Below are 57,671 nucleotides of genomic sequence, written 5' to 3'. Positions count from 1 at the left end.
GCAGGTCAAACTTTTGAGCAATCCTGTCGAGATACGCACTACGAATGGCGCGGTTCTCGCGTAACCCCAGGTAAATGGCATCGCTTAATGTCAGATCGATACTCTCACCCGTTAGTGCGATCCGTGTTGTCCCCCCCCCTTCACCCCGCGTAGCCTGCGTGGGTTTCAATGGCATTTCAGCGCGGCTCACCGCAACCAACGATCCCGCTAAAAGCACCCCTAACAAAGTTCTATGCATCACGCAGTGCCTCTACCGGCTCCAGTCGCGAAGCTGCCATAGCCGGTGATAAACCAAAGAACAGGCCAATTGCAATGGCACTGCCCGTTCCCAGCGGCAGTGCAGCAGCGGATAAAGCAAACGTGGACCAACCAGAAAACCAGACAAAAATCCATGCAGCCGCCAGGCCCACGGCAGCACCAAGTAGTGCGCCAAACGTCGCCAATACTATGGCCTCCAGCAGAAAGAGCGCCGCAATGTCTCGCGGACGAGCCCCCAGCGCCATCCGCACACCAATTTCCCGGCGGCGCTCAGAGACATTCATCACCATCACATTCATCACCCCTACACCACCAATCAACATCGAAATCCCGCCAAGGCCAGCCAGCAGCCATGAAAACAACTGCGATTGCTGCTCAATACCTTCCAGTAACTGCTTCGGAATTTGGACATTAACCTCGAATCCAGGCGCTTTTTCTCTCAACCAGCGTTCTAATCCGGGCGTAATCGACTCCAGTGTTTCTGCTTTGTCACTGCGCGCCACGACACTGGTTATCTGCGCAAAAGCACTCACCCGCCGCATCCCGGTAATCGGCAGGAAAATGGCATCATCTACAGAGAAAGGAATAATCGGATTGGGCCCCTGAGGATGAAGAATTCCCACTATCTCGAACAGGTAGCCACCGATCTGAATGCGGTCTCCTGATTGAACCGGATGGTCACCTTGCGCCCATGCGGCAGCAACATTCGCGCCGAGAACAGCGTAAGTACTGTCACTATCGAAATCGCTGAGAAAGCGCCCCACCGCCAACTGCTGCCCCAGGACAAAGGGCAATTCAGCCCCCCCGCCAATCACGGTTACCGCCTGGGTTTGCCCTTTTAAACGCGCTTGTGTATTGCTCGGTATAATTGCTGACGCTGAAGTAATGCCTGGCAGTTGCTGATGTAAAGCCTCAATATCCAGGTTTGCAGGCGCAACCAGCGGCTTTCTTCCTGAACCTATCGGTTGCTGAATAGTCGCGACCAGAAGTTCGCTGCCCATACCGCGAAAGATACTCATCGCTTCGCGTTCGGCGTTATAACCAATATTCAGCAATGCCACCACTGCCGCACATCCCGCCGCAATCCCCACAAATGCCAGCACAGCTCGCCGCCCCAGTGACCGCAGGTTATCCAGCGACTCCCGCAACATTTGCCATAACGACATCCCGTAACAGGAAGAGGATGCAGAGTGAATGGCCGCAGAAAAGCGGTTTTCAGACACGTCGTGCCTCACTGATTTGCCCATCGGCAACCCGGATACAGCGCGACATTCGTCGGGCAATCGCGTTATCGTGGGTGACCAGCACCAGTGTCGTGCCGACAGTGCGGTTCAGGCTCAGTAACAAATCGATGATATCGTTGGCGTTCTGGCTATCAAGATTCCCGGTAGGCTCGTCGGCGAGTAACAGGGCCGGTTCGCCAACCAGTGCGCGTGCAATTGCTACGCGCTGCCGCTGGCCACCAGACAAATCGGCAGGCCGATGGTGAGCATATTCGCGTAACCCAACACGCTGAAGTTGCTTTCGCGCGGCGTCCTGTGCGTCACAACGCATCACTCCCCGGTACAACAGCGGCAAGGCAACATTCTCTACGGCACTGAGGCGGGGTAACAGATTGAAGCTCTGGAACACAAAACCAATGATACGATTGCGGGCCGTCGCGCGAGCATCAATACCGCAGCGGGACATATCTTCGCCATTAAACAAAACTCGCCCGGAGTCAGGCGTATCGAGGAGCCCTAACAAATTGAGTAATGTGCTTTTCCCTGAGCCGGAAGCACCAACGATGGCGCAGCTTTGCCCTGTCGGGATGGATAACGAAATATCGTGCAATATGGTTTGCCGGGAATGGCCAGATCCATAGGAATAGGTAACAGACTCCAGGCGAATCAAATCCAAGCCAGAGCTCGCTATTTCCGTTACTTTTTTTCCAGGGCAATAAAACTGTTCCATGTTCGCCAACAATTCATCCTGATGCAGACAGGTAAGAGGAAAACTCCATTATTAATATTAACGGTTGGGAAGCCGAAAACTTTAGGTATTCTGCGCTATTTTATACCACGCGGGTGCATTAAAACTGATACCGATCAATTATTCAGCAACAAGCTCAATTCTCCAACAAAGACCATTTACACCTACCAAAAATAGCATCTAAAGAATTGACTCCATAAGCCGATAAACTTTCGGTCTGTTGCCTGTAACATTTAAAATATTAACAATAATTAAGCCACGCTTAAATAAAACATTAAGCATTGACAAAGAAAAACATGTAATTTATTTTTTTACGGAATCGTGGCGAGTTAATCCGAATTATTGAGTTACCTTGTTTAAAATCAGGACAACTCAATAATTCCCATGATTTAAGTTAAATATCATGGATTATAGTTAGCTTACTCTTTAATGAGGCTTTAAATGAAACGGAAATCAATTCTACTGGCTTTATCTGGCTTAATGTTTATCTCTTCAAGCGCCTTCGCAACAGGTGGCGCATCCATCGGCTCCATGCTCGCCCCATCAGTTTCAGTTAAAAACCAATGGTATAATAAAGCATTCCCGGTTACCGCAGGTACGCCATCAACGGGAAAAGTGGGCATGGTTTACTATACCTGGGCTTACAGCTATTATCCGGCAGGTTTACAGGTTTATTTATGCTATAACAACGGCAATACTTGCATGGATGTCTCCAATGCACGTTCAGGAAGCGTTAACTTCTCAGCTTATAATATCGCACCAAATCAACCGATCAGTTTGTACGCCCGTGTAAATGGCACCGGAAAAATGGTGACCGCAAATGGTCAGTCAAGCCAGGCTATCGTTAACTACGAATTCTAATCATTATTTCCACACATAACGGAAATGTAATTATTATTACTATCGTAGCGTAATAATAAGAATGTGAAGAGAATTAGTTTACAGCCACAATGCCCGATAAAATCGGTCTCACCCTATCGGGCATTTCAGAAATATATATCAGTGAGCATCGTTCCCATCATCCTTATTAAAGAAATGTTCTTTTCTGACTTTCCTCCCCCAGACCAACTTGACTTAGATCACAAAAATTAAGCCACATCCTACGTCTCCCGTTGATCGCTTTTGCTAGCCTCAAGGTTCAGGCAAAGCTCAACGTGGAGGTATTCTTGCTGATTAAATTTAAGAAAGAACGTTCTCACCAGGAAGATCGGCGGCTGGCGCTGTGGCTGGCAACGTCTGCTGGGCTATTGAATGCCATTGCGCTTGGGGCATTTGGATTTTTCCCCTCACACATGACAGGTAACACGTCCCAGCTCTCCAGCGAAGTCTCCTCTACGGATCTGAAAGACATTCTTTTCTTTAGCGCGATTATTCTGGCGTTTGTCGCCGGAGCCATCACTTCTCGCCTTCTGGTGTTGTGGGGCATCGTGCATAACGTAAGGCTGGTTTTTTGCCAGATCCTGTTTGCGGAGGGGCTGCTACTGATCGGCATCTCGGTATATGAAATGTACTTTCATACCTTCAGCACCAACCGGGAAATCATTATTCTTCTTTGCGGCCTGATGGGGATTCACAATTCGACCTCCACGCAGCTTTCCGGAGGTAGAGTGCGATCCACCCACATTACCGGAACACTGACCGATGCCGGTATTTCCCTGGCATCGGTCATCGTGGCCATGCTGCGTCGCGATTATTCTAAAGATACGGCAGCACAAAAAAGTCAGTTAACAACCCATCTGACAACAATATTCTCATTCCTCGGTGGCGGTGTTGCCGGACTGGTACTGTTCAGAGCGGTGGGATTTAATGCCATGATGGCACTGGGGGCGTTGCTCATGTTGGTCGCCACGGTCTCTATTATTACCGTCAGCATTCGCGTGCGGAGGGTTCGCGTCAGCGCGTCGTAACTCACTTCCTTCACCGTACGGGTATTGTGTAGAACAGTGCCCCCTTTTTCTGGTAGCTCATCACGTTTTTTATAATATCAATTAACGCGCATACTGAGTGCTGACAGGACTTACGACCAACAGGGAGACCCATGCGTACTTTATTAGCCTTGTTAATTACGGTATCGCTTAGTGGATGCATCAGTTCCCCTCAAGGGGCGCAATATGCCGCAGAATACGCGAACCATCAGGATATTCGCTCGCAGAGCGTTTATCGGTTTAACACAAAAGCCATTAAACCCAGCGGAGAAAGCTACTGGGGCTCCAACGATTTAGCGCAGCTTTTTTACGTGTCCAGCGAGAAAGCTGCGGTGGTTAAATTACGCTTCAATTATCCGGACAAGACCGTACAAGCCACCTCGCTGGATGCACAGAACAACGTTTTGCGACAGACAACCTTTATCCTGCTTGATGAGTCTGCGGAAAAGCCCTCAGATCCCGAGGCGCTCTATTTTTACCTGACCCCAAAAGGTGAGTTATTACGCAAAACACGGAACTGTACACCGGATATGAGCGTCGGTTGCCAATGGTATAACCATCAAGTGTTTATTACACATAGCGGCAATCTTGCTACTCAGTATGAGACTGGCGCGGCGGGAATGGCATTTTTGGTTTTCCCTATGTACGGATCCCAAAAATACCTGGAAATATTCCCGAAAGCGCCTGATTGATAATCGGAACGGAGAGACAAACATTATTCCCAGCGGTTTAGCTTTGAACAAATCACGGCATCAAAACGCAAAGGAACGTCTGTCTTCAATGAAGGGCAATCATGTCAGGCCGGGCAGTCACTACACTACCCGGCCAGCTTACAACTTAGAACGTTTCCCAGTTGCTGTCACTGGCAGCAGGTGCAGCAGAGGCCATCGCTACACGTGGTGCCGCGGTGGGTTTACCGGGTTTGCTTTGCAGCAGCGTGTTATGTCCGTTGACGCGAAATACTGCAACGGCCTGACGCAGCTGCTCTGCCTGCTCTTCCAGTGCTGCGGAAGCCGCAGCGGACTCCTGCACCAGCGAGGCGTTCTGCTGGGTTACGCTGTCCATTTGCGACACGGCGAGGCTGACCTGCTCAATCCCTTTGCTCTGCTCGTCCGACGCGGAGGCGATTTCCCCCATAATGTCGGTCACGCGGGTCACGGCATTGACGATCTCCTGCATCGTGTTGCCCGCTTCTGCCACCAGCGAGGTGCCAGAATTGACGCGGTTAACCGAGTTTTCAATCAGCGTTTTGATCTCTTTGGCCGCCTGGGCGCTGCGGCTGGCAAGTGTACGCACTTCACCAGCAACCACGGCGAATCCACGCCCCTGCTCGCCCGCACGTGCAGCTTCCACGGCGGCGTTCAGTGCCAGAATGTTAGTCTGGAAGGCGATACCATCTATCACGCTGGTGATCTGCGCTATCTGTTGGGAACTACTGGAGATTTCACTCATGGTACGCACCACATCGCTCACCACCTGACCACCACGCGCAGCGGTGTCAGAGGCATTTTTCGCCAGATGTGAAGCCTGGCGGGCGTTGTCGGTGTTCTGTTTCACCGTGGCGGTCAGTTGCTCCATGCTGGCAGCGGTCTCTTCCAGCGAAGCCGCCTGCTGTTCGGTACGTGAGGAGAGATCGTTGTTGCCGGTCGAGATTTCGCTTGCACCGGTATAAATCGAATCGGAACTGTTGCGCACCGCGCCCACGGTTTTGAACCAGCGAGGATTGCATCTCGTGCAGACCGGTCGCCAGTTGGCTCATCTCGTTACGGCCTTCGGCGGAGATCGGTCTGTGTCAAATCGCCACCGGCAATGGCGCGAATGTGCCCCATTACGCTGTGCAGCGGTCTGAGCAGCAGGTGTTGCAGCCCCAGCCAGATAACCACCATCACCGCAATCACCGCCAGCAAAATCCCCCCCAGCGTCCACTGCATGCTGGTGAAGCTGCTCTGGTTCTCGCGAGCGGCAGCCTGCAGGAATGATGCCGTTCTCCGCACGCCATTTGGCATAGCTGGCGTCCATATCGTCCTGCGCCTGCTGAGCATCTAAGGTTGCCGTAGGCTTCGTAGTTGTTGGCCCGCAGGAAGGTGATGGATTGCTGGAGGACGTCGTGCATTTTAGTGATGTTCTGCGAGACTTCCTCGGCTAAAGCGGCATCCTGACCTGCCACACGCGGCGTGCTCTTGTAGTTGTTGAAGTAACCCTCTGACTTACTCAATGACTCAGAGGCGGTGGTCAGCAACTTTTCGATACTCGCCAGAGAGGCCGGATCGCGCTGATTTTTCAAAAAACGGATGGCCACGCGGGTAACAGTGACACGGGTTTTGATCAGCGTGTTAACGCTGTCACCCAGATTTTCTTGCTGTGCGCTGAGAACACCAGTGTTCTGGAAGTTTACTCTGTCGTTGTTAACCGCAGAGTAGAAAAGTCCCCCGGTGACCAGTTGAAGAAGACAAAAGACCGACAGCGCGATAATGATGCCGGTAATAACTCGTATATTTTTGAGCATAGCCATAGTCCGTGGGAGAGTAGATATTGCACGATATATTATCGACCCCGCCAAAATTAACTTTACAGTAACTTTACGATTGCACTGCGTAACACCCTGAAACAGGGTCATTTTCAGGGTGTTTTCGGCGCATTTTCAGTCCCTTGCATGTTCAGGCAGTAAATAAAATAAACCTGACGTATCATTGCTGCCTATACATATTGCTCTGACAGGGAATCGCGCCATGAACCCACGGCGGGTGTTAATTATTGAGGATGATGCAGACGCAGCGGGTGTGCTTGACGCCTACCTGCGACGGGAAAATTACGCGGTGGCCATCTCGGGAGACGGTCGTACCGGACTGGATGTCGCCCGCCAGTGGAAGCCCGATATCATTCTGCTGGATGTCATGTTGCCCTCGATGAATGGCACTGAAGTGCTGGCCGCGATACGACGTGACGGCCAGACTCCGGTGATAATGATCACCGCCATGGGCGACCTGCCCGACAAAATTGGCGCCCTGCGCTATGGCGCGGATGATTACATCGTCAAACCCTACGATCCGCGTGAAGTAGTGGCACGGGTACAGGCGGTGCTGCGGCGTTACCAGCATCAGAACGAGCCGGAAGAGATCCTGCGCTGGCAAGGGTTGGAGGTGGACACTCTTGCCCTGACGGCGGTCATGATTAACAAGGACCAGAAGCCGCTGCTGCTGGATCTGACGCCCACCGAATTCTCTCTGCTTACGCTACTGATGCGCTCACCGGTGCGAGCGCATACCCGACTTTCGTTACTCGAACAGTGCCTTCCCGACAGCGATGCGCTGGAGCGTGTCGTGGACACCCATATTTATAATCTGCGCAAGAAGCTCGAATCAGCGGGGATGACCGATGTCCTGCTGAATGTGCGTGGCGTGGGTTACAGGTTCAGACAACCATGAAAACCTCTGCCGATCAGTCTCTCTGGCGCTGGATATGCATCCGCATTTCGATTTTTTCGATCTGCTCGGTGTTTGTGTTTGTGGCCTCTATCTGGGTACGCTACGCCCTGCAGGCAGTGTGGCTAAAGCACCAAATGCCCGCCGCCGTGCGCGAAGAGTATGCGCTGATCAAAGCCCATCCCCCTGCTGACCCGACCCGTTTTCACCAGATTATTGACCAGTGGTGGGGGCTGAGTTACACCGACCCGAACATCGCTTCAGAAGACTGGTTGATCATTGGTGTACTGATCCTCATTTTGATCCCGTGCCTGGTGTTCTGGGGACTGAAGACCGTGCGCCCGCTAGCGGTACAATTCAGCCGCTTGACTGCTGCTGCCCGCGCCGTTGCCCGGGGCGATTTTACCGCCCAGGCGCAGCCACTGGATAACGCCCCGGCAGAGATGACATCGTTTGTGCGCGACTTTAACCACATGACCCAGCAACTGGCCCGTTATGATCGGGAGTTACGGGCCTCCCATGTGGCAATGGCCCACGAACTGCGCTCGCCGCTGACCGCCGCAATGGGGCGCTTACAGGGAATGATGGACGGCGTATTTACCCCGGATCAGACGCAACTGTCGATGGTCATGAAACAGCTTCAGTCCCTCAGCCAACTGGCGGACGGACTGCAATTGCTGTCGCTGGCCGACGCCGATCGTCTGGTGCTGGACTACCATCGCTTTAATCTGACGGATCTGCTCAAAGAGCGCATCGCATGGATACATGCCCGTGCCGAGCAAGCAGGTCTGATCATTACGCTGGACGCTGACAGAGACTGCTCTTTAGCGGCTGATGCCAGCAAAATCGGCCAGGTTATCACCCTGATTCTGGAAAATACGCTTTCGTACGCCAGCGAAGGCAAAAGACTGAACATCCGTGTCACGCGGCAGGCCGGAAGTGTAGAGATGCGCTTTCGCGATGCGGGGCCGGGTGTATCGGCGGATTTTCTCGTCGACATGTTTGAGCGTTTTACCCGTGCAGAGACGTCTCGCGCACGCCATTCCGGCGGTAGCGGCCTGGGGTTGTCCATCGCCAGGGCGATTTGCCAGGCGCACCACGGCGAGATAAGCGCGGTACTGCCTGCAAGTGGTGGTCTGGAGTTAACGGTGCGGTTGCCGGAGGTTGGCTAGCGCCGCCTTTCCCTCCGGCTAAAACTGTCCGTGCTCGCATTTTCCCCCGCCTTGACACACTCTTGATAAATCCTGCAAAGAATCTGGATAACCGGGCGGTGAAATAGCGTCATCACAGCCAGGACACGCCAACATGACAGACTATCTCACCTCAGGACTGCGGCATCTGCTGCACTATTTCATGCAAAAAGGTCACAAATCATGGCTGCTATTCGCCCTGATACTCGCCTTCAGCCCGCTGTTTATCGCCATTATTCTGCACAGCTGTCGCGGGCAGGAACCGGATGAGACCTCATCGCCCCGACCGGTTAAATATATGGTCGTTCCACCACCGTCGTCGCAGGATGTCCAGTTGCGCGTCGGTGAAATTCATGCCCACGATGATGTCACACTCGGGTTTCGCACCAGCGGGCGCATTATCTCCCGCACGGTGGATGTTGGTTCACAGGTACAACCCGGACAGGTGATCGCCACCCTCGAAAGTGAAACCACACAGAATCAGTTTCTGTCTGCCCGGGCCGATCTCGACAGTGCAAAAGCAGCCGAACAGGTGGCAGCCTTAAACCTGCGGCGCATGAAACAATTGATGCCCTCCGGGGCCATTTCTCTTTCAGCGCTGGACAGCGCCCAGGCCGAATGGCAGTCAGCTGCCGCCAAACGTAAAAGCGCAGAAGCAAGCCTGAAAATTGCCAATGAAAATGTCAGTTGGTCACGTCTGATTGCCCCCACCGCGGGTGTAGTCACCACCGTGAACGCCTCGGTCGGCCAGGTGGTCAGCGCCGGGGAAAGTGTGGTCACGCTGGCAGCCGGTGGCTCCCGTGATGCGGTGTTTGATGTCGCCTCGCCGGATGAGATGGCACGCGATCGCGAAAAGCCATTTACCGTGTCGCTGCTTTCAACCAGCTCCGTGAAGGCTCAGGCCATTTTCCGTGATATCAGCCCACAGGCCGATACCAAAACCCGCACATGGCGGGTTCGCCTGACCCTGGTTTCTCCCCCGTCAGAACTCGCATTAGGTGCCAGTGTGCAGGCGGCGTTTTCCCGGCATGAGCAGCCGACGATGGCCTTACCGGCCTCCGCGCTGACCCGTGCGGCGGGCAAGCCTGCGGTGTTTATTCTCGACAGCAACCGGATGCAGCTTGCGCTACAGCCAGTGACGCTGGCTGGCTTTTCCCCCAGCCATATTTTTGTTTCTGAGGGTGTGCAGCCGGGCAACAAAGTGGTGATTGCTGGGGTATCAAAGCTACGGGCCGGAGAAAAAGTCGCGCCAGGAGATGAGTTCGAATGAGTCATCGCCCTCCCCTGAAGATGAACTTTTCCTCCTGGGCTATCGCTAATCAGCAGTTAGTGGTGTTTTTTATGCTGTTGATTATGGCGATCGGCGTGAAAAGCTATGAAATGCTGTCGCGCAATGAAGACCCGAATTTCACCATTAAAACCGCCGTGGTTTCCGCGCAGTGGCCCGGTGCCAGCATCCAGGACACGCTTAACTTTGTGACCGATCCGCTGGAAAAAAAGCTCCAGGAGATCCCCTGGCTCGATTATGTGGAAAGCGAGACGCGCGGCGGCCGTACGGTGATTTTTGTCAATCTGCGCGATGACACGCCCCCTTCAAAGGTCAGCGACATCTGGTACCAGTTGCGTAAAAAAATGCAGGATATCGCCCCCTCACTGCCCTCCGGTGCGACCGGCCCGTGGGTGAATGATGAGTTCGATGACACCTTTGGCACGATCTACGCCTTCACTCGCGACGGTTTCTCTGACCGTGCGCTACGCGACCGCGTGGAGACCATCCGGCGTGACCTGATGTCGCTGCCAGATATCGGCAAGATCCAGCTACTGGGCGAACAGGAAGAACAAGTGGTTATTGCCTTCTCGCCACAAAAAATGGCCGGTCTGGGAGTGACGCTTGAGCAAATCACCGCCGCCCTGCAGGCACAAAACGCCATCGCCCCGTCAGGTACGGCCCGCACCGATAAAGAAAACATCGCGCTGCGGGTCAGCGGTGCGTTCTCCTCCGAAGAGAGTCTGAAGAGCGTTACCCTGCACGTGGACGATCGCTACATCCCCCTTACCGACATCGCCACTCTCAGCCGGGAGGACGCCGAACCGCCAACGCCACTTTTCCGCGTTAACGGGCAACCGGCTATTGGGCTGGCGGTGTCGATGGCCGCCACCGGCAACATGCTGCGCTTCGGCCAGGCGCTGAATGCGCGCATGGAGAACATCAGCAGCACCCTGCCCCATGGCATTGAAATGACCCGGGTTGCGGATCAATCACACGTTGTCGAGCACGCCGTGGACGAGTTTGTGCAGGTGCTGATCGAGGCGATTATTATCGTAATGGCGGTATCGTTTGTTTCGCTGGGCCTGCGTGCCGGGCTGGTGGTTGCTGCCGCCATTCCTCTGGTTCTGGCTCTCACGTTTACCCTGATGCTGGCAAGTGGGATTGGCCTGCAACGCATTTCCCTTGGGGCACTGATCATCGCGCTCGGTTTACTGGTGGATGATGCGATGATCACCGTGGAGGCGATGGTCGGTCGCCTTGAAGCGGGAGAGAGTAAAATCAAGGCTGCCAGCTATGCCTTTGGCACCACGGCGTTCCCGATGCTCACCGGAACGCTGGTGATGATTGCCGGGTTTATCCCCGTCGGCTTTGCTACCTCAAGTGCCGGAGAATACTGCTTCACGCTGTTTGCCGTGGTGCTGATTGCGCTGACCTGCTCCTGGGGGGTGGCAGTGGTCTTCTCGCCGCTGACCGGTGTCTGGATCCTGCCGCGTGTGCAGAAGGTACATAATCCGTCCCCGTCGCGCATCAAGCGGGGTTACACGCAGTTGCTCAATGCAGTCATGCGCCGCCGTGGGCTGACATTGACCGTTGCACTGCTGCTGTTGGCGTTATCCGGCGCGGCCACGCTCCTGTTGCAGGGCGGATTTTTCCCACCGTCCGACCGCCCGGAACTGCTGGTGAATCTGACCTTACCGGGAAACGCCTCCCAGACCGAGACCGCGTGGCAGACAGAGCGGCTGGAAAAAGCCCTCCAGGGTAACCCGAATATGGCCCGCTTTTCCTCGTACATTGGCAGCGGTGCGATCCGTTTTTATCTGCCGATGGATGTGGCGCTGGAAAACGAAAATATCGCCCAACTGGTGGTGGTGGCAAAAGACCTGCCCTCGCGCAACCGGCTGCAACAGCAGATCAACGACATCCTTTCACAGCAGTTCAGCGACATTGTCGCTCGTGTTTACCCGCTGGAGCTGGGGCCACCCGTGGGCTGGCCGGTGAAATACCGCGTCAGCGGGCCGGATTATGCAAAAGTGCAGCAGCTTGCTCAGACACTGGCAGCGCAGATTGCCCACAACCCGGACACCCGCGAAGTCAATGTCAGCGCGGGTGAACCTGAACGGGTGATCACCCTCAAGGTCAACCAGACCGCTGCGCGTGCTGCCGGTATCTCCTCGGAGAGCCTTGCGCAGGAACTCAATACGCTGTGGACCGGCACAACGGTGACCGCCATCCGCGATCGCAACCGACTGGTAGGGGTCACTCTGCGGGCCAATGATGAGGCACGCCAGGATCTACGCAGCTTCGCTTCGCTTTTTCTCACCGCCGACGATGGGCGTAAAATTCCGCTCAGCGAAATCGCCACGCCGGAATGGGGAGTCGATGACCCGCTGATCTGGCGACGTCAGCGCCTGCCTGTCATCACCGTACAGACGGATATTGCGCCAGGGCTACAGGCAGAAACTGTCTCTTCGGCGCTCAAGTCGACGGTCAATGCACTGCGGGCCAGCTTGCCGTATGGCTACCTGATTGAGGAAGGTGGCACGGTGGCGGAATCAGAAAAAGGCAACCGTTCGGTATTTAGCGTGCTGCCCTTTTCCCTGGCATTGACGCTGGTGCTGCTGATGCTGCAGTTGAAACGCTTTTCCCGCGTTTTACTGGCGCTGTTTATGGCCCCATTCTGCCTGCCCGGCATTGTATTACTGATGCTGCCTACCCGCACTCCGATGGGATTTGCGGCGATTCTGGGCATGATTGCGCTGGCCGGGATGATCGTTCGCAATGCAGTGATCCTGATTAGCGAGGTGGACAGTAACACGCGCAGCGGCCTGCCCCGCGACACCGCGATTATTACCGCCAGCCTGCACCGGGCAAGACCCATTTTGCTCACTGCCTCTGCGGCGGTACTCGGTATGCTTCCCATCGCCGGTCAGGCCTTCTGGGCTCCGATGGCCTTTGTCATTATCGGTGGATTACTGGCCGCTACGCTGGTGACATTAACCATCCTCCCCGCCTCCCTGAGTCTGGTGATGCAACTGGAAGAGAAAGCGATGGCAATCCGGTCACATTGACGGCAAAACGGCAGGTAAATGCCTGCCGTTATCCTCTTTCCTATGCCCTTGTAGATATTCACGTTATTTATTTTTCCGGGATGTCTTCAGTCTCTTGGGTGTTACCCACATGGTTATCCCCCGTTTCTGTGGATAAACCTGGTCTGGGAGGGCTTCAAGCGAAAGAGGCCCTGCCCCAGTTGCCCAATCTGTTTTCAGAAGCAGAGAACAGCACCATTTTGTTTCTACGGAAAATACAGCCGTTCAACCCAGCGCCGGGAAATGTCACTTGAACGCTGCGGAAATGCTTTTATCCGATTGCTCATTTCATTAACGTTGCTTTCTGATTGCATCTTACAAGGTATTTTGAGCCGTCTTAGGGCATAGAGCTGACTGTAGCGGGAAGCAGGAATTTTGGTTTGAGCGAGGATCGGACTTTACTACAGTCAGGCTACCTTACTTAACTTACCGACTCTCCCTTTAAGTCTGAGCGGCACGGGAAATCAGCTTTCCCGTGCAATCTGACGGCTAAAAAGCTGCTACCCGTTCAGGGCGAATTTAATTGCGCTGCGGATAGTGGCAATCTGCGCCCGGTTGCATTCGTCCGGAGACGTTGCAGGGCTATCTGGATAAACTTCGGTCGTGGTTGTAAATGGCGCGCCGGTCATTGTGGCGCAAAGATGATAGGCGCTGTTTGGACTGACCCCGCCCCGGTAGACGATCCTGCCCTAAAGTTTGAGCACAGGAGCAGCAGCTGAGTGGCATTGAGACTTTGCGTGAGTTTCATCGATAGTGTCCTGTTAAGTTCAACGGTGTTGCCAGTGTCTACTATTATGCGCAACGCGGATTTTTATACCGCTGGCGCAGGAACAACGATCGATGGGAATGGGTCAAAGCGGTGGCATGGAAGCTGGCTCCAACTATGTCATGCAGGCGCCAGACTTTCGCATTCAGCTCAATAGAGAACTAAAAGACTCTTCTGCTACGTTTTCAGGAACCGTTTTAAAACGGCGGAGCCAGCTCAATTTATGCTCTTTAACTTGTTGCAATAAAGCCAGTGCTTTACCTTCATCTTTTGTAAAATCAACTAAAAAATAAGGATTTATAACTTTTAGCCAATTCAATAAGTCAGGTTGGTCCCACCAGGCAATATCTTCCAATGATTCGATAATTTTCTCGGAGAAGCGAAAGCGAATCAACTTTGCAGGGCTCCCGGCATAAATGCCGTAGGGCTCGGATCTGAAATTGGGAGGAAGGAGCGACCTGGCACCAATAACGCACCCATTTTCGACAATTCCCCCACCCAGCATCATGACTTCATCGCCGATCCAGATATCATTTTTGATGATTAAATCGCCATACTGTGGCAGAGACGGGGCTTTCAGCGCGGGATCTATAAATGACATTATTGCCGTCGACATTGAGCGCATCTCATGTTGCCCGTTAAGTAGGCATCTGATCCGCGAGCCACCCGCAACGAATCGACCAATATCCAGGCATTGCGCGTCACTATCATACTTAGCAATGGAACCAATTCCAAAGCCCGAACATTTTCCTATCCGCATCCTGCCAGCATTAAAAGCGTCTCCCAGCCAATTTTGGAAGAAGTTTTTAGGCAACGTGCTAAATAGACCATCTTTGTAGACTAAAACATCAAAATGCTGCGACATAGGATGAGTCGGATCGAATCCCAGGCAGTCATTATCAGTATCAATATTCACAGCGAACGTCCTTATTGGATGCTTGCAGCTACTAAGTTTATTAGTACCGCGCTGGACTATTTTATCTAAATTCACACACTTTTCTTACCCCCATAAATAGTGGGTTAATTATAATATTATTGAACATATTCTAAATTTATAGTGTCTCTGACTTGTTCCCCGTTTATAGATATACAGCTTTGTTAGTAACGCCTACATCAGATGTAAGAGTAACTGCTAACTTCCGCTTTTGGCCCAAAGCGGAAGGGCCGTGGGGAGCAGCTGTGAACGAGGAGCGGGCTTTCTCCTTTGCAGCCACTCAAAAGTTGTGACTCCCATTGAGTGGCTGACGAACTTACCGCGCTTCAGCTAGTAATGCGGCCTGCACTGCAGGGCGTGCACTGATAATTTCCCTATATGTCGATAACGCCGGCCAGCGATTCAGTTCGATGGAGAAGAATTTGCACCAGCCCAGCACTGTGAAGAGGTAGGCATCGGCAACACTGAATGAGGGGCCAGTCAGATAGGTTTTTTCATTGAGAGTCAGTTGGAGGAAATCGAACTGCCGGAATAGCTTCTCGCGAAAAATCGATTTGACGTCTTCGGGCAGCGCGCGGTTGAACAACGGTGCCGAACCGGCGTGTATTTCGCTGGTGATAAAGTTAAGCCATTCCTGCAGACGCACCCGAGCCCAACTGTCCGCTCGCGGTGCCAGACCCTTCTCCGGTTTCATATCGGCAAGGTACTGCACAATGGCAGGACCTTCAGTCAGTATCTGCCCATCATCCAGTTCAAGTGCAGCCACATAACCTTTTGGGTTAATGCTCCGGAAATCGCGCCCGTCAGCGGTGAACTTGCTTCTGTTGTCTACTTTGACCAATTCAAATTCAAGCTCCAACTCGCGCAGCACGATGTGTGGTGATAACGAACAGGTATCCGGGGCGTAATAGAGTTTCATGTTTTCTCCGTTTAAATTGAAAAGTCGTCGAGCAACGTCCTTCGCGATCCTGAACACATTGTATTTTACGCGGATTACCCTGTAAAATTAATGATATAAAATTTACTATTAGCTGAGCTACTGATAATCATGATGAATCTTTTACATTGGCGATTGATGGTTGCAGTGGCGGATGCACGCAATATCTCTCGCGCCGCAGAGGAGATAGGAATGACCCAGTCTGGGGCGAGCCAGGCCATTGCCCAGTTAGAGGCCTCACTGGGATTCCCGTTATTTACGCGTGAGCGACGCTATATAGGTGTCACCGCGCTGGGTGAGGCGGTTATCGAACACGCAAGAAACATGCTGTCCCAGCTGAACGCAATCCGCATCCTGGCTGACGAGAGCCGGGGGTTAAAAAGCGGGCGCATTCGGCTTGCCAGTTTTCCATCAGTGACTTCCACATTCTTGCCCGAACTGTTGCGAGATTTTAAGCGCCTGCATCCAGGTATTGAAGTAGTCATCCTGGAAGGTACAGATGAGGAAGTAGAGGAGTGGCTGGCGGCAGACACCGTTGAACTGGGAGTAGTAATGAATCCTGTACCCGGACGTGCAGATATTATATTAGGACAGGATGCCTGGATGGCGGTAATGCACGGCAGCAATCTACAGGCTCGCCATGCAAGGACTTATGGCATCACGCTTGAAGAGCTGGCAGGTCAGCCCTTTATTTTGGCGACAGGCGGATGTGTCATTAATGGAAAAAGCCTGATGGAGAAGGCTGGCTTGCAACTCTCAGACATACGCGTGACAGTACGCGACTGGATCAGCGCCTGTAAGCTCGTCGGTGAAGGCATGGGAGTCGCCCTTGTACCTGAATCAGCTCTGCCGGAGGAACTGCGCAGCCTGTGTGTGGTGCCGGTAACACCATCCATACACCGAGAATTTGGGTTGGTGTGTTCGCCATCCGGAAACGCTTCTGTTGCGACACAGTCACTACTTAAAGGACTACGTAAAGGTATATGAGTTGTTTCTTGGGTTTATTCAACTATGATATTTGATAAATTCATAAGGCATTTCCATAAACTGATAAATTAATATTTTAGATTCCTGACTTCCCTCTTGTTTCTTGCGTTTACTTCGAGATATAGAAAAAATGCTCGAAATTACTATAAGTAGCAGGAAAACGCTTTCTCATCATGTAGAAAGCGTTTTTAAGTTAGTGTTTATTTATTAAGATATTTGTTGAAGAATGCCGTGATATCACTGAATGGGATCTTATCCATACGATCATACAAATCAACATGAGTGGCGTCTTTAACTATCAGAAGCTCTTTAGGCTGATTTGCCGCTTCATAGGCTGTTTTGGAGAAATAAAGCGAGTGCGCTTTTTCACCATGAACAAACAGGATAGGACGCGGAGAGATTTCTTTAATATAGGTCATCAGAGGGAAATTCATGAAGGACATAGGTGTTGTTACCGACCATGAGTTTCCTGAATTGACCGCACGTGGGTGATATCCACGCTTTGTCATATAGTAGTCCGCATACTCTACGAGGAACTGCGCTTCGCCGCCTTTCAGTTTGTTATAAGGTGGTTGATAGGCAGGTTTACCATTTGCCGCATCTTCCCAGCGCTGAAGGCTCAGTTTCTCAAGCGTCTGCTCGCGCTGCTCCGGGGTTACACTGTCATTGTAGCCTTTCGACATAACCCGACTCATATCATACATAGTACTCGCAACAACAGCTTTAACACGTTTATCCACTGCAACGGCGTTCAGTGCAATCCCGCCCATGCCACATACACCGATTACACCGATTCGTTCACGATCCACATAAGGTTGCAATCCAATAAAATCGACCGCAGCCATAAAGTCCTCAGTATTAATATCAGGAGAGGCTATATTGCGTGGTTCACCGCTACTTTCCCCGGTATAAGACGGATCAAAAGCCAGTGTCACGAATCCACGCTCTGCTAACGTTTGTGCATAAAGGCCTGAAGCCTGCTCTTTTACAGCGCCGAAGGGCCCTGAAACAACAATGGCAGCAAGTTTCTTGTTTCCACGATCTTTAGGTAGATACACGTCTGCGGCCAGCGTAATGCCATAACGGTTTTTAAAAGTAACTTTTTGGTAATCCACTTTGTTACTTCCAGGGAAGGTTTTATCCCAAGTCTGAACCAGACTTATTGGAGTACCGGATACGTCTGACGTAGGCTGCGCGATTGCTGCCTCTGTTGAAATCATAGCCAGCGCTCCGGCGAGGAGAGCGCCATTAAAAAAGCGCTTTGAAGATTTTAGTGTCATGATATTAAAACCTTTCATTTAATGTTGAGGTAAATGTTTTCAGACAGCTTTCATGAGTATTTCAGTCACAACTTCCGGTGGGTAATCGCTGGCGATACCAAATGCTTTTACATTGATCTGGACGTTCTCGACGATAGCAGGCAAGTCTGCTTCTTTAATGTTCAGTTGTTCAAGACGTGTTGGCGTGCCAATTTCTGCAAACCAGTTTTCAAGCGCAGCAATACCTTCGTCTGCCGAATTGAGTCCGAATACGTATTTTGCGAAACGCTCAAACTGCGGTGTATTTTGGTTTTTGTACCATTTCATCCAGGCTGGCATGACAACTGACAACCCTGCCCCGTGCGGGACATTGAAAAGTGCTGATAAAGAGTGCTCGATTGCATGATTCGGGTAGCTGAATCCGGCGCAACCTGACAAAATCAGACCGTTTTGAGCAAGAGTGGCAGCCCAGGCAAATTCCCCACGTGCAGCTTCATCAACCGGATTTCTGATTAACGTTTGTGCTGTTTCAATCACCGTATTAATCAATGACTCAACCAGTCGCGACTGAATTACGGGCTGAACGGTTGCGGTGAAGTACACTTCAATAAGATGCGAAATGATATCAGCAGCAGAATACACCAGGTAATCGCGGGAGATGCCTGCCATCAGCGCCGGACTCAGTACGGAGACTACTGGACGCGTGTAGTCGTTACCGATCGATAATTTTTCCTGCGTAGCTTCGTTGGTGACAACGGCATACGGGTTCATTTCGCTACCCGTTGCGGCTATGGTCAGAATGGCGAATAAAGGTAAAGCGGAAGAAAGTTCACCTTTACCAATGAATAAATCCCAGACATCGCCATCATAATATGTTCCGGCAGCGATAGCTTTAGCACTATCAAGGACTGAGCCTCCACCAACGCTCAGAATTGCGTCCAAGTTATGTTGTTTTGCAAGTTCTACCCCTTCGCGGACTTTAGAAATCAACGGGTTACTTACGATGCCGCCAAGCTCTATATATTCAATACCGTGATGAGTAAGATTTTTGATCACCGTATCAAATAAGCCTTCTCGTTTGATACGTTCGCTACCGTAGCAAAGCAGAACTTTACGTGCGCCAACGTTGGCAATGTGCGCACCGATAGTTTCCTCTTTTCCAGAACCGAATTCGATGCGGGTTGGGTTGTAGAAAGTAAACTCTTTCACGTTTGTTTTCTCCAGATAACCTGTCAGGTAGCCAAAAATGCTTTTTCCTGAACGGCTTAAATATGTTCAGAGTAATGAGCTGATTTATAGGTCAGAGCCTCATTTTCAGTATTGCTATTTTTGATGCCTTTGATGAAATCTGTTATTAAAATACTCTGCATTATTTGCCTGATCCTATTAATCTGATATCAAAGCGTATATTTCAACCTTTATAACTGGTAAGTTGACGACGTTGCATAGACGTAACAAATGCGAGGCATTACAGAATGATTTCAGACAAGTCGGTTGAGAAACTACTCGGTTCGCTTTCCCGGGATATTTCGCATCGCGCGCCCGGTACCGGCGATTTCCCCACCGCTGTCGAAGGGCTGGAATTGTTCCGACGGAATGAACCAGCGCCTCCGGTGAGCTGCCTGGTTCCTCCCAGCATCGTTCTGGTGGCCGAGGGTGCGAAGATAATGTGGGTTGGAGGTGAACCTTATGAATATAATTCGGAAAAATTTCTGATCACTTCGCTCGACTTACCAGCTAGTTCCGAAGTACTACAGGCATCAGCATCACGACCCTGTGTCGGTGTAGCCTATAAACTTGACCAGCGCGTCCTGATGGAGTTAATTGCACAGGGAAGCCTGCCGCCAGTCAAAAAACGAGACGCAGGAACGGGGGTCGGTATAGGAACCATTACTGATGTTTTGCTGGAGCCATTCTGCCGCCTGCTTTCATTGCTTGACGAGCCTGAAGCCATCCCTGTTCTCGGCCCACTGATTCAAAGGGAAATACATTACAGGCTTTTGATGAGCGATCAGACCGATCATCTCAGGCAGATTGCCGCAGTAGACGGCCATGGCTACCGTATCGGCAAAGCTATCGACTGGTTAAAGACCAATATCGCATCGCCTTTACGTGTCGAGGAGCTGGCAAATCGGGTGCAAATGAGCACGCCATCCTTTCACCATCATTTCAGGCAGCTTGCGGGAATGAGTCCGCTCCGTTACCAGAAATGGCTGCGTCTCAATGAAGCAAGGCGACTGATGCTGAAGGAGCATTACGATGTCACCACTGCGGCCTTTGCTGTCGGTTATGAAAGCCTGTCCCATTTCAGCCGGGAATATACGAGGATGTTTGGGGAATCCCCAAAAAAGGACATCACGGTTCTAAGGCAATCTGCCAGTAAGCTTTGATAATCCACAGGGCTATCGGCTAAAACAGTGTGTTTAACTTAGTTCAATCACGAAGATTTTCGAAACAGACGAATGAGTATTCCCTGCTGAATTGAATTTAGTATGTACTGCCACTGTGACGTCTCAATATAATTTTCCTTCAGAAGCGCATCCCCTACTATTCCATTAATTCAAATCTTGCGCTGTATGAATATGGAGATAGAGGCAGCGCATCCGGATCATCTAGCTGACCAAGTTTGATTAAACCGTCAACGTACCCGCGATCTTTGTAAAAGATGGCAAGATTGCCCCATGGCTTAAATATCATAATGTCCCCTTTAAGGGCTTCTGTTCCCTTAGGAGAGTCCACTGTACGTAACTGTACAGGTAACATGCTGATCTTCTCCTCTCCTGCATAATCGTTAAGATGTAATTCCAAGGGAAATAATGCAGAAAAATCCCGACTCATATCACTTTCATTAATGGTGGCCGGTATAACTTTTTTATTAACGATAATGTTTAACTTCATAATTCTCTTTTCATGATTTTAAGCTTAAATAATCGTACCACATCGGGGGAAAGTAAATCTCGACAGAACAACATAACTCCAAGTATTTTTCTCAATAAATCATTATTCGCTTGCACCCGGCTCGCAATAATACTCACTATTTTGAATTGCAAAGCCATGAACGCTGGCTCAGCCACCGGACGAGGTATGTACTAATCATTATTTTACTCGTGCAGACTACTGTATCGCAGCATATTAGTTTAATCAGCAGACTCTACCTTCCATGTCATTTTTGGAGGATCAGGCAAAAAATTTATTGTTTTTGTGTATCGCCTCCGATCTCCACTCAATAAGCTGATTTTGGTCTCAATCAAAGACCCGATACCAGCAAACTGCTGGCAAGTTAGAAGCATTTCTACTCGAGGGTGCCATACCAGTTAATTTCTCGTTATCAATAAATTGCTTTTGATACGCGCCAGATAACCATAATTCAGTCCGCACGGTCCCCTTAAACATCAGGAGTATTGTGATGGATGAAAGTAAAAATCTCAGTCGCCATGATTTTGTCGTCCGTACCGGTGCCGTAATGGAGGGACAGACCGGGAGGGGGATATAAATTCTGTAAAACAGGGCTGTCTTAAGCTGCACTGCCGGTTAACGCTGAACAATGGTTCTTACCTGATAAACCCAGGCTCTCCCTGACTGCTCGTCTCATTTGCTCTTTGTCGAGAAAAATACTGGTGCGCTCGCCAGGGATTGACAGCCTGGACTACTATGAACCTTTCCTCTTCCGGAATGTTGCCACTTTCATACGATTGCCGCAGGTGGCCATGCTGCACCAGCGACGTCGATGTGATTTGCTCAAATCGTGAAAAAGTAAAATACAGTCATGGGCTTCACACTGCCGTACGTATTCAAACTTTTCATGCGTGAGCAGCTTTACAAGCGCATCGGCAACGGGCCAGAGGAGGCCTGCGGGGCTGTGCCCGCCCGAACGAACATCCACACGATACTGCTGTGTATCCTGATCCCATTTAAGCCGCGTCTCGGGACACCCTGTTCTGAGCATTCTGTTAATCACCGTCAGGTCTGCCTCGCTGGACTTCATCGCAGCATGTACGACGGCTCTGGCTGCATCGCGGAGCTGGCGAGCCTCTCCCAGTAATTCTGGCGGAGCCTGAGTTCCTTTCGGCACAAGGCCCACCGTTTCCAGCCAGCCGATAACGCTTCGATCGTCTTCAAAGCAATCATGCCTGTCGCCACCCGTCCCGTATTCACTGTTGATGAAGTCCAGCGCGAGGTTATCGGCCAGGAAGGGAGGCGGGGAAGAAAGATTTTTGATTTCCATACGCACCTGTAACCCAATAAATAATTTTGACAGGTTACAGGAAGTGTGTGTAACCTTCAATAACGAGCTTTAAAGGTTACAAGGGATTACCATGGCGTCTGCTTGTTCGGGTTATCAACGGCAGATTTAACGCTTTTTACCGTGAGGCCGGCGATCCGGCTTTGCGACAGGCATGGCTGCCCGGACGTAAAAACAAATTTCACATACCGCGGGCATGGTTGTCGAAGGGCAATCATCCCTGAACAAGCCCTTCAAAAAGAGGACAGGAACGATGGCATTGACTCATGGTGTACAACATATTGGCTTGGCCGTATCAAATCTTGAAGAGAGCGCGGCGTTCTTCACGGGTTTACTGGGCTGGCAGGAAGTTAAACGACGCGAAGACTACCCGGCCATCTTTGTGAAAGACGGGGCGGTGATGCTCACACTCTGGAAAACGCAAACAGAGGAGCCTGTCCGGTTCAATCGCAAAAACAATGTCGGACTCCATCACCTGGCCTTGCTGGTAGAGAGCAAAGAGGGTCTGTACCAGATTCTTGACGTGTTGAAGGCAAATCAGGTCGAGATTGAATTCGGGCCCACCTTGCTCCGTGAGGGGCCGTCCATGCATATGATGTGCTATGAGCCGAGTGGAATACGAATTGAATTCTACTACCCTGGTTGAGTCGTTTCTGGCGTCCTGTACCACGGGCGTTGCCGTCATGCTTTATCAGGATGGAGTGCCTGGCAGCGATTGCTCAGGTGGGCGCCGCAGTTTCAGTCAGATTGCTCAGATGCAAAGGCTGAGCTGTTCATGTGTCGGAATTATGGGACAGGGAATTGTCCGCTTTACGCCCTGAAGCATTCAACAGGCTTTTGATGCCTTCAGTAAAGGCAACATTCGCGCTTCAGTTGCCGGCAAATATTTGGCTTCGTCGTAGCAGGTTCTGGTCTTCCAGCAACGGTAAATGATCCCGGGAGGGGCCCCATGCAGCAGACACGCAGTGTCTTTCATGACGGTGAGCGTGCAGTACAGGCGCGCGCCGAAGTTTCAGGCGAGTGGCTTAAGCAATCGGAAGGCTTTGTCCGCCCCGAAATGCCTCAGCAACATCGTGACTTCTTTGAAAATCTTCGGATGCTGTTTCTGGGGCTGCTCGATTCAGACGGCCGACCGTGGTGCGTTCCGGTTCTCGGGCCACGGGGTTTCCTGGTTTCCCCCACTCCGGATACACTCGAGATACACCGGGACCCGGTGCTTTCGGATGAACTCGGCCTGGATCGGTCACCCGGTGCCAGTGTTGGCATACTCGGGATTGATCTGACCAGCAGACGCCGCAATCGACTGAATGGCCGGATACAACATGCCTCGACGGGTGAAATGGCCATCCTGGTCGACCAGAGTTTCGGAAACTGTCCGCAATACATTCAGACCCGACAGCTGCCCCCTGGCCAGGACGCGCCGGCAGCTGTGGGCCGCCGGCGCGTCAGTATCACCGATCCGGAAGTTCGACGGATTATTGAGGCCGCTGACACTTTTTTCATTGCCTCCCGTGCAGCGGGTTCACTGGATGGGGGAAGCGCCGGCGTCGATGCATCACACCGGGGGGGGCGTCCGGGGTTTCTCGGCATCAACGAAGACGGCACACTCTCCTTTCCCGACTTCTCCGGCAATCGCTTTTTCAACACACTGGGCAACATTGAGAGCGACGGCCGGGTCGGCCTGTTCGTTCCGGATTTTGAAACGGGTGAGGCAATAGTGCTCACGGGGCGCGGTTCCATCGACTGGGACCCCGACCGTATCAAGTCGTTTGAAGGAGCCGAACGTATTGTGGACGTGGTGCCGGAAGAAATCTGGCACGCCACTGCCGCGCTGCCGGTTATCGGGACGACATCCGAGCAATGGCCCGGACTGGCTACCACCGGAACCTGGAATGAGGCGCGTCTGGCCCTATTCAAACCGGGTGGCTACAGGCGTTTCAGGATCGCCTCGAAGATTAAAGAGAGCGCCAGCATCACCTCTTTCTACCTTACACCCGCTGACGGTGGCCCGGTTGAAATGCATTTAGCGGGACAGTTCCTGCCGATACGGCTTCAAAACAATGCCGAAGTCATCCAACGCAGTTACACAATATCGCAAGGACCGAACGGGCAGAACTATCGCCTCTCGGTCAAGCGAGAAGCGCACGGGTTGGCGTCCCGACTGTTGCACGACCATTTTGAAAGTGGAGATATCATCGAGGTAGGGTCACCCGCAGGCAATTTCATTCTGGATGACAGCACCCAGCCGATCGTCATGCTTTCCGGTGGCGTCGGTATAACCCCCATGATGGCCATGCTTGATGCGCAGATAACGGCCCTTAAAAACGGTGCACCTCAACGCGCGGTTTACTTCGTCCATGCGGCGCAGAACAGTGCCAGCCAGGCGTTCCGCCGCGAGCTCAAGGCGATGGCCTGCAGATACGACTGGCTGCACCTCTTCACGACATACAGTGCTCCCGGCCCGGAAGACAACCAGGGGGAGACACACGACACTGAGGAACGGCTCAGCGTGGATGCTCTCGCCAGGCTGCTACCGTTTGGCGGTTACCAGTTTTACTTGTGCGGACCAGAAGGTTTCATGCGATCGCTTTATTCGGGGTTGCGCGACATTGGCGTAGACCGTTCACATATCCACTACGAGTTTTTTGGCACCGGCGAACTCGGTGAGCCTGGGAAGGTATTCCCAACGGCAATACTTCCCGAGCGTGCACAAATTACTTTTTCCCGCTCGGCAGTCCAGGTCAAATGGACGAATCAAAGTGGTACTCTTCTGGAAGCCGCTGAAGCCGCGGGTCTTAAACCCGGCTATAACTGTCGTTCGGGAAAATGTGGTTCGTGCGCCACCCGGCTGATTTCCGGAAGTGTGCATTACCCGCGCCAGCCGGTGATCACTCCGGCCGATGGCGAGGTGTTGATCTGCTGTGCTATCCCTATGGATGAGCACGTCGAAATAGAACTGTGAACAGCCCCGATTTTTCGGAGACGATGTGGAGTAAGTCAGGCAGCAGCACAGGACGTAGTTTGCCCCGCATGTTGCTGCTGATTGACTACGTTTTCCCACGCTCCGGACCAGGAGTAACCACATGCCAGTGCCTGAATTTGACCCAACAGATGTCATAATCCCGCTGATCCGAATCCCCTTCACACAGCCAGTGACCTCGCGCGCAATTCATCATTAAGGATTTGATCGTTCTCACTGTAATCGACTGGACAGTCGATGACGTGTACCCCCGGGGTTTTAATGCAATGTTCCAGTAGGGGTAGCAAAGCTCCGGCGCACTCAACGCGGTAACCACTGGCACCGTACGCCTCTGCATATTTCACAAAGTCCGGGTTGTTGTAGCTTACACCGAATTCGGCGTAGCCCATCCTGGCTTGCTTGCAGCGGATCATGCCATAACCATCGTCACGCAGGATCACTACCGTGATGTGCATGTTTAAGCGCAAGGCGGTTTCAAGCTCCTGGCTGTTCATCATGAAGCCGCCATCACCGCACACGGCAATCACCGGTCGATCCGGATAGACCAGATGAGCGGCCATTGCTGACGGCAGGCCCGCCCCCATGGTCGCCAGGCCGTTGTCGAGCAAGACGGTATTCGGTTTGTGTGCTTTGTAGTTGCGGGCAAACCAGATCTTATAAATACCATTGTCCAGTGCCACGATGCCTTCAGACGGCATCGCACGACGTATGTCGGCTACCAGACGTTGTGGGTACACAGGATAGCGGTCATCCTCCGCGCCTTCAGCAATCTGTACTTCATTAGCCTCACGAATTGTCAGCATACGGGTGAAATCCCACTGTACGGTGTTGTTCAGTGCGTCGCCAATCCGCCATACAGCGTCAGCGATATCACCAATTACTTCGATCTGCGGAAAGTACAGGGTGTCGACTTCGGCGGAACGGAAGTGGATATGAATGACTTCAGTACTGCCACGGACCATCAAAAAAGGGGGTTTCTCACTCAAATCGTGACAGACATTGACGATCAGGTCTGCGGATTCAAGGGCCCGGTGAACGAAGTCACCAGTGGACAGTGCAGCATTCCCCACAAAGCATGGGTGACGCTCGTCCACAACACCCTTGCCGAGTTGCGTAGTAACGAACGGGATGCCTGTCTTATCAATAAGCTGCTCAAGGGCCTCAGTAGTCATCTTGCGGTTGGCACCCGCACCTATCACCAGGATTGGGCTGCGAGCCTTTCGCAGCCTCTTCACGGCCACATCAATAGCGGAGTGTTCTGCCAGTGGCCGACAGTTAAGGCTGAACGGGATCCGCTGGATTGGCAAGCTGTCGGTCTGCTCAGCGGCGATGTCTTCCGGCAGCTCCAGGTGAACGGCGCCCGGTTTTTCTTCTTCAGCCCGGCGAAATGCTTCACGCACGCGTGAAGGGATATCGTCTGCCGAAGCGAGCCGGTGAGTGTATTTGGTGATGGGGGCCATCATGCTGCATACGTCGATAATCTGAAAGCGACCCTGCCTGGAATTTTTAACCGGTTTCTGGCCGGTGATCATAAGCATCGGCATGCCCCCCAGATACGCGTAAGCGCTTGCGGTGGCCAGGTTGGTTGCGCCAGGGCCAAGAGTGGACAAGCTTACCCCCGTCTTGCCGGTCAGGCGGCCATAGGTGGCGGCCATGAAACCAGCGGACTGCTCGTGACGGGTAAGAACCAGCTTGATCTGCGACTGGCGAAGAGATTCCAGCAAGCCGAGGTTTTCCTCACCGGGAATGCCGAACACATACTCAACGCCCTCGCTTTCTAAACACTGCACAATAATGTCGGAGGCCTTAGCCATCGTTTTTAACCTCAGTGACAGTTGTCAGGAATGGCATTCCGGCTGCTGCGCGCCCGTCTGCCGATAGCTTTTCTCATATATCGGACATTAGCTGTTCCATGAGCGTGATGTAGAACGACCGTTCCACTCCCTCGCCTCATGGTAGAATGATCATTCTACATAGTCAATCGCTTCTGTCGTGGCATCAGAATGGGAAAGGCCACTGTTCGGGAAATGATTTAACAGCTGCAAAACTGTTGGCTGTATAAAGGGGCTCTCGTTTGCACTGCAATCCGGGACTCGGCAATGTCAGGCCAAACCTGAACCTCCACAGGCAGATCACTGGTTTTCAGCATCACACTGCAGCATCAGCCCGGAGGCTTTTGAACAGGCCTTATCGTGAGGACAGGATATGTCTACTGAGGTGGGATGGGGTCAGTCCAGGGTTCGGATGTCCGTGGTGGGGCTATTTTGAAATGTCCGCTTGGGCATTTAACCGGCAGCAATCCGTCAGTGGGTTGATGAGTGCGCAAATCCGGGCACACATAACACATAAGGACCGGCTATCTATTTTTTCCATGAGCGTTTCGGCACAAAATAAAATCGGATGAGCACAACTCCGGGATGCTGCTCTGATTACATTAGTGACTCTCACCACAACGGAGTACACATAATGAAAAGCATCGCGCCCCTGACCATAGGCATTTTGGTCGCAATAAGTTTTAACGCGTCTTCCGCACAAACATTCCACGTCAGTAGTACCGATATTCCTCAGAGCCAACAATTAACTGAGAAACAAGTTTTCCAGGGATTTGGTTGTAGAGGCGGTAATATTTCCCCGCAACTGGCGTGGCAGAATCCACCCGCTGGAACAAAAAGTTTTGCTATTACGGTCTATGATCCCGATGCCCCCAGCGGCAGCGGTTGGTGGCACTGGACAGTGGTGAATATCCCGGCTTCGGTAAAATCTATCCCCGCAGGTGCGGGAGACGCAGCGAAAAAGACGCTGCCAGATGGGGCTATACAGGGGCGTAATGATTTTGGTTATTCGGGGTTTGGCGGGGCGTGTCCACCACCGGGCGATAAGCCGCATCGTTATCAGTTTACCGTTTGGGCTCTGAGTACAGGTAAACTGCCAGTCGACAGTAATGCGAGTGGCGCGCTGGTCGGCTATATGCTTAACAGCAACGTGATTGCGAAAACAGAATTGACAGCAACCTACAGAAGATAAGAGGCAGGTGAACACGGTGCAGGACTTGCATTTTGAGCATAAGAATCTGACAACAGCAGAGGTATATTCCAGCCATAAGCACCGCCTGCATCGCGTTAAACTTTTTTCAGCTGCAATCTGCCATATCACGCAGGGGAGTAAAGTGATTATTCAGGATGAGAGTCGCCTGATTGCCACGCCAGATGAACTCATCATCATTCCGGCAAATACAGAACTGGAAATCGTTAATCAACCTGCATTCGGGGTTTTTCGTTCCGATTTGCTGCTGCTGTCCCCTGAGCTTCTTTCAGCGTTTAAGTCTCAATATATTCATGATTATCCGCCCGCCAGACTTACGTCTTTATGTGTGCCGATGAGCAAAGGGCTGACGTTTATGTGGGACAACTTGCTAAATGCGGTGCGCAGTGGTTTACCAGCAAAATTACAGGAACATCAGGCTTTAGGGTTGCTGCTGGCTCTTCACCATGAGGGGTTAACAGCACCGTTGTTGATTGAGCGAAGCTTCAATCTGACTGAGCAAGTTCGGCAAATTATTATGTCGTCGCCGGCAAAACTCTGGACAGCGCAGGATATTGCCGGACAATTATCGTTAGGCACCTCGACCCTGCGCAGAAGACTGAAACTGGAATCACAAAGCTACCGGCAAATTATAGAAGAGGTTCGCATGTCGTTTGCACTGTCACAATTGCAGACAACAGTGCTGCCCATTGGTGAAATTGCTTCACGTTGTGGATATCTTTCTGGCTCAAGATTTACTGCCAGATTCCGGAAACATTATGGTTGTTTGCCGAAAAGTGTCCGTTAATACATGGTGATTTTTCAAGCGCCTTTTTTATTGACGACAGGCTGCGGTGTTTTTTCCACGCTCAGGAACATCCCGGGGTTAACATCGCTCTTCCCACTGGTGGGTTTGATGACACCATCACTGACCCAGGGATAATTTTCAGGTCAGTGACGGATTTTTGCTAAATAATCTTCTGGTATAGAGCGAATTGATGGTCCGCAGTGAGCGAGGAACGGAAGTTCGTATTTGTCATGGTCATCTGGATGCAGGACTTATATTGACGTGTGATAATCATCGGAGAGCAGGTCACCGCTGTGAGCTGGATTAGCAGCTAAGACGCTTGCTAATGTGCGTCACGCGCTTTTTAATGATTCTTTAATTCACTTATGAGTGCAGTCAGATGCAATCACACTTTGAAACCGAACGCCTCTTTTTGCGCCCGCGAACGATGTCTGACTTTCAGGCATGCATCGAAATGGACCGTGACCCGGAAGTTACAAAATATATTCCTGGCCCTTGGAATAATCCTCATGAACATGAAGCCTTTCTGAAAGACAGAATCTTGCATAAGTTTGATGATGGTCTCGGTTACTGGTCTATTTTCCCCAAGGAACAGCAAGAGCAGTTCCTTGGGTGGATTCTTCTGATCCCCGAGGGCGGCGTCGGCTCTGAGATTGAAATTGGATGGAGACTGAACCGTTTAGCCTGGGGAAACGGCTATGCGCCCGAAGCCGCACAAGTGGTCGTGAGCCATGCCTTTAACACCCTGAGACTTGATTGCATCGTCGCAGATATCGATCCTGATAATATCTCCTCAATGCGTGTCGCAGAAAAAATAGGAATGAAACCCGATCAAAAGCACACTACTGATACAAGCGTTTGCTACGGGCTGACAAACACTGATTTTAAGAGCAGATTAAGTTTGATCTGAACGGCATATGGGAATCACTGCACGATTAATATAGCAACGTGCTGTTGCGCCCCTAAGTATCATTACCGTCCTTATAGGGCTGGGTATCTGTCGGTACAACTTCCGCTTCTGGCACGAAGGGGACGAGCTAACCAGGCTGAAGGTCCGCGGTGAACGATCTACGGACATTGCTAACAGCGCTTTGTGTCAATTAACCGGGAGCATGCCATAGGCACAAGAATGAGGTCAGCTAATAGTAAGAGGATCGGTTTGATATTTTGGCGAGAAAAGTGAAGGTGGTAGATATGCCGGGAGCGGCATAAGCTCACCCGCTCCCTATAAAGCGATTGATAAACTCTGATTTTAAGGGCTGACGATAACCTTTATGTCTGAACCTGAAATGCTTTTAATATATGAATAGTTTGTTCCTAAAACTGCCAGTTGTTCTTCGGATATTTTTTGGGCGGAAACAGCGGGCTGGACGATGATAAAATTAAAATCCAGTTCATGGTCATGGTCATGGCACTTATTGCGCAATATTTCAAGCTGTTTTGGCGACCCCTTAAGAATTCGATCGAAACCCGTCGGGAGAGATTTTTGGTAACGATCCAGCATGCGGTCAAAAAATTTCTCACCTGTATATAGCCATCTCACAGGTCTGGATGCCTGGCCGCAGACTTCATAAACATCGCTCACACGAGCACCCGGAGTAGCGACACCATCGGCCAAAGGACAGTATTTACAGTGGAATAAACTGATGTGGATTATGTCTTTGTTAACGAGAATTGCAACAAGGTCAGCTATTTCGCCTGCACCATCGTCATTGAAAACAATACTGTATTCATCTGAATCGCCACGGATAATCTAGACACTTCTGAGCCGTTGATAATATAGGTTTTCATATTCAGCCGGTGGCATCTGCTCGCTCGAACCATGCCGACGCTTACTGTTATAAAACATTTCGATGTAATCAAAAATATCGCTTCTGGCTTCGTTTCTCGTTCCGTAGATCTTTTTCTTAATCCGCTCGCGTTTCAGTAGCTGGAAAAAGCTCTCCGCAACTGCGTTGTCGTGGCAGTTACCGCGACGACTCATTCTGCTTTCAAGACCGTGTGATTTCAGGAACGACTGCCACTCATGGCTCGTGTATTGACTGCCCTGGAGCCGGAAAGTCTTCACTGCATCAGTGATCTCACCGGGCTGAGAAAACAGCAAGCATGATGATGAAAACTGACACCGACATTCTTACTATCAGAGTGAACCAGTACCTGTTTTTGAGGATTACGCCTCCACACCGCCATAAGTAATGCGTTCAGGACAATCTCTTTTGTCATGCGGGGTTGCATTGACCAGCCGATAACTTTTCGGGAGAACAGGTCAACCACCACGGCGAGATATAGCCAGCCTTCGTGGGTTCGGATGTAGGTTATGTCCGTCACCCAACTCACATCCGGCGAGTCCGGATTGAACTGCCGCCGGAGTCTGTTGGGTGCAACGATGCTGGCTTCGCCTTTACGTGCCCGTGGGCCACGGTACCCAACCTGAGCTTTTATTCCGGCACGCTTCATCAGTCGCCAGACCCGGTTCACTCCGCACTGCTGTCCGGTATCACGCAGATCGAGATGGATCTTGCGATAACCACAGATGCAGCCAGACTCAAGCCAGAGCTGTTTGATCTGCCCGGTCAGCATCTGGTCTGCCTGGCGCCGCTGTGAATATGGCTGCTGAAGCCAAAAATAAAACCCACCAAGATGTACATCCAGAACCCGACAAAGCAAACGAACAGGCCAGCAACAGCTGTTGTCGCGGATAAAGGCGTACCTCAGTCGGACAGCTTTGCGAAGTACGCCGCGGCTTTTTTAATATGTCTCGTTCGTCGGTAACCCGCTTCAGCTCTTTCTGGAGACGGCGGATCTCGGCCTGAGCATCTGACTGTTCATTATTAGTGGAAGAATCCGGACCGTACTTCTTTATCCAGGCGTAAAGGCTGTGGGTGGTGACATCGAGACGTGTTGCAACGCTGGAAACAGAATGACCACGATCAACAACCTGTTTGACTGCTTCAATTTTAAACTCTTCAGGATAACGCTTACCGCTCATGGGCACCTCTCTTTAAGTCATCTTAATGGACTGACCCCGCGCCCGTAGACAAATTCTGTCCTCACGATTGGGCCTGTTCGAAGGCCTCCGGACTGACGCCGCCGAGGTGACTGTGGCGCCGGGCCCGGTTGTAGAACACTTCAATGTAATCGAAGATATCCGCCCGGGCCAGATCCCGGGTTTTGTATATTCTCTTCCTGATGCGTTCTTTTTTCAGTGAACTGAAGAACGATTCGGCCACTGCATTATCCAGACAGTTGCCACGCCGGCTCATGCTCGGTGTCAGGTTATTGGCCCGGCAGAAGCGCTGCCAGTCGTCACTGCCGTACTGACTACCTTGATCGTGGTGTACGATGACCTCGCCGTCCGGTTTTCGGCGCCAGACCGCCATCATCAGCGCGTCGAGCGCCAGTTCGCGTGAGAGAGTGGGTTTCATCGACCAGCCGACCACATTACGGGCGAAGAGATCGATAACCACCGCCAGATATAACCATCCCTGCCAGGTGCGGATATAAGTAATATCGGTGACCCAGACCTGGTTGGCCCGGACAACGGTGAACTGCCGCTGCACGCGATTAGGAGCAACGACTGAAGGCCTGCCGGCGATACGACGTGGCGCTTTATAGCCACGCACAGCTTTAATCCGGTTCAGTTGCATAATCCGACCCACCCGGTTTTTACCGCAGGTTTCCCCGATTTCGTTCAGATCGCCATGAACCCGCCGGTAACCGTATACGCCTCCGCTCAGGGAATATGAGTCGCGGATAAGTATCAGCAGGCGCTGGTTATCTTTATCACGCGCCGGGACAGGGTTATGCAACCACGCATAGAACCCGGCCCGGGCGACATTCAGTACCCGACACATCGTCATCACACCCCATACAGTGCGGTGCTCATTGATAAAGCGGTACTTCAGTCGGGCTCCCTTGCAAAGTACCGCGCGGCCTTTTTCAGGATATCCCGTTCTTCTTCGGTGCGTTTTAACTGCGCCCGGAGTTTCAGGATCTCGCTTTTAGCTTCCAGTAAATCCCGGGCATGCTGCTCGCTGTTATCAGGTTTGATAGCCCGTAGCCACTTGTAGAGGCTGTGTGCAGAGACGTCCAGACGGTCAGATACTTCGGCGACGGAATAACCGCGTTCCGTTATCTGACGGACGGCTTCTTCCTTAAATTCAGGTGTAAATCGTGGTGTGCCCATATGCTCCCCCTATGCTCAAACTATAGGGCAGGATCGTCTACCGAGACGGGGTCAGTCCATAAATGACTCAGAGGTGTCTGTTAAATCCGTGGCGATTCAGTGGCATGAAGCGTAATACCATACTCTGGAGAGAGCTGACGATTGTTCCTGGTCCTATGCCGTATGTAAATGTTAATTATAGTTGTCGAACCTGGCTTTAATAGATTTGTAGAAATCATTCATCAAAGCAACGTACTCAAATCCTGCTTTCTTTTCAGTTGAAGGCAGAGTAGAAAACAGGATGGTGCTTTCCAGCAGCTTTGTATGGGCCTCTTCCAGAACCGGGATCAAGCTATCCCTCGGCTCGCCTGAAGTCATACTCGCGTCCACCTGATTTGACAATTGCTGCACCAGGGTGAGTTTATCAATGGCAGCTTTGTTTTTCCGCTCAAACTCAAGCGTCTTTTCCCCTCTAAATTTGAGGGTCAGAGGATTGGCAAAGTCCCCGCTTTCCCTCATTGCCTGGTGAAACGACTGGTCCTGCTCCACAACTTCATGCCCTTGCAACACTTGCTCTTTCGCAAGACCATACATGGCAAAATACCATAAAGTACCTTTGTCCATACTTTTAAGCTTTTCAAAACTGCTATGGGCTTCGCTCAAAATTTGATGCAGTAATGGATCCGCATTTTTTAAAAAGGGAATCATAATTTCGTACACTTTTTCCGGTGACTCCTGCTCCTGAGCAGTAATGCCCAACGAGATCAAGTACCGTTGGAAGTCCAGCAAGTGTTTTGCAACCCATGCGTAGACACGTTTAATTTCATTTTCCTGTTCCGGGCCCCGGTTGTAATTTTCTAGCGTTATGTAATCGTGGCCATCCAGACTTTTGGCGACAGCCGAAGCAAAATGCCAAGTCCACCCTTCCACTTTCACCCCTTCAAACTGTTGCAAGGCCTCTTCAAGAGTAACCTGTTTTTCGGCGATGAATTTTTGGAGCTGTTTCTGGAATTCAGGATGCCTCTGTGTATGGTCTACGTCTCCTGTGGGAAAGGTGGCCAGAGCCTCACCTACATTGGGAACAGCATACTGATTCACACCGAGTATCTTACTTTTTTGATCCAGCATTTCAGGCTTCAGCGTGCCATAACGTTTATCAATCAGCTTTTGCAAAGCATCTTCTGTTACTTTGACACAGGTACGATCGTATTCTTCCTGAATCGCCACATAAATGTTTTCTTCCGTCCCTGCCGTGACTGCGTTGGAGGCTACCAAATACCAAATCGCATCCTCTTCAACCTTTCCGCTCTCCACAAGGGGTTTGAACTTCTCAAGAACGCGGATCCTTTTTGTTGCAAGGCTTTCTGTAAGCCCTTTCGCGATGGTTGAGGGAGTCGGAGCATTGTCAAAAGCCATAGTCGTGCTGATGGCCCCGTTAGATCTGGAGTAATAGGAAAGGTTTGTCACCTGTTCAGACGTTCCAACATCCGGAGTCTGGTCTTTAAGCACTAGTGGGGCATCGGGCGGCCCCAAACCTCCTGCGATTTTACTGGCGACTTCGTTGCAGATATGTACTCCCAATGAGGCACCTGGCATCTGCTGATCATTAAATCGCCATGTGGTGCGGTACAACAGGGTACTGAGGTCCGTGGTAATGATCCCGGGAATATGCATTAACCGAACCGGCGAACCGGCGGACTCAAGAGAGGCGTTGCTTTTGACCACCACATCTTGCGTACTGTAAAAGGTTTTGGTCTGATGTTCGGTCTTTTCAATTGCTAATGTGTTGTCCGTCGCCACCTTCAGATTCGGTTTTTTGTGAGAGGCTGTTTTGTAACCGGCCATCCAGGGCGATATCTGGGTAGATTGAGAAACAAATTCGGCATTTCCGCTAGCTAAATATTCATCCCCGGTCCTGTATTGAAAACGCTGGACCGGAGCCCCATTACGAGAGAAAGTCTTAAGTTGTTTTATCTGTGCTGTATTATTTTCTACTTGCTGGCTTTTTTTAATCGCTTCCAGTGACTTTCTTTGAGCAACGGCTTCACGCCTGTTATCCACAAACCCAAAGCATTGCTTCACAGCATGCGTAACCTCTCTACTGTCATTTTCTTTCGATTTGTTTTTTTGTATATACATATTTTTAAACCTATTTAACTTTCGCCTCTCAATGAGGTTTTGTAATTTATTAAAAAACGATCACTGTAGTGTGTTTTTCATCAAAACTATTTTTTACTAATTAGTAATCCTTTAGCACCCAAAGATGTTATTAATGATCTATTCACCTTATTTAATTGATAGCTAATATTATTAAGTTCTTATGTTGTAACATGCATATATTTCGCTGAATATTCAGGGTTAGAAAGCGCCCCGCAACGCCTTAGCCCCCATCATATCCGCCTCATGCTCCAGCGCCGGGCTATCATTCACCGCCATTCCACCAACGGAGGTTGTCGCAGAAACCCGCCCTTGTGCCTGCTGCACCACATGGCCTAGTTCGTGGGGTAAGTGCTTTTCCTGGCCGGAAGCAAGGTGGATATTGCAGCCCTTGGCATACGCATGGGCCTGCACGGCAGCAAATAACCTGATTGATAACCATCGACAACCACGCCATCTCGCGGCAGAGCACGATGACATTGTTCGCTTGTTGATTATTTTCGACATCTGCTTGTTGGAGCATGGCACGTCCTTGAAAAGAGGTGCATCAGGCCAGGAACTGCTTTTTTGCCAGCAGCGTACACAACAAACTCATTATAGCACCTCATTCACACTGGCTATTTTTTCGCCCCTGCGTCACCACTGTGCGGGCAGGCGTTGGCCCTTGTGTACCGCACAGAACACCATTCCGGCGCAATGCCGCATTCAGAACGGGCTGGCATGGCGGGCGTGAATCCGTTCTTTACTGACCAGAACTTGCTGCTGCAGAAACTTCTGCTTTTGGCACGGAGCGGACGTTGCTAAATCAGTCTATGTTAATCAACGGGGAGCGGGTCACCCTCTCACCTTGTTTGAGCTATGCGTACATCAATCTGTTTCGATGGGCAATATTCATTTGAGTTGCAGATGATTCATCATTCGATCTCTTCATTTTGTGCACGAAGAGTGAATGCAGGCCCGTCTGCAGCTAACACAAACTGTCAGAAAAGAGCTCCCGCTTTTTCCAACCCTGCCCACTAAATTTCTCCAAACTTCAACAGGTTTGGGCTACCTTCCAAAAAACTCCTTGATCCATGCCGAAAAAAATAAATACTGTATATAAATACAGTAATCGTGAGTAACCTCTTATGCGATTGATTCCTGCTACCGTGAGTGAACCTTCGGTGCTTTCTCCCCTGTTCGTTGAGCATGTGCCCTGCGGCTTTCCCAGCCCGGCCCAGGATTACATCGAAGAACGACTTGATCTGAATGCGTTCATCGTCAGGCATCCCAGCGCGACTTACTTCGTGAAGGTCAGCGGCGATTCCATGATCGACGCGGGCATTTTCGACGGTGACCTGCTGGTGGTGGATCGCTCCCTGAAACCTGAGCACGGCGATATTGTCATTGCGGCCGTTGAAGGCGAGTTTACGGTAAAAGAGCTGCGGACCCGCCCGGAACTGCTATTGATGCCGAGAAATGCACGCTATCGCCCTATCGCTATTCATTGCGAAGAAGCGCTGGAGATTTTCGGCGTGGTGACCTTTACCGTTAAGACGCATAAATAAAATGTTCGCGCTAATTGATGCCAATAACTTTTACTGCACATGCGAGTCGATATTCCGCCCTGATTTAAAAGGGAAAGCGATTGTTGTGATATCGAATAACGACGGCTGCATTATTTCTCGTTCGGCAGAGGCAAAAAAACTCGACATCCCGATGGGCGCACCGTATTTCAAAATCAAAGATGAACTACGTCGCCAGGGTGTGACGGTGTTCAGTTCCAACTATGCGCTCTATGCCGACATGAGCCATCGTATGATGGCCACCCTGGAAGAGATTGGCCCCAGGCTGGATATCTACTCCATCGACGAAGCCTTTATGGATTTAAGCGGCGTCGATAACTGCCTCTCCTTTTCCGACTTTGGTCACGAAATACGCGACACCGTCCTCAGAAATACCGGGCTGCGGGTGGGGGTCGGTATTGCCCCAACCAAAACGCTGGCAAAACTGGCCAACTTTGCTGCCAAAAAATGGCCTACGTCTCAGGGCGTGGTCGATATCTCCGGACACGAGACGCAGCGCAAATTACTTCCCCATGTGCCCATTGAAGAGGTCTGGGGCGTCGGGCGGCGGATCAGCAAAAAGCTACGGGGGATGGGCATTGAAAACGCACTGCAACTGGCCGACTGCTCGACCTGGGTCATTCGCAAACACTTTAATGTAGTGCTGGAACGTACGATGCGCGAGCTGCGGGGGGAAGCGTGTCTGGCGTTTGATGAACTCATCCCAACGAAACAGCAGATCATTTGCAGCCGTTCTTTTGGTCACCGGATCACGGATTATGCAGAGATGCATCAGGCCATTTGTACCTATGCAGAACGGGCTGCCGAAAAATTACGCATGGAACGGCAATATTGCCGCCAGGTCAGTATCTTTATGCGTTCCAGCCCGCATGCCCCTGGCGAACCTTATTACAGCAACCAGGTTTCAATGTCCTGCATGACACCCACGGAAGATACACGGGATATTATTTCAATGACAAATACCCTGCTGCTGCAAATATGGCGAGCAGGTTACCGATATATGAAAGCCGGGGTAATGCTAAGTGATTTTTATAGTCAGGGGATTGCCCAGCCTGATTTTTTTGATGAACTCAAACCACGGGCAAATAGTGCGGCATTGATGGATGTGATCGACACGCTGAATAAGTCAGGAAAGCGAAAAGTCTGGTTTGCCGGGCAAGGGTTCGAAAAAAGCTGGTCGATGAAGCGGGAGATGCTCTCTCCCGCCTGGACCACCCGCTATAGCGATTTTCCGGTGGTAAAATAGACGCGTTTAACGACTGCGTTTGGCGTGACGTTCCCAGTTTTCCTGTTTTGCTTGTTCAGATTTACGCAGGGCAACATAGCAGGCTCCACTTCCACCCTGGTGTGCTTGCGCGACGCAAAATGCCTGCACATCCTCAAATTCTGGCAACCAGCGGGCAAGATAACTGCGAATGATATTGGCATGAGCCCTGTCTTCCCGCCCTTTACCATGAATAATCACAAAATTGCGTAACCCGTCGAGTCTCGCCTGATGCATAAAGCTGAACAGAATCTGGCGGCACTGCTCAACGGGCTGGCGCAACAAACTGAGGCTCGCCTGCTGGCTGTATTTACCTGAGCGCAGCTTATCAATCACACCCTGCTGGACGCCTTCACGCTTAAATTCAAGCGGCGTACCCAGTGGCAGGACATCAAGAAAGCCGGTAGTGAGAAAATTATCCAGTTGCAGCGTGTCAATCTGCCTTGCCTCACGGGCGTTGCGGCCCGGATGCCAATGAACATCGGCGCAACGTTTAAGCGGCTGGACATCTTCCATGGCATCAAGAAACAACGATCTTTCATCAGGGTTCATGGTAGATCCTCTCGCGACATCTGAGGGGATACTATAGCTGGCACATCAAGGACTCACAATGGCCAGGCAAGACAGGTACTCTGCTGGCGCCACCCTGGCGGATTGTATTATATTCCGCAGAAACACATTAGCCCCACTAATAGTAAATATTTAACAGCACTTAACTTAAACTTCATTGCCGTTAATATTCTAAATTTCAGTTAAATTATCGTAAAATCAATCACCAATTCGACTGGAATTATTTTTCAGGCCGACTATAACTATATTATTCACGTAAGGATGAAACCCAAAAAATAAATGAACGGATGCGCTGCTGTGTGTACTGTAGAGCCTGACGATGTCGGCAGGCTCTATTTTTTTCTATTTTTTACGCCCTGAATATATCATCTATTACATAATCTACAGTCACGCTATCTGCATTGTATTTACCCCCAATAATACCTGGGTATTTATGCAGCATTGCTCCCTTTTGAGGTATAGTGCCCCTCGCACGATCGTGCTAGATTGCCCGCATGTAGAGTTGTCTCTGGCAGGATAATAAGGATGTCCAATGCTCACCCTTCTTGAAGATAAAATCGACACGCCACTAGGCCCACTCTGGGTGCTGTGCGACGAAACGTTCCATCTGCGCGCTGTTGAATGGGAAGAACACAGCGATCGCATGAATCAGTTACTCGATATCCACTATCGCCGTGAAGGTTATACCCGTGTCGCGAGCGGCAATCCGGGCGGATTAAGTCAAAAATTGCGGGATTATTTTGCCGGGGATCTGGCAGTGATCAACGCGCTTCCGACCGCCACCGCAGGCACCCCGTTTCAACGTGAAGTCTGGAAAGCACTGCGTGATATCCCTTGCGGTCAGGTCTTGCATTACGGCCACTTAGCCGAGATGCTGGGTCGCAGCGGTGCTGCGCGAGCGGTGGGTGCAGCAAATGGATCCAATCCGGTCAGCATTGTGGTGCCTTGCCACCGCGTGATTGGTCGCAACGGCACGATGACCGGTTATGCGGGCGGCGTACAGCGTAAAGAGTGGCTTTTGCGCCACGAAGGCTACTTGCTATTATAGGAACAAGGGCATTTTTGTGCGCTTAATCGCCGAGCCCTCTGCTAAAAACCCCAATGAAACGATGGAATATCAACAAGATGGTTAATTTCCTGATTCTGTCGTTTCCAATACCCACTTTAATTCTGCTGAATTGACGTTTCGCCAGGCTTACGCGCTCAAGAAAAAGATGATAAAATTGACTAAAATCAATTAAGGCTTGAGTAGACTTATGATCCCGGAAAAGCGAATTATACGACGCATTCAGTCAGGCGGATGTGCTATCCATTGCCAGGATTGCAGTATCAGCCAGCTCTGTATCCCTTTCACTCTCAATGAGCACGAACTCGATCAGCTCGACAACATCATTGAGCGTAAAAAGCCGATTCAGAAAGGCCAGACGCTGTTCAAAGCGGGTGATGAGCTGAAATCGCTGTACGCTATCCGTTCCGGTACGATCAAGAGTTATACCATCACCGAACAGGGTGACGAGCAGATCACCGGCTTCCATCTGGCTGGCGACCTTGTCGGCTTTGACGCCATCGGCACCGGGCATCACCCGAGCTTTGCCCAGGCGCTGGAAACGTCAATGGTCTGCGAAATCCCGTTTGAAACCCTGGATGACCTGTCCGGTAAAATGCCGAACCTGCGCCAGCAAATGATGCGCCTGATGAGCGGCGAGATCAAAGGCGATCAGGACATGATCCTGTTGCTGTCAAAGAAAAACGCGGAAGAGCGTCTGGCTGCCTTCATTTATAACCTGTCGCGCCGTTTTGCCCAACGCGGTTTCTCCCCACGTGAGTTCCGTCTGACCATGACCCGTGGCGATATCGGTAACTATTTAGGCCTCACCGTGGAAACTATCAGCCGTCTGCTCGGCCGTTTCCAGAAAAGCGGCATGCTGGCAGTTAAAGGCAAATACATCACCATCGAGAATAGCGATATTCTGTCGCAGCTTGCGGGCCATTCACGCAACGTAGCCTGATTTTCCCCCGTCTTTTTTACCTTTTGCCCGGTCGTTTAATTTTTCTGAATTATTGATCTGGCAAAAGGTTTCCCCTGTTTCATTCAGTACTTATGGGTTATCTTGTATTTACAGACTGTGGTGACAGATGTAAGGAGACCCTGTATGGCTAGATATCAAAATATGTTGGTCGCCATCGATCCTAACCAGGACGATCAGCCCGCATTACGACGTGCCGTGTATTTGCATCAACGGATTGGTGGGCGCATTAAAGCCTTTCTGCCCATCTATGATTTCTCATATGAAATGACCACCCTTCTGTCCCCTGACGAGCGCACTGCCATGCGGCAAGGTGTGATTAGCCAGCGTACCGCCTGGATTCGCGAACAGGCGAAGTACTATATGGACAGCGGTGTGCCAATCGACATCAAAGTGGTGTGGCATAACCGCCCCTTCGAAGCCATTATTCAGGAAGTGATTGCCGGTGGGCATGACCTGCTACTGAAAATGACACACCAGCACGACAAACTCGAATCCGTTATTTTTACCCCAACAGACTGGCATCTGCTGCGTAAATGCCCATGCCCGGTGTGGATGGTAAAAGACCAGCCGTGGCCTGAAGCCGGTAAAGCGCTGGTGGCTGTCAACCTGGCGAGCGAAGAGCTATACCATAATTCACTCAATGAGAAGCTGGTAAAAGAGACCATCCAACTGGCCGAACAGGTCAACCACACCGAAGTTCACCTGGTGGGTGCTTATCCGGTCACGCCCATTAACATCGCCATTGAACTACCGGAGTTCGACCCAAGCGTCTACAACGATGCCATTCGCGGTCAACACCTCATTGCAATGAAAGCTCTGCGCCAAAAATTCAGCATCGACGAGAAAATGACCCACGTCGAGAAAGGTTTGCCAGAAGAGGTGATCCCGGATCTGTCCGAACATCTTCAGGCCGGGATCGTGGTACTCGGCACCGTTGGACGTACCGGGATTTCAGCTGCCTTCCTCGGCAACACGGCTGAGCAGGTTATTGATCATCTGCGTTGTGACCTGCTGGTCATCAAGCCTGATGATTACCAGACGCCTGTCGAACTGGATGACGAAGACGACTAATGTCCCTTCCCCATCACTACGTCATCGCCCGCAACCGCGGGCGTTTTCTTATCGATTATTTACCGGTTTTTCTCGCCACTGCTGTAAATAGTGCCGTAGCCAGCTCCCCGCAACGCCAGGTGGTGTGCGTTTATTCCAGAGTAAATCAATCAATACGCTGCGTGGCCAACCCGGGACATTCAGGCGGGTCAGTTTTTTCGATCCTGAAAACTCTTCCACCAGCGCACTGGGCAAAGTGCACCAGCCAAACCCCTGCTCTGCCATACTGAGCAGCATCAGGTAGTTGGGCGCAGACCAGACCGGACCACGGGCGGTCATGCTGCTGTTTTCAAGATAGGTGTTCAATCGCAACTCACGCCAGCTACGTAACTGTTCTTCCAGCAGCATCTCTTCCCGCGCCAACGGATGGCTATTCGCCACGTAGATGTCCATCTCACTTTGCATCGGTAATCGCATAGCCCCGATATCCGTTGGATAGCTTGCCTGCGCTTCCGTTAGCCCTAACTGGGCGCGCCCCTTTTGCAACAAATCGATCACGTCTTCGTTTTCACCAATCAGACACTCAAATTCGGTGTGCGGATAGCGTTTATCAAACGCCCCCAGCAGGTCAGCAAGAATATCGGGATGCAGCGTATCGGAGAGAACAAACGTCAGGCGGGTTTCCATCTCTCCCGCCAGCCAAACGGCAAGTTCATCAAGCCTGTCGCTGGCCGCCAGGATCGCCTGAACATAGCTCAGTGCCTTCTCACCCTCAGGAGTTAAAACGGGGTGACGTGAAGAACGGTCAAACAACGTCACGCCCAAATCTGTCTCCAGGTTGGCAATGGCCGTACTGATCGTCGACTGGCTTTTACGCAGTTTGCGGGCGGCGGCAGAGAACGAGCCTGAGGCCACGGTCTCGACAAAAGCAGTGAGTGCTTCGGGTGAATAGCGCATAGAAGTATCTATTTTATCGATGGTATCTAACTTTAATTTATCTCATTAAACGATAAAAATCCTCTTCCCTGCGCACGTGATGATGCGTGATAAAAAAGGAAAGAGGATTTAAACATGCAACAACAGGCAGTACAGCGTCGCGGCTTAACCGAACGAATTTTCCATGCGGTGAGTTTCGAAGTCATTGCCACCGCTATCTGTGCCCCGGCCAGCGCCTGGATCATGCAGCGCCCGGTGCTAGAAATGGGTGGACTCACGCTGCTACTGGCGACAGCCGCCATGATCTGGAATGTTATCTATAACGCGTTGTTTGACCGATTATGGCCGGTGCATCGTGTGCCCCGAACCGCACGTATACGTGTTTTGCATGCCTTAGGGTTCGAAGGCGGGTTTATCGTGATTGGTGTGACCATCGCCTCACTGGTGCTCGGCATTGGTCTGGTAGCCGCCTTCTTACTGGAAATTGGCTTTTTCCTGTTCTTCCTGCCCTACACCATGGCTTTTAACTGGGGCTATGACGTTCTGCGTGAACGGATTATCCAGCGCAGACTGGCCCGCGTGACAGAATAAAAAAAGCCTCGCATCTCGCGAGGCTTAACTCTTCATGGTATTCGTTAGTCACGTTTTTTCGGCATCATGCGCAATAACGTATTGTCTTTAAAGACATAGTGGTGCGCGAGCGCCGCCAGGGCATGCAGGCCGATAAGGTAATAACCGAGCATCGCCAGGGTAACGTGGTAGTTCTTCAGGATATCCACAAGGTCAAAATTCGCCTCTTCCGCGTGCGGCATCATGATGCCAAAGGCAATCCAGTTCCCGCCACGGTTATACATCATCAGCAGGCCAATGATCGGCAACGCAATAAACAGCAGGTAGATAACCAGATGGCCCAGGTGCGCCATGCCGGTCATCATCGATGACGGTTTGGGCATAATCGGTGGCGTAGGCGATTTCAGGCGCACCAGCAGGCGCGTCAGCATCAATACCAGAATGGTAATGCCACACGAAACGTGGATGATATTGAAATACGGGCGGTAACTGCGCGGCGCAAGACCACGAAATTCCATGGCGCAATACGTCACAACGACCAGAAGAAAGACCAACCAGTGGATAGCGATTTGAAGCCCGGAATATTTGCTGCGCATAAGCTAATCCTGAAACAAGTTCGAAAACGCCAACATACCGGGCTTTTCTTAAAAATTCATTAACTTTTCTTTATCAATTTTCAACCGCTTACACTGTCATGAAAAGCAATCATTTGCCGTTAAGTTCAAGACAAGCTATTCCTGGTGAAGTGCAAAAAACCGTTCCTGACAGGAGTAGCATGATGAGTAAAATTGGCATTAATGGATTTGGGCGCATTGGCCGTCTGGTGTTACGTCGTCTGCTTGAAACAGGCAGCGATGCCGACGTAGTGGCGATTAACGATCTGACGTCACCAAAAGTACTGGCCTATTTGCTGAAGTACGATTCGAACTATGGCCCATTTAGGTGGAGTGTGGATTTCACCGAAGATGCGCTGATTGTCGACGGGAAAAAGATCACCGTTTACGCAGAGAAAGAGGCGAAACACATTCCGTGGCGTGCCGCGGGTGCTGACATCATCGTCGAATGTACCGGGTTCTATACTTCCAGCGAAAAATCGCAGGCTCACCTCGACGCAGGCGCGAAGAAAGTGCTGATTTCCGCTCCGGCGGGGGATATGAAAACCGTGGTCTTCAACGTCAATGATGACACCATTGATGCTCAGGACACCATCATCTCGGTGGCGTCCTGTACCACCAACTGCCTGGCACCGATGGCAAAAGCTCTGCATGACAATTTCGGTATTAAAGTGGGCACCATGACCACCATTCACGCCTATACCGGTACGCAGGCACTGGTGGACGGTCCGCGCGGTAAGGACTTGCGTGCCTCACGTGCGGCGGCAGAGAACATCATTCCGCACACCACCGGGGCGGCAAAAGCCATCGGCCTGGTGATCCCCGATCTCAGCGGTAAACTTAAGGGCCACGCTCAGCGCGTACCGGTGAAAACCGGTTCTGTTACCGAACTGGTCTCTATTCTGGGCAAAAAAGTCACCGCCGATGAAATCAATCAGGCGCTGAAGAAAGCCACCGAGAACAATGAGTCCTTCGGTTATACCGATGAAGAGATAGTCTCTTCTGACGTGATCGGTAGCCATTTCGGCTCCGTGTTCGATGCCACACAAACGGAGATCACCGAAGTGGGCGATCTGCAACTGGTGAAAACCGTCTCCTGGTACGATAACGAATACGGCTTTGTGACTCAGCTGATTCGCGTACTGGAAAAATATCGCGCACTGTAAATGAATTCGGGCGGCACTGCTGCCCGTTATTTCACTCCGATGATATTTCAGGCAGAGCTATTAATGGCGGTAGAAAGTACTATTGAAAAACAGAAATACATTCTCACTACAAATAATAACTAATAGAAGCATCACTGAAAACTATAATATTTTTCGTTTCATCGCTCAGGTAAAATAGTGCTCTTTGCCTCGCATTGGACGCGCACTTATGAGATATCCATTAATAATGGACCACTATGGTGGAAAGGTCTATATGGTCTTTCAGGGAATACTATGTCTGTTATTTCTCCTCGCGCATCCTGTAAGTGCCGCCGCATTGACATGTACGGGTAACAGCAGCATTGGCGGAAGCTTCGCTGTCGCCAGTGGTAGTCTAAAAATCACTACTCCACGCTCAGCGACGGCTGACTTTTACAGTATTGGTCGTACACGCATGGGGGCAGGAAATATCAGCATAAGCTGCGATGGTGCCTATAAAATTAATTCGACCCTTGTTAATGCGCCAACAAATATATTGTATGGCGAAAATATTAGTGAGAATGCTGTACCGACAACGAACCCGGATATCGCAACAATAATGCAGGCTTCAGATGATGAAGACTTCACCGGAAACGTGGTCAAAACCTGGCCGGACTATTCAACCGTCACCAGCAATTTCGCGGCGGGCAGTGTAAAAAAGATCCCTTTTTATATGACCGTGAGATTAAGGCTCAATTTCCCGGATACGAACCCCAAAATCGCTCCAGGTCCATTCGGTAGTTTTACAGGGGCAACATTGGTTATTTATGTGACTCCCGTAAATACGGGGGACACAATTGGCACCTGCCCAACCGGAAGTACCTCCTTAAACGGCGATAACCGAACTTGTATTTTGTTCTCCCGACTCATCACCTCACCAGGCACCAACATTTATTCAGGAACCTGCGAAATGCTTATTCCAAATAAAGTCGTGAATCTGGGGCAGCATCCAGGTGCTTCAGGCGAAAATTCGCCCTGGAAAGATGCCAGTTTTGACATCAAATGCCCCACCGCCTGGGGATACCTCGCCAAAATGATGGGGGGTACTAACGCTGTTGATGACAGCGATGCAAAAGGCAAAGTGAACCCCAATAAGGCACTCACCATTACCGTGGCACCTTATACGCCGATTATTTCCGCCCTGAGCGGCACCTTCGAACTGAATGGGGCTGGTGCACCGGGTTACGCCAGCGGTTATGGCATTCAGCTTGCGTGGGGGCCGCCCTCTGCACAGATACCCGGAAACAGTATTCCCACTAAACCCGTTAGTTTCTCCGGGCCTTCATTACTGAACTTAAGCAATAGTAATTATACAACCGGCAACTACACACCTGGCTCAGCCGCCGTCCCAGCGGGTGTCGATGGGCGTGTGTATATGTCTGCGCGGTATGTCCGCACCACCGCGCCCTTCCAGCCCGGTGTGGCCGATGGCAAAGTGGAAGTGATTGTGAGTTATAACTGACACCCGATTCTTTTGCAGCATGCCGCATTTTCACACTCTCCCCTATGCTATAAGCCATTGTCATATTTCTGGAGAGAGACAGTGAGAGACATCAGCGCAGATGACCTTATCCATTCCATGAGAAATGCAGTGGCGCAATCCACGACCTTTTCCGTCTGGCCGCAGGGAGAACCACCAGGTGCATCCACAAGTCTGGTCACTTTTCGGCTGGAAGAAAACCATACAGGCCCTTCTGATTTTGATCGTTCCGTCACCGGCGTGCGTGCACCCCACATCACCGTTTATGCCCCTGAAAAACCCAACGGCGTGGGGATACTGGTGACACCTGGCGGCTCTTATCGCCGCGTTGTGCTCGATAAAGAAGGCAGCGCGCTGGCTCCCTTTTTTAATGCCAGAGGTTACACCCTGTTTGTGATGAGCTATCGCCTGCCGGGAGACGGTCACGTAGAAGGCGCCAATGCACCACTGGCGGATGTCCAACGGGCGATGCGTACCTTGAAAGCTCGGGCGCAGGAGTGGCAGCTCGATCCTGAGCGGATGGGAATAATGGGATTTTCAGCGGGCGGTCATGCCGCAGCCAGTCTGGGCACGCGTTTTGATGAACGCGTTTATCCCCATAAAGATGACATTGACTCGCTCTCAGCTCGCCCGGCGTTTATGGCGCTGGTTTATCCGGTGATTACCATGCACCGGGAAGTTGATCACCCCGGTTCACGGTATGAACTGATTGGCGATAACCCCACCGAACAACAGATTCTTCATTATTCTCTGGAAGACCGGGCTGATGCCAACACGCCACCGACTTTTTTACTGCATGCCGTCGACGACCCGGCGGTAAAAGTGGAAAACAGCGTGGTGATGTTTACGGCATTAAGGCGGCTCGGTGTGCCGGTTGAGATGCATCTGTTTGAGCAAGGCGCACACGGGTTTGGTATTCGTGATGCCCAGGGGCTGCCCGCTGCGGTATGGCCGGAATTGATGATGAACTGGATTGAGACCAGGGTGTGAAGGTATTGCCGCCATCATTGCCGGATGGCGGCGTGACTCAATTAAGCCTGCAGATAAACCATCTGAGTTTGCAGGTACTCTTCCAGCCCATGACGACCATCGGCACCGCCAATGCCCGACTTACGCCAGCCCGCATGGAACCCCTGCATTGCTTCAAAGTTTTCACGATTGATGTAGGTTTCACCGAACTTCAGCCCTTTGATGGCCTTCATTGCGGTATTCAGGTTCTGCGTATACACCGATGACGTCAGTCCATAATCGCTGTCGTTTGCCATCGCCAGCGCCTCTTCGAGGGTGTCGAACACCACCACCGGCAGTACCGGACCAAAAGTTTCTTCATGCATGATGGCCATATCCTGGCGTACATCCAGCAGCAGCGTTGGCGGGTAGAAATAGCCCTTGCCTTCCACCGCTTTGCCGCCGAGCACCACACGCGCCCCTTCCGAGACAGCGCGCGCCACTTTGGCTTCCACACGCTCCAGCGCCGCACCGTTGATCAGCGGCCCCATTGCGATGTCGTTACGCTGGCCCGGATCACCGAACTGCACGGTTTTCATCGCTTCGCCAAGACGATTAACAAAGCGGTCGTAAATACCCTTTTGCACGTAAACACGTTCAGCACAGTTACAAACCTGCCCGGTGTTGATCACACGGGAATCAACAATGGCTTTTACCGCCAGCTCGAGATCTGCATCGTCCAGCACAATTGCCGGCGCTTTGCCGCCCAGCTCCAGGCACACTTTGGTGATGTTTTTCGCCGCAGCCGCCATGATTTTCTCACCCGCTACCACGCTCCCGGTCATGCTGACCATCGCCACTTTCGGGTTCCCGGCCAGCTCCTGTCCGACGGTTTCACCGCGTCCGAGTACTAAGTTAAAGACCCCTTTCGGTAGCCCCACTTCATGGACAATTTTGGCAAACGCAATGGCATTGTTCGGTGTGAATTCACTCGGTTTAATAACAATGGTATTGCCGGTGATCAACGCTGGTGCGAGCTTGCGGGCAATCAGGAAGAATGGAAAGTTCCATGGCAGGATCCCGGTCGTGACACCCAACGGACGCTTAAAGACAAAGATGTTTTCACCTGGGCGATCGCTTTGCAGAATTTCGCCTTCATAGCGGCGAGCCCATTCGGACATGTAGTCGATATAGTCAGCGGTGAAGTTCACTTCCACTTCTGCCAGTTGCTGAATTTTTCCACCTTCTGCCACGATAAGTGCGCTGATTTCACTGGCGTTGGCGCGAATACCCGCCGCAATTTTACGTAGCCAGCCCGCACGCTCGATAGCCGGTAACGCTTCCCAGGCAGGTTGCGCTTTGTCGGCAGCATCAATGGCACGCCGGGCATCGTCAGCGGTTCCGTCCGGAATACGCGACAGCAGCTCTTCTGTCGCCGGGTTGGTTACATCAATCCAGGCATCGCCCTGCCAGGTAACAAATTGACCATCAATATACATCGGGTGCTGTACGGGTGCTGTCATGAACTGCTCCTGTAATAACATTGTTTTTAACAAGTAAATTCGTTGTTAAAAATCTACAAGCGCACTGGGCTTTTCCCAGGATGACGGAGAGGATTTGTGAGTTAACTCATAAAAGAAAGGCTTTTTGGCAACAGAGGAATAACATTGCTTCAACAATGATTGCCCGTTTGCGTTGACCTTAGCGCAAACGGGCATGGGCTTATCCTATAGCACGACTGCCCATTGCGGACTGAAGAACCTCATCGGCCTGCAGGGTCTGCCAGGCTTTCTCAATATGGTTCGGGAAATCCACATGCACGATGAAGTCACGCCCATTCGGGCCATAGCCTTGTGCGTCATCGCGCAGTCGCGGCACTTCTCCCAGAATCAATGACAGATACCGCTCAACCGGCCAGAGACCGTCTGCCGGCGGCAGGAAGGTCAACCCATCACTGGTGTTGATGAGTTCCGGCACAAAGCCCGGGTAACTCAACCAGTGCGGTGCATCTTCGCACCCCGGGCTGATGCGGGCAAATGTCGCCATCGTGCGACGCTGCATCGTCGGGTCCTGCATCACTAACGCCGTGGTCAGTTTCATTCCGCGTGAGCAGATTGCATCGAGGGTAAACCGGGCATTCTCCCCGCAGTTGGTCGACTGGTCTTCAACAAGGATGTCGCCCGCCGGAATTGACCAGAAGCGTTGCGCGATTTCGGCGAGGATGGCCGCTTCGGTTTTGCCGGTGGTACGTAACACGTTGTACTGCGGGTGAGAGGCGACCGCGTGATACAGAAATGTGGTGGAGTGACCAATACCGCCGCTGATAATCAATGGCACATTCTGGCGCGAGGCAATATCAAATGCCGCATCAATCACCGGGATCACCGCATTACCCGCGAGGATGACCGCATCCGCACGTACCGGATCAGGTTTGCTGGCAAAGTCATTTTGTGCCAGCCACTGGCCCAGGGTATTGGCAGCCTTCAGGGTTTGTTCGGGCAAGCAGGGAAAAATCGTCATAGATAAAGACCTCATTTTTAAGCAACAATACAGCTTAGTTAAGCGGCGCTACATCGTAAAGTGCAAGAGAGATCACAAGTAAACTCCGTCCACCTTGACCCGCTATTATGCCGCCTGCGGCCATCACTTCGCTATCCCTTCCGTTCTCCTGTAAAAAATGGCGTCCTCTAATACACTTGAATTATTCACCGGGCTAACGGTAAACTCGTTAGAGATCTAACTAATTATCAGAAAAATGTATGGATAACCGCGATCTTACCTTTTCCCATTTGTTGTATTTAACGGCTCATCACTGGCGACTGGCTGTCGATCGCCGCCTGAAAGGATTAGGCATGAGTCAGGCAAGTTGGGTGGCCGTTGCGGCCATTGCACGCAACGATACCCCCCTTTCACAGAGTGAGCTGGCGCAAGAACTGGGGGTGGAAAATGCCACCCTGGTCCCACTGATTAACCGCCTGGTCGATCAACAACTGGTGCAGCGCGTATTGACCGAACAGGACAAGCGCAAGCGCCTGTTGGTCGCAACTGAGAAAGGTATGGCGTTGTACCACCAGGTCAAAACCGTGGCCGATGGCCTTCGTGAAGAGATAATGTCCGTCATCAGTCCCGAAGAACAAACTCAGACCCGCCAGGTGCTGGAAAAACTCTTGCGCGAAGTTGAGAGGAAGTAATGCGCCTGCCCAAAAGTGACCCTTATGCGCCCCGTGAATGGGCGCCCCACGAAAAGCCGATGCTGCTCGGGTCGCCTTCGACCCCGTTTCACAGTACACCGCGGCGGATTGCCTACGGCATAGTCGGCCTGCTGGTGTGCATGACCGGCGCGCTGGGTAATGCGATGGTGACCGCGAACCTGCAAAATCTACAGGGGACCTTTGCGGCCTGGTCAACGGAAATCGCCTGGCTTCCGGCGGTCTACGTCATGACCAACGTCTCCATCAACCTGCTGCTGGTGAAGTTTCGTCAGCAGTTTGGTCTGCGCGCTTTTACCGAAGGGTTTCTGGTGCTGTATGTGCTGGTGACCTTCTTTCACTTGTTCGTCAACGATCTCAGCTCCGCAATACTGGTACGCGCTGCACACGGCATGGTGGCAGCGGCGCTTAGCTCGTTAGGGATTTATTACCAGATTCAGGCCTGGCCCGCGAAACACCGACTCAAAGCGCTGACTATCGGGATCACCGGCTCTTCGCTGGCGATCCCCATTGCTCGCCTTTTCTCCACCGAGCTGCTGCAACTCGATGAGTGGCGCGGGCTCTACTTCTTCGAACTGGGGCTGGCATTAATCTCGCTCGCCTGCGTCGTGATGCTCAAGCTGCCGCCCGGCGATCGTAAACAAGTCTTCGAGAAGAAAGATTTTATTACCTTCTTTTTGCTCGCACCGGGCATGGCGTTGATTTGTGCGGTGCTGTCGCTCGGCCGCCTGGACTGGTGGTTTGAAGCCCCGTGGATAGGCTGGTCACTGGCGCTGGCCGTGGTGCTGATCGTCAGTGCCATCATTTTTGAACATAACCGCAGCAACCCGCTGCTCAATACCCGTTGGTTATCCAGCGGCAGTATTGTGCGGCTTGGCTTGATTATGCTGCTGATCCGCATCGTGCTGGCGGAGCAAAACACCGGCGTCTTCGGCTGGTTGCAGTACGTCGGTTTACAGAATGAGCAGATGACGCATCTGGCATGGTCAATTCTTGCCGGGATTGTCTGCGGCATCATCGCCAGTTGTTTGACCATCAAGCCCCAGCGGCTGGCCTGGCCCATTGTCACCGCCCTGCTGCTGATGATCATCGCCTCGCTGATGGATAGCCAGTCCACCAGCCTGACGCGCCCCGATCAGCTCATGTTCAGCCAGTTCTTGCTCGGTTTCGGCAGTGCATTCTTTCTCGCCCCGGCAATGCTGGCGGGCATTGGTGGCGTGGTTGCAGACCCGCGTAACCTGGTGAGTTTCTCGGTGCTGTTTGGCATGAGCCAGAATATCGGTGGCCTGCTCGGCTCAGCCATTCTTGGCACCTTCCAGACCTGGCGGGAGAAGTACCACTCCGTATTACTGGCCGAACAACTGACCACGCTCAATCCGGCAGTCAATGAGCGGCTACAGGCTTACACCCAGATGTACCAGAGCATGATCGGCGACAGCACGCTGCTGAATACCCAGGCGGGGCTACAGTTGCAAAATGTCAGCACCCTGGAAGCGAATATTCTGGCTTACAACGATACTTATCTTTTAACCGCCTCGGTGGCCGCCGCCACTCTGGTGTGGATCCTCTGGCGACTGCTGCGTTTGCGCATTACCGCGCGCATCGCCTTGCGTCGGGCAACAGGAACGAAGTAACAAGCGTGACATTTTTACTGGAGCATATATGAGTCAGCAGGACGCCGCTAAAGAGCGGGCTAATACCCGCAGTAACCTGCGTATTGTGTCAATTTTTGCCGCAGCCGCCATCGGCATTGTAGGGGTACTGGTCATTCTTTACGCCTGGCAATTACCGCCCTTTACCCGCCACAGTCAGTTCACCGATAACGCCTACGTGCGCGGATTGACGACCTTTATCAGTCCTCAGGTCAATGGCTATATCACCGAAGTGCCAGTCCAGGATTTTGTGCAGGTGAAGAAAGGCGACCTGATCATGCAAATTGATGACCGTATTTATCGTCAGAAGGTACATCAGTCGCAGGCTCAACTGGCGATGAAAATCGCCGCGCTGAATAACAATATCCAGCAGCGTAAAAGCGCCGAGGCTGTGATCAAGCGTAACGAAGCGGCTCTGGCCAGTGCGAAAGCACAGAATCAGCAATCGCAGGCGGATCTCAAACGCGTGAAAGCCCTGACGTCTGACGGTTCTCTCTCCATCCGTGAGCGGGATGCCGCCCTGGCAACTGCCGCACAGGGCAATGCCAGTATCGCTCAGGCACTGGCCACCCTGGAGATGTCGCAACAGGATCTGCAAACCACGATAGTTAACCGCGCATCGCTTCAAGCCGACGTGGAGAATGCCAAAGCCGCTCTGGAACTGGCCGAAATTGACCTGCAAAACACCCGTATTGTCGCCCCGCGTGACGGGCAACTGGGGCAGATTAGCGTCCGGCTGGGGGCCTACGTTTCTGCCAGTACCCACCTCACTTCGCTGGTGCCTGCCCAGCACTGGGTGATCGCGAATATCAAAGAGACACAGCTGGCAAATCTGCGTATTGGTCAGCCGGTGCGTTTCACGGTGGACGCCCTTGATGGGCGGGCCTTCCACGGACGCGTGCAAAGCATTTCACCGGCGACAGGCGTCGAATTCAGTGCGATTTCACCGGATAACGCCACCGGTAACTTTGTCAAAATCGCCCAGCGCATTCCGGTGCGTATCGAAATTGAAGGCAAGGCGGAGGAGCTGGCCCGCCTGCGTCCGGGGATGTCGGTACAGGTGAACATTGATACCCGGGAGACGAAACAATGACTGTTCGCCCGTTACTGATTAGCATTTGTCTGGCCCTTGCGGGCTGCCAGTCAGTGGATGTGAAACCTGCCCAACCCTCGTTGCAAATCCCCGCCGCCTGGCGCTCAGCCGCCGGTCCGGCACGCAACGTGGACAAAGTGTGGTGGCGCAGTTTTCACGACAATGCGCTGAATGGTTATGTCGATCAGGCTTTGCGATTCAACAGTGATGTCTTGATTGCCCGTGAACGAGTCAATGAATACCAGGCACGGGTCTATGGCGCAGAGGGCTCTCTTTTCCCGTCGCTGGATGCGGGACTCAACGGCACACGTGCCCGTTCGCAATCGGCCGCCACCGGTTTGCCCGTTTACAGCACACTCTATAAAGGCAGCCTGACGGCCAGTTATGACGTGGATCTTTGGGGTGTGAATCGCAGCACGGCTGATGCAGCGAGAGCGTCACTGGCGGCACAAAAAGCCGCTGCAGCGGCAGCCGATCTGACCGTTGCGTCGTCGGTTGCATCGGGTTACATCACGCTGTTATCGCTGGACGATCAGCTCAAGGTGACGCAATCCACGCTTCAGGCGCGTGAAGAAGCGCTGAAGCTGGCGCAGCGCCAGTTCGAAACCGGCTACAGCTCGCGCCTTGAACTGATGCAATCCGATTCGGAAGTGCGCGCGACCCGGGCGCAAATTCCCGGTCTCCAGCATCAGATCAGTCTGCAGGAAAATGCCCTCAGTCTGCTATTGGGTGCCAACCCAGGCAGTGTTGCCCGCACGCAGGGTCTGGATGCGCTGACGCCTCTGGTCTTGCCCGCCACGCTGCCTTCCACGCTGCTGAACCGCCGTCCGGATATCGCCCAGGCAGAACAGCAGTTGATCGCAGCCGATGCGACCCTGGCCTCCGCCCGCGCCAGTTTGTTGCCGTCACTGAATCTCACCGCAACGGGCAGCATTCAGGACCGCACGTTACCCGGTTTGCTCGACAATCCGCTCCAGTTATGGAGCGTGGGCGGCAGCATTTTAGCCCCGCTGCTTAACCGCCAGGCGCTGAATGCGCAGGTAGACGTGACAGCGTCACAACGAAATCAGGCGCTCTATACCTATGAAAAAACAGTAAGAAATGCGTTCAAGGAAGTGAACGACAGTCTGGACGCCATCACGCGCGTGCAAGAGCAACTGACGGAATTGCAGGGGCAGGCTGAGGTCGCCCAGGAGACATTACGTATCGCGCAAAACCGTTATCGCAACGGTTACTCATCCTACATTGATGAGCTGGATGCCCGCCGCACCCTGTTCTCCGCACAACTGAGCGTGGTGCAGGCAAAAAGCAACCTGTTACTGGCACAAATCGATTTGTATAAGGCACTGGGAGGCGGCTGGTCCGCATAGCAGGAAGGTGGCCCGGTAAGGTTTACCGGGCCAGATGGATCAGGCGACAATCTGCTCCATCGCCTGCATAACGCGCTTGTCAGAGACCGGGAACGGTGTCCCAAGCTGCTGGGCAAAGAAACTGACACGCAGTTCTTCAATCATCCAGCGGATAGCCTGTACGTCCTCGTCTTCACGACGCGCCGGTGGGAGTTTGTTTAACCACTGCTGCCAGGCCTGCTGCACCTGCTCCACTTTCAGCATCTGCGCCCGATCGCGATGTGGGTCAACGGCCAGTTTCTCCAGGCGTTTTTCAATGGCCTGCAGATAACGCAGCGTATCACCCAGACGGCGGAAGCCATTGCCGGTGACGAAACCACGGTAAACCAGCCCGGTCATTTGCGCTTTCACATCCGACAAGCCCAACGCCATGGTCATGTCCACGCGCCCTTTCAGGCGTTTGTTGATGTTGAACACTGCCGTCAGGATTTGTTCGACCTGTTTCGCAATTTCCACCACGGTTTCGTTGAGTTCGGCACGCACTTTCTCATGAAGCTTCGCAAACCCTTCTTCCGTCCAGACCGGACCGCCCGCTTCGTCTATCAATTTGTCGACACCGCAGGAGATACAGTCATCAATCAGATCCAGCACTTTGCCGTACGGGTTGAAGTAGAGCCCCAGCTTGGCTTTGTTCGGCAACTTCTCATGCAGGTACTTGATTGGCGAAGGAATATTAAGCAGCAGTAAACGACGCAAACCACGCCACATCGCCTGCTGTTGCTCCAGTGGATTGTCAAACAATTTGATGGCAACGCTGTCGCGCTCGTCCACCAGCGCAGGCCAGGCTTTCACCTTGTAGTTTCCGCGTTTTTGTTCGTAACTCTCTGCCAGAGTGCCAAAGCTCCAAATGTGCAACCCACTCTGCTCAATGCCATCATCGGCGACTGCTGAGAGGGTCTCCTGCACTTTGCCTTTTAGCGCATCTTTCAGCACCGTCAGATCACGTCCTTCCTGAAGTTTCTTATTTTTGTCATCCACTACACGGAACGAGATTTTCAGGTGATCGGGCACCTGATCCCAATGCCAGTCATCCCGGTCGATGGTATTACCGGTCATGCGACGCAGTTCGCGTTCCAGTGAATCCAGCAGCGGCAGTTCGAGCGGTGTCGCCCGCCCCAGGAAAGCTTCGGCATAGTTTGGCGCTGGCACAAAGTTGCGGCGTACCGGTTTCGGCAAGGATTTAATGAGGGCAATAACCAGCTCGCGGCGCAAACCAGGAATTTGCCACTCAAAACCGGCCTCTTCCACCTGGTTGAGCAGCGGCAGCGGGATATGCACCGTCACGCCGTCTGCATCGGTACCCGGCTCAAACTGGTAGCTGAGGCGCAGCTTGAGGTTGCCCTGATGCCAGAAGTTCGGGTAATCCAGCTTGCTTATCTTCTCTGCGCCCTCTTTGATGAGCATGCTCTTTTCAAAGTTGAGCAGATCCGGCGTGTCGCGACTGACGGTTTTCCACCAGCTATCAAAATGACGGGCGGAGACAACATCGTGGCTGATGCGCTGATCGTAGAATTCAAACAGCGTCTCGTCGTCGACCAGAATGTCGCGGCGGCGGGATTTGTGCTCCAGTTCTTCCACTTCAGCCCGCAGTTTGAGGTTGTCACGGAAGAAGGCATGACGCGTCTGCCAGTCACCTTCCACCAGGGCATGGCGGATAAACAACTCGCGGCACAGCGCCGGGTCAATCTGGCTGTAGTTCACGCTACGGGCTGCCACAATCGGCAGACCATAAACGGTCACTTTTTCGGTTGCCATCACCGCACCCTGCGAGCGTTCCCAGTGCGGTTCACTGTACGAACGTTTGATCAGGTGCTGCGCCACCGGTTCAACCCACTCAGGATCGATGCGGGCAGCAATGCGCCCCCAGAGACGGCTGGTTTCCACCAGTTCAGCGACGATCGCCCATTTTGGCGGCTTTTTGAATAAACCAGAGCCCGGGAAGATGGAGAAACGGGCGTTGCGTGCACCGGTAAACTCCTGCTTATCCGTGTCTTTCATCCCGATGTGCGACAGCAGACCGGTCAGCAAAGAGACGTGAATTTCGCGATATTCAGCCGGTTCGCTGTTTACCGGAATACCCAGCTCTTTCACCACCTGACGCAGCTGGGTGTAAATGTCCTGCCATTCACGTACGCGCAAATAGTTGAGGAAGTCCACACGACACTGGCGACGAAATGCATTCGACGACAGCGCTTTTTGCTGTTCGCCCAGGTAGTTCCACAGGTTCACAAAGGCCAGGAAGTCTGACTCTTTGTCATGGAAGCGGCGGTGTTTTTCGTCGGACGCCTGCTGTTTGTCCATCGGACGTTCACGCGGGTCCTGAATCGACAGCGCGGAGGTGATGATCATCGCTTCACGCACGCAGCCGTGTTTTTGCGCTTCCAGCACCATACGGGCCAGACGCGGATCCACCGGCAACTGGCTCAACTGGCGGCCCTGGGTCGTCAGTTTATAGGCCGTATGCTGCTCATCCGTGGTGATAGCACCCAGCTCTTCAAGCAGACGCACGCCGTCCTGAATATTGCGTTTGTCCGGCGCTTCAACAAACGGGAACGCGCCGATGTCGCCCAGATCCAGTGCGGTCATCTGCAAAATGACCGAAGCCAGATTGGTACGCAGAATTTCCGGGTCGGTAAACTCCGGGCGCGACAGGAAATCGTCTTCAGAATAGAGGCGAATACAGATCCCTTCGGACACACGCCCGCAACGTCCTTTACG

46 protein-coding genes and 3 pseudogenes (2 of these 49 only partly in view) are annotated in these 57,671 nt (G+C 52.0%); 27 read left to right on the top strand and 22 right to left on the bottom strand.

From position 1 onward, the window contains the following. The 3 genes in view from AC5JPW_RS25295 to AC5JPW_RS25285 are tightly spaced (at most 49 nt apart) and all read right to left on the bottom strand, a layout consistent with a single transcriptional unit that may run on beyond the window. Positions 1-238, bottom strand: the beginning of a protein-coding gene (locus AC5JPW_RS25295) for a TolC family protein (protein ID WP_494244209.1). It extends 1,235 nt beyond the left edge of the window; the window shows 238 of its 1,473 coding nt (coding positions 1-238); its start codon is at positions 236-238; the stop codon falls past the left edge of the window. Continuing rightward, positions 231-1,424, bottom strand: coding sequence for an ABC transporter permease (locus tag AC5JPW_RS25290; RefSeq protein ID WP_494244444.1), 1,194 nt, complete (start codon positions 1,422-1,424; stop codon positions 231-233). The genes AC5JPW_RS25295 and AC5JPW_RS25290 overlap by 8 nt, the downstream gene beginning before the upstream one ends. Positions 1,425-1,473: 49 nt before the next feature. Then, positions 1,474-2,211 carry an ABC transporter ATP-binding protein gene (locus AC5JPW_RS25285; RefSeq protein WP_494244443.1) on the bottom strand — a complete coding sequence of 246 codons (738 nt, stop codon included), beginning with the start codon at positions 2,209-2,211 and terminating at the stop codon, positions 1,474-1,476. Positions 2,212-2,670: 459 nt separating this feature from the next. Between AC5JPW_RS25285 and AC5JPW_RS25280 the strand changes: the two genes are divergently transcribed. From AC5JPW_RS25280 to AC5JPW_RS25270, 3 genes are all read left to right on the top strand, one after another. Then, entirely contained in the window at positions 2,671-3,090 is a 420-nt protein-coding gene (locus AC5JPW_RS25280; protein WP_494244207.1) for a flagellar protein FlhE, read from the top strand. Between the two features lie 305 nt (positions 3,091-3,395). Then, a complete protein-coding gene (locus AC5JPW_RS25275; RefSeq protein WP_494244205.1) occupies positions 3,396-4,136 on the top strand; it encodes a YoaK family protein in 741 nt (246 codons plus the stop codon). Between the two features lie 131 nt (positions 4,137-4,267). Beyond that, on the top strand, positions 4,268-4,846 hold the full coding sequence (locus tag AC5JPW_RS25270) for a hypothetical protein (RefSeq protein WP_494244204.1): 579 nt from the start codon (positions 4,268-4,270) through the stop codon (positions 4,844-4,846). A gap of 145 nt (positions 4,847-4,991) precedes the next feature. On the opposite strand, the pseudogene tcp reads toward AC5JPW_RS25270, so the two are convergent. Further along, a pseudogene (gene tcp, locus AC5JPW_RS25265) lies at positions 4,992-6,660 on the bottom strand (methyl-accepting chemotaxis citrate transducer). 223 nt (positions 6,661-6,883) lie between these two features. Between tcp and AC5JPW_RS25260 the strand changes: the two are divergent. The 4 genes from AC5JPW_RS25260 (at position 6,884) to AC5JPW_RS25245 (ending at position 13,104) form a co-directional block, all read left to right on the top strand. Further along, the gene (locus AC5JPW_RS25260; RefSeq protein ID WP_494244202.1) at positions 6,884-7,579 is read left to right on the top strand and encodes a response regulator; all 696 of its coding nucleotides are present in this window, start codon (positions 6,884-6,886) and stop codon (positions 7,577-7,579) included. After that, the gene (locus AC5JPW_RS25255; protein ID WP_494244201.1) at positions 7,576-8,748 is read left to right on the top strand and encodes a sensor histidine kinase; all 1,173 of its coding nucleotides are present in this window, start codon (positions 7,576-7,578) and stop codon (positions 8,746-8,748) included. Before AC5JPW_RS25260 ends, AC5JPW_RS25255 begins: the two co-directional genes overlap by 4 nt. Positions 8,749-8,881: 133 nt before the next feature. Next, entirely contained in the window at positions 8,882-10,036 is a 1,155-nt protein-coding gene (locus AC5JPW_RS25250) for an efflux RND transporter periplasmic adaptor subunit (protein WP_494244199.1), read from the top strand. Continuing rightward, positions 10,033-13,104, top strand: a complete 3,072-nt coding sequence (locus AC5JPW_RS25245) for an efflux RND transporter permease subunit (RefSeq protein ID WP_494244197.1) — start codon at positions 10,033-10,035, stop codon at positions 13,102-13,104. Before AC5JPW_RS25250 ends, AC5JPW_RS25245 begins: the two co-directional genes overlap by 4 nt. A gap of 929 nt (positions 13,105-14,033) precedes the next feature. Here the strand turns inward: AC5JPW_RS25245 and AC5JPW_RS25240 are convergent. Both AC5JPW_RS25240 and gstA read right to left on the bottom strand, forming a co-directional pair. Further along, positions 14,034-14,804, bottom strand: coding sequence for an LbetaH domain-containing protein (locus AC5JPW_RS25240; protein WP_494244195.1), 771 nt, complete (start codon positions 14,802-14,804; stop codon positions 14,034-14,036). Between the two features lie 334 nt (positions 14,805-15,138). Further along, on the bottom strand, positions 15,139-15,741 hold the full coding sequence (gene gstA / locus AC5JPW_RS25235) for a glutathione transferase GstA (protein WP_494244194.1): 603 nt from the start codon (positions 15,739-15,741) through the stop codon (positions 15,139-15,141). A gap of 129 nt (positions 15,742-15,870) precedes the next feature. On the opposite strand from gstA, the gene AC5JPW_RS25230 reads away from it, so the two are divergent. After that, positions 15,871-16,746, top strand: coding sequence for a LysR family transcriptional regulator (locus tag AC5JPW_RS25230; protein ID WP_494244192.1), 876 nt, complete (start codon positions 15,871-15,873; stop codon positions 16,744-16,746). 200 nt (positions 16,747-16,946) lie between these two features. Here the strand turns inward: AC5JPW_RS25230 and AC5JPW_RS25225 are convergent, their stop codons facing one another. Both AC5JPW_RS25225 and AC5JPW_RS25220 read right to left on the bottom strand, forming a co-directional pair. Then, a complete protein-coding gene (locus AC5JPW_RS25225) occupies positions 16,947-18,044 on the bottom strand; it encodes an alpha/beta hydrolase (protein WP_494244190.1) in 1,098 nt (365 codons plus the stop codon). Between the two features lie 21 nt (positions 18,045-18,065). Beyond that, the gene (locus AC5JPW_RS25220) at positions 18,066-19,214 is read right to left on the bottom strand and encodes an iron-containing alcohol dehydrogenase (protein ID WP_494244188.1); all 1,149 of its coding nucleotides are present in this window, start codon (positions 19,212-19,214) and stop codon (positions 18,066-18,068) included. Between the two features lie 266 nt (positions 19,215-19,480). Between AC5JPW_RS25220 and AC5JPW_RS25215 the strand changes: the two genes are divergently transcribed. Then, the gene (locus tag AC5JPW_RS25215; protein ID WP_494244186.1) at positions 19,481-20,395 is read left to right on the top strand and encodes an AraC family transcriptional regulator; all 915 of its coding nucleotides are present in this window, start codon (positions 19,481-19,483) and stop codon (positions 20,393-20,395) included. A 157-nt stretch (positions 20,396-20,552) separates the two neighbouring features. On the opposite strand, the gene AC5JPW_RS25210 is transcribed toward AC5JPW_RS25215, so the two are convergent. Further along, the gene (locus AC5JPW_RS25210; RefSeq protein WP_494244184.1) at positions 20,553-20,903 is read right to left on the bottom strand and encodes a cyclophilin-like fold protein; all 351 of its coding nucleotides are present in this window, start codon (positions 20,901-20,903) and stop codon (positions 20,553-20,555) included. A gap of 751 nt (positions 20,904-21,654) precedes the next feature. Further along, positions 21,655-22,230, bottom strand: coding sequence for a CGNR zinc finger domain-containing protein (locus AC5JPW_RS25205; RefSeq protein ID WP_494244182.1), 576 nt, complete (start codon positions 22,228-22,230; stop codon positions 21,655-21,657). A 271-nt stretch (positions 22,231-22,501) separates the two neighbouring features. On the opposite strand from AC5JPW_RS25205, the gene AC5JPW_RS25200 reads away from it, so the two are divergent. Together AC5JPW_RS25200 and AC5JPW_RS25195 are read left to right on the top strand one after the other, a co-directional pair. Further along, positions 22,502-22,894, top strand: a complete 393-nt coding sequence (locus AC5JPW_RS25200) for a VOC family protein (RefSeq protein WP_494244181.1) — start codon at positions 22,502-22,504, stop codon at positions 22,892-22,894. Positions 22,895-23,197: 303 nt separating this feature from the next. Continuing rightward, positions 23,198-25,210, top strand: a complete 2,013-nt coding sequence (locus AC5JPW_RS25195; protein ID WP_494244179.1) for a 2Fe-2S iron-sulfur cluster-binding protein — start codon at positions 23,198-23,200, stop codon at positions 25,208-25,210. A gap of 179 nt (positions 25,211-25,389) precedes the next feature. Here the strand turns inward: AC5JPW_RS25195 and AC5JPW_RS25190 are convergent, their stop codons facing one another. Continuing rightward, entirely contained in the window at positions 25,390-27,042 is a 1,653-nt protein-coding gene (locus AC5JPW_RS25190) for an acetolactate synthase large subunit (RefSeq protein ID WP_494244177.1), read from the bottom strand. A gap of 652 nt (positions 27,043-27,694) precedes the next feature. Here AC5JPW_RS25190 and AC5JPW_RS25185 point away from each other — a divergent pair. The 3 genes from AC5JPW_RS25185 to AC5JPW_RS25175 all read left to right on the top strand — a co-directional run bounded on the left by AC5JPW_RS25185 (position 27,695) and on the right by AC5JPW_RS25175 (position 29,967). Then, positions 27,695-28,252 (top strand): kinase inhibitor, encoded by a 558-nt coding sequence (locus AC5JPW_RS25185; protein ID WP_494244175.1) that lies wholly within the window; start codon positions 27,695-27,697, stop codon positions 28,250-28,252. Between the two features lie 16 nt (positions 28,253-28,268). Continuing rightward, positions 28,269-29,057: a helix-turn-helix transcriptional regulator gene (locus AC5JPW_RS25180; protein ID WP_494244173.1), complete on the top strand. Its 789-nt coding sequence runs from the start codon at positions 28,269-28,271 to the stop codon at positions 29,055-29,057. A 379-nt stretch (positions 29,058-29,436) separates the two neighbouring features. Beyond that, positions 29,437-29,967, top strand: a complete 531-nt coding sequence (locus AC5JPW_RS25175) for a GNAT family N-acetyltransferase (RefSeq protein ID WP_494244171.1) — start codon at positions 29,437-29,439, stop codon at positions 29,965-29,967. Between the two features lie 342 nt (positions 29,968-30,309). Here the strand turns inward: AC5JPW_RS25175 and AC5JPW_RS25170 are convergent, their stop codons facing one another. The 5 genes and pseudogenes from AC5JPW_RS25170 to AC5JPW_RS25150 all read right to left on the bottom strand — a co-directional run bounded on the left by AC5JPW_RS25170 (position 30,310) and on the right by AC5JPW_RS25150 (position 35,793). After that, a complete protein-coding gene (locus tag AC5JPW_RS25170; protein WP_494244170.1) occupies positions 30,310-30,642 on the bottom strand; it encodes a hypothetical protein in 333 nt (110 codons plus the stop codon). A gap of 168 nt (positions 30,643-30,810) precedes the next feature. After that, positions 30,811-32,046 (bottom strand): annotated as a pseudogene (locus AC5JPW_RS25165) (IS3 family transposase). 61 nt (positions 32,047-32,107) lie between these two features. Next, positions 32,108-33,243, bottom strand: a protein-coding gene (locus AC5JPW_RS25160; RefSeq protein WP_494244168.1) for an IS3 family transposase whose coding sequence is annotated in 2 segments (ribosomal slippage) — positions 32,108-32,997 and positions 32,997-33,243 — 1,137 coding nt in all. Because the reading frame shifts where the segments join, the coding sequence is not laid out codon by codon here. 171 nt (positions 33,244-33,414) lie between these two features. After that, a complete protein-coding gene (locus tag AC5JPW_RS25155) occupies positions 33,415-35,361 on the bottom strand; it encodes a hypothetical protein (RefSeq protein ID WP_494244167.1) in 1,947 nt (648 codons plus the stop codon). A 219-nt stretch (positions 35,362-35,580) separates the two neighbouring features. Continuing rightward, positions 35,581-35,793 (bottom strand): eCIS core domain-containing protein, encoded by a 213-nt coding sequence (locus tag AC5JPW_RS25150; protein WP_494244166.1) that lies wholly within the window; start codon positions 35,791-35,793, stop codon positions 35,581-35,583. Between the two features lie 713 nt (positions 35,794-36,506). On the opposite strand from AC5JPW_RS25150, the gene umuD reads away from it, so the two are divergent. After that, the gene (umuD, locus tag AC5JPW_RS25145) at positions 36,507-36,926 is read left to right on the top strand and encodes a translesion error-prone DNA polymerase V autoproteolytic subunit (RefSeq protein ID WP_494244164.1); all 420 of its coding nucleotides are present in this window, start codon (positions 36,507-36,509) and stop codon (positions 36,924-36,926) included. A gap of 1 nt (position 36,927) precedes the next feature. Continuing rightward, a complete protein-coding gene (umuC, locus tag AC5JPW_RS25140) occupies positions 36,928-38,190 on the top strand; it encodes a translesion error-prone DNA polymerase V subunit UmuC (RefSeq protein ID WP_494244162.1) in 1,263 nt (420 codons plus the stop codon). A 6-nt stretch (positions 38,191-38,196) separates the two neighbouring features. Here umuC and smrA read toward each other — a convergent pair whose 3' ends face one another. Then, the gene (smrA, locus tag AC5JPW_RS25135; protein WP_494244160.1) at positions 38,197-38,760 is read right to left on the bottom strand and encodes a DNA endonuclease SmrA; all 564 of its coding nucleotides are present in this window, start codon (positions 38,758-38,760) and stop codon (positions 38,197-38,199) included. Positions 38,761-39,310: 550 nt separating this feature from the next. Here smrA and ogt point away from each other — a divergent pair. The 3 genes from ogt to uspE all read left to right on the top strand — a co-directional run bounded on the left by ogt (position 39,311) and on the right by uspE (position 41,879). Continuing rightward, positions 39,311-39,826: a methylated-DNA--[protein]-cysteine S-methyltransferase gene (gene ogt / locus AC5JPW_RS25130; RefSeq protein ID WP_494244158.1), complete on the top strand. Its 516-nt coding sequence runs from the start codon at positions 39,311-39,313 to the stop codon at positions 39,824-39,826. A 208-nt stretch (positions 39,827-40,034) separates the two neighbouring features. Next, a complete protein-coding gene (gene fnr / locus AC5JPW_RS25125) occupies positions 40,035-40,787 on the top strand; it encodes a fumarate/nitrate reduction transcriptional regulator Fnr (protein ID WP_437432040.1) in 753 nt (250 codons plus the stop codon). 144 nt (positions 40,788-40,931) lie between these two features. Further along, on the top strand, positions 40,932-41,879 hold the full coding sequence (gene uspE, locus AC5JPW_RS25120) for a universal stress protein UspE (protein WP_494244155.1): 948 nt from the start codon (positions 40,932-40,934) through the stop codon (positions 41,877-41,879). Between the two features lie 48 nt (positions 41,880-41,927). Here the strand turns inward: uspE and AC5JPW_RS25115 are convergent, their stop codons facing one another. Next, complete coding sequence (locus AC5JPW_RS25115; RefSeq protein WP_494244153.1) at positions 41,928-42,815, bottom strand: LysR family transcriptional regulator; 888 nt, start codon at positions 42,813-42,815, stop codon at positions 41,928-41,930. Positions 42,816-42,929: 114 nt separating this feature from the next. Here AC5JPW_RS25115 and AC5JPW_RS25110 point away from each other — a divergent pair, with 114 nt between their 5' ends. Next, positions 42,930-43,385, top strand: coding sequence for a multidrug/biocide efflux PACE transporter (locus AC5JPW_RS25110; protein WP_494244151.1), 456 nt, complete (start codon positions 42,930-42,932; stop codon positions 43,383-43,385). Between the two features lie 44 nt (positions 43,386-43,429). On the opposite strand, the gene cybB is transcribed toward AC5JPW_RS25110, so the two are convergent. Continuing rightward, a complete protein-coding gene (gene cybB, locus AC5JPW_RS25105; RefSeq protein ID WP_494244150.1) occupies positions 43,430-43,960 on the bottom strand; it encodes a cytochrome b561 in 531 nt (176 codons plus the stop codon). A gap of 182 nt (positions 43,961-44,142) precedes the next feature. Between cybB and gap the strand changes: the two genes are divergently transcribed. The 3 genes from gap to AC5JPW_RS25090 all read left to right on the top strand — a co-directional run bounded on the left by gap (position 44,143) and on the right by AC5JPW_RS25090 (position 47,632). Continuing rightward, on the top strand, positions 44,143-45,144 hold the full coding sequence (gene gap, locus AC5JPW_RS25100) for a type I glyceraldehyde-3-phosphate dehydrogenase (RefSeq protein WP_494244441.1): 1,002 nt from the start codon (positions 44,143-44,145) through the stop codon (positions 45,142-45,144). Between the two features lie 226 nt (positions 45,145-45,370). Further along, the gene (locus AC5JPW_RS25095; RefSeq protein WP_494244148.1) at positions 45,371-46,624 is read left to right on the top strand and encodes a hypothetical protein; all 1,254 of its coding nucleotides are present in this window, start codon (positions 45,371-45,373) and stop codon (positions 46,622-46,624) included. A 117-nt stretch (positions 46,625-46,741) separates the two neighbouring features. After that, complete coding sequence (locus AC5JPW_RS25090) at positions 46,742-47,632, top strand: alpha/beta hydrolase (protein ID WP_494244439.1); 891 nt, start codon at positions 46,742-46,744, stop codon at positions 47,630-47,632. A gap of 41 nt (positions 47,633-47,673) precedes the next feature. On the opposite strand, the gene aldA is transcribed toward AC5JPW_RS25090, so the two are convergent. Both aldA and AC5JPW_RS25080 read right to left on the bottom strand, forming a co-directional pair. Beyond that, a complete protein-coding gene (aldA, locus tag AC5JPW_RS25085) occupies positions 47,674-49,113 on the bottom strand; it encodes an aldehyde dehydrogenase (protein ID WP_494244146.1) in 1,440 nt (479 codons plus the stop codon). 199 nt (positions 49,114-49,312) lie between these two features. Beyond that, positions 49,313-50,110, bottom strand: coding sequence for a YdcF family protein (locus AC5JPW_RS25080; protein ID WP_494244145.1), 798 nt, complete (start codon positions 50,108-50,110; stop codon positions 49,313-49,315). Positions 50,111-50,349: 239 nt separating this feature from the next. Between AC5JPW_RS25080 and AC5JPW_RS25075 the strand changes: the two genes are divergently transcribed. The 4 genes from AC5JPW_RS25075 to AC5JPW_RS25060 are packed head-to-tail and all read left to right on the top strand — an operon-like array spanning position 50,350 to position 54,914. Continuing rightward, positions 50,350-50,781: a MarR family winged helix-turn-helix transcriptional regulator gene (locus tag AC5JPW_RS25075; RefSeq protein WP_494244143.1), complete on the top strand. Its 432-nt coding sequence runs from the start codon at positions 50,350-50,352 to the stop codon at positions 50,779-50,781. Then, positions 50,781-52,433, top strand: coding sequence for an MFS transporter (locus tag AC5JPW_RS25070; RefSeq protein ID WP_494244142.1), 1,653 nt, complete (start codon positions 50,781-50,783; stop codon positions 52,431-52,433). Before AC5JPW_RS25075 ends, AC5JPW_RS25070 begins: the two co-directional genes overlap by 1 nt. 28 nt (positions 52,434-52,461) lie before the next feature. Then, a complete protein-coding gene (locus tag AC5JPW_RS25065) occupies positions 52,462-53,544 on the top strand; it encodes an HlyD family secretion protein (protein WP_494244141.1) in 1,083 nt (360 codons plus the stop codon). Beyond that, the gene (locus AC5JPW_RS25060; RefSeq protein ID WP_494244139.1) at positions 53,541-54,914 is read left to right on the top strand and encodes an efflux transporter outer membrane subunit; all 1,374 of its coding nucleotides are present in this window, start codon (positions 53,541-53,543) and stop codon (positions 54,912-54,914) included. The genes AC5JPW_RS25065 and AC5JPW_RS25060 overlap by 4 nt, the downstream gene beginning before the upstream one ends. 39 nt (positions 54,915-54,953) lie before the next feature. Here AC5JPW_RS25060 and hrpA read toward each other — a convergent pair. Beyond that, positions 54,954-57,671, bottom strand: a pseudogene (gene hrpA, locus AC5JPW_RS25055) (ATP-dependent RNA helicase HrpA); it runs 1,186 nt beyond the window's last position.

This window comes from Phytobacter sp. (genome assembly GCF_059074235.1).
The sequence above is the reverse complement of the archived record's forward strand: the minus strand, read 5'-3'. Positions and strand labels throughout refer to the sequence as shown.

Coding starts and splice junctions, on each gene's coding strand:
- AC5JPW_RS25110 (WP_494244151.1), top strand. CDS start 42,930: ATGCAACAACAGGCAGTACAGCGTCGCGGCTTAACCGAACGAATTTTC.
- AC5JPW_RS25210 (WP_494244184.1), bottom strand. CDS start 20,903: ATGAAGTTAAACATTATCGTTAATAAAAAAGTTATACCGGCCACCATT.
- gap (WP_494244441.1), top strand. CDS start 44,143: ATGAGTAAAATTGGCATTAATGGATTTGGGCGCATTGGCCGTCTGGTG.
- AC5JPW_RS25270 (WP_494244204.1), top strand. CDS start 4,268: ATGCGTACTTTATTAGCCTTGTTAATTACGGTATCGCTTAGTGGATGC.
- cybB (WP_494244150.1), bottom strand. CDS start 43,960: ATGCGCAGCAAATATTCCGGGCTTCAAATCGCTATCCACTGGTTGGTC.
- AC5JPW_RS25090 (WP_494244439.1), top strand. CDS start 46,742: ATGAGAAATGCAGTGGCGCAATCCACGACCTTTTCCGTCTGGCCGCAG.
- smrA (WP_494244160.1), bottom strand. CDS start 38,760: ATGAACCCTGATGAAAGATCGTTGTTTCTTGATGCCATGGAAGATGTC.
- AC5JPW_RS25060 (WP_494244139.1), top strand. CDS start 53,541: ATGACTGTTCGCCCGTTACTGATTAGCATTTGTCTGGCCCTTGCGGGC.
- fnr (WP_437432040.1), top strand. CDS start 40,035: ATGATCCCGGAAAAGCGAATTATACGACGCATTCAGTCAGGCGGATGT.
- AC5JPW_RS25115 (WP_494244153.1), bottom strand. CDS start 42,815: ATGCGCTATTCACCCGAAGCACTCACTGCTTTTGTCGAGACCGTGGCC.
- AC5JPW_RS25070 (WP_494244142.1), top strand. CDS start 50,781: ATGCGCCTGCCCAAAAGTGACCCTTATGCGCCCCGTGAATGGGCGCCC.
- ogt (WP_494244158.1), top strand. CDS start 39,311: ATGCTCACCCTTCTTGAAGATAAAATCGACACGCCACTAGGCCCACTC.
- AC5JPW_RS25260 (WP_494244202.1), top strand. CDS start 6,884: ATGAACCCACGGCGGGTGTTAATTATTGAGGATGATGCAGACGCAGCG.
- AC5JPW_RS25245 (WP_494244197.1), top strand. CDS start 10,033: ATGAGTCATCGCCCTCCCCTGAAGATGAACTTTTCCTCCTGGGCTATC.
- AC5JPW_RS25205 (WP_494244182.1), bottom strand. CDS start 22,230: ATGGAAATCAAAAATCTTTCTTCCCCGCCTCCCTTCCTGGCCGATAAC.
- AC5JPW_RS25095 (WP_494244148.1), top strand. CDS start 45,371: ATGGACCACTATGGTGGAAAGGTCTATATGGTCTTTCAGGGAATACTA.
- umuC (WP_494244162.1), top strand. CDS start 36,928: ATGTTCGCGCTAATTGATGCCAATAACTTTTACTGCACATGCGAGTCG.
- AC5JPW_RS25175 (WP_494244171.1), top strand. CDS start 29,437: ATGCAATCACACTTTGAAACCGAACGCCTCTTTTTGCGCCCGCGAACG.
- AC5JPW_RS25230 (WP_494244192.1), top strand. CDS start 15,871: ATGATGAATCTTTTACATTGGCGATTGATGGTTGCAGTGGCGGATGCA.
- AC5JPW_RS25280 (WP_494244207.1), top strand. CDS start 2,671: ATGAAACGGAAATCAATTCTACTGGCTTTATCTGGCTTAATGTTTATC.
- aldA (WP_494244146.1), bottom strand. CDS start 49,113: ATGACAGCACCCGTACAGCACCCGATGTATATTGATGGTCAATTTGTT.
- AC5JPW_RS25290 (WP_494244444.1), bottom strand. CDS start 1,424: ATGTCGTTATGGCAAATGTTGCGGGAGTCGCTGGATAACCTGCGGTCA.
- AC5JPW_RS25080 (WP_494244145.1), bottom strand. CDS start 50,110: ATGACGATTTTTCCCTGCTTGCCCGAACAAACCCTGAAGGCTGCCAAT.
- uspE (WP_494244155.1), top strand. CDS start 40,932: ATGGCTAGATATCAAAATATGTTGGTCGCCATCGATCCTAACCAGGAC.
- AC5JPW_RS25250 (WP_494244199.1), top strand. CDS start 8,882: ATGACAGACTATCTCACCTCAGGACTGCGGCATCTGCTGCACTATTTC.
- AC5JPW_RS25065 (WP_494244141.1), top strand. CDS start 52,462: ATGAGTCAGCAGGACGCCGCTAAAGAGCGGGCTAATACCCGCAGTAAC.
- gstA (WP_494244194.1), bottom strand. CDS start 15,741: ATGAAACTCTATTACGCCCCGGATACCTGTTCGTTATCACCACACATC.
- umuD (WP_494244164.1), top strand. CDS start 36,507: ATGCGATTGATTCCTGCTACCGTGAGTGAACCTTCGGTGCTTTCTCCC.
- AC5JPW_RS25185 (WP_494244175.1), top strand. CDS start 27,695: ATGAAAAGCATCGCGCCCCTGACCATAGGCATTTTGGTCGCAATAAGT.
- AC5JPW_RS25215 (WP_494244186.1), top strand. CDS start 19,481: ATGATTTCAGACAAGTCGGTTGAGAAACTACTCGGTTCGCTTTCCCGG.
- AC5JPW_RS25255 (WP_494244201.1), top strand. CDS start 7,576: ATGAAAACCTCTGCCGATCAGTCTCTCTGGCGCTGGATATGCATCCGC.
- AC5JPW_RS25200 (WP_494244181.1), top strand. CDS start 22,502: ATGGCATTGACTCATGGTGTACAACATATTGGCTTGGCCGTATCAAAT.
- AC5JPW_RS25075 (WP_494244143.1), top strand. CDS start 50,350: ATGGATAACCGCGATCTTACCTTTTCCCATTTGTTGTATTTAACGGCT.
- AC5JPW_RS25195 (WP_494244179.1), top strand. CDS start 23,198: ATGCAGCAGACACGCAGTGTCTTTCATGACGGTGAGCGTGCAGTACAG.
- AC5JPW_RS25225 (WP_494244190.1), bottom strand. CDS start 18,044: ATGAAAGGTTTTAATATCATGACACTAAAATCTTCAAAGCGCTTTTTT.
- AC5JPW_RS25155 (WP_494244167.1), bottom strand. CDS start 35,361: ATGTATATACAAAAAAACAAATCGAAAGAAAATGACAGTAGAGAGGTT.
- AC5JPW_RS25190 (WP_494244177.1), bottom strand. CDS start 27,042: ATGGCTAAGGCCTCCGACATTATTGTGCAGTGTTTAGAAAGCGAGGGC.
- AC5JPW_RS25285 (WP_494244443.1), bottom strand. CDS start 2,211: ATGGAACAGTTTTATTGCCCTGGAAAAAAAGTAACGGAAATAGCGAGC.